We start from the raw sequence: 55,960 nt of genomic DNA on the forward strand, positions 1-55,960 counted from the left end.
GGGCCAGGCGAACTCGTACATGTAGGTGCGGCCGGTCGCGGGCGTGCGCGTGCGGGCCTCGGCGAGGCGGAGGGCCGGCACCCGCATCCACCAGTCGGTCTGGACGTTCGCGAGCAGGTCGCCGGGGGAGGCCCGCGGATACCTGTCCCGGTAGGCGGCGAGCGCGGTCGACGGATCGAGGCCGTAGGCCGCCAGCGCCTGGTAGCCGTGACCGTGGACGGGGCCGGTCAGGATCTCGTCGGTGATCCGGCCGAGGGCGCCGCTGACCAGGAGCCAGAGTCTCCAGTCGTCGGTGTTCGTGCCGACGATGACGTCGACCTCGCCGCCGGCGCCGGCCGAGATCTGGTCGATCGGGACGCCAGGCAGGACCTGGCCGTCGACGACCGGTTGCCACGGCATCGTGCTGGTCACCACGGCCTGGCCCCAGCGCTCCGGATCCGGGGCGGTGAGCAGCTCGGTCTTCAGCTGTGCCTGGGCCGCGAGCAGGCGCTCCACACCGACCGCCGCGATCGCCTGGCGGGTCGGCGGCACGCCGAGGATGTCGGCCAGGTAGCCGGCGATGCGTCGGGCCTCGTCGGCCGGGGTCACCTGGTGTGCCGCGCCGCTCTGCAGGATGGCCCGTCGGAACAGGCCCTTGGCGTGAGGCATCGCGAGCAGGGTGCCGATGCTCATCGCGCCCGCGGACTCGCCGAAGACGGTGACGTTGCCGGGGTCTCCGCCGAACGCGTCGATGTTCTCCTGCACCCACTCCAGGGCGGCGACCTGGTCGAGCAGGCCGATGTTCGCGATGCCGTCGCCTAGGTAGAGGAAGCCCTCGGCGCCGGGGCGCCAGTTGATGACGACGCAGACGACGCCGTCGCGGGCGAAGTGCGCACCGTCGTAGGCCGAGGTCGAGCTGAGCTCGAACATGCCGCCCTGGATCCACACCATCACGGGCAGGCCGGTCGCCGTGGGATCGGGCGTCCACAGGTTGAGGTTCAGGCAGTCCTGCGACGGTGTGGCGCGCTCGACGGCGGCGAAGGCTCCAGAGACGTCATGCCAGTCCTCAGTCGGTCCGCCGGTGGTCGGCGGAGCGACCTGCGGGGGCTCCGGGCCCGGGGCGGTGGCGTCGCGCACGCCGCCCCAGGGCTCGACGCTCTGCGGGGGTCGAAGCCGGTTCGCACCGAAGGGCGGTGCGGCGTACGGGACTCCCAGGAACGCGTACACGCCATCGGCGACGCTGCCACGCAGGACGCCCTGAACGGTCTTGACCGTTGCACCCATGTCGTCCAGGTTTCGTCGGCCCGGGCCCCGCCCGGTAGGGGCGGAAGTCCCGGGGGAGCCCGTTAGCCTCGGTGGCGTGGAAGCGGCTGCGGGACATGACGAGACCGACGTGCTCGCCGACCTCCGCCGCTACCCCGATCTCGAGGCGCCGAACCTGCACGCGGTCGACGCGAGCGACCGGCTGATCCTCGACGAGGCCGCGCCCACGCTGTCGAGAGCGGGGGACGGCGTCGTGGTGATCGGCGATCACCACGGCGCGCTGACGCTCGGTGCGATCGCGCGGCACGGGCTCTCCGGGGTCCGCACGCATCAGGACCGCCTGCTCGGCGAGCGGGCGCTCCAGGTAAACGCGGGGCGGCTCGGATTGAGCGGGTTCACCCAGCTCGGCCTGACGCCGGAGCTCGTCCACCAAGCGAGGGTGGTTCTGCTCCAGCTCCCGCGGTCGCTCGATGCGCTCGACGAGATTGCGAGCCTGATCGCCGAGCACGCGGACCCCGACGTGGCGGTCATCGCCGGTGGCCGGGTCAAGCACATGACGATCGCGATGAACGACGTCCTCGGGCGCCACTTCACCGACGTGCAGGCGCGCCTGGCCCGGCAGAAGTCTCGCGTGCTGGTGGCGTCACGACCGCGACCGGCCGGCCAGCGCTGGCCCAAGACAGAGGAGCACCGCGACCTCCGGATCACGGTGTGCGCCCACGGCGGCGCGTTCGCCGGGACGGGGATCGACATCGGCACGCGCGCGCTGCTGCAGCACCTCGACGCGATGCCGCGGGACGTCGCACAGGCCGTCGACCTCGGCTGCGGCACGGGGGTGCTGGCCGCTCTGCTGGCACGGGCGAACGAGGGGCTGACCGTCACGGCGACCGACGAGTCCGCCGCCGCGGTGGCCTCCGCCCGCGCCACGGTCGCGGCGAACGGTCTGGAGGGTCGAGTCGTCGTCGTGCGCGCGGACGGTGCGGAGACGATCCCCGACGCGAGCGTCGACCTTGTCGTGCTCAACCCGCCGTTCCACGTCGGCGCGGCGGTCCACGACGGGGTGGCCCGGACGCTCTTCGCCGAAGCCGCGCGCGTGCTCACGAACGGCGGGGAGCTGTGGGCTGTGTGGAACTCGCACCTGCGCTATCGGCCGACGCTGGAGCGTGTCGTCGGCCCGACCCGCCAGGTCAGCCGAGACCCGAAGTTCACGGTCACGGTCTCCACTCGCGCGGCTCAGCGACCGATCTGATCCCTCGGTTCGCCATCGACGGCATCGTCGATGAGCGACGTCAGGACCTCCGCGACGAGCGAGTCCGCCATCGCCTCGATGCGGGGGAGCTGCGACTTCTGCATCTTGCGGGGCTGGTGCTGGAGGATCCGGAGGGCCCGCTCGACCTGATCGGCCCGCTGCTTCCAGCCCATGGCTTGGACCGAGGCCACCGACTCGGCAGCGCTGGTCTCCGAACGCAGGACGATCTCGGCCTGCTCCCGCACCGACTCCATCGCACGCGCGATCTTGGCCTCCGGAGTTCGGGCGCGCTGGACGTCGGCGAACTTCTTGCCCAGGTTCTCGAGGCGCTTCTGGATCTCGGGGTTGTTGGCGACGATCACGCTGACCTGTGCCGCGACCTTCTTCGCCAACGGCCACGCGACCGCCAGGGCGACACCAGTGGATTTCTTCTTCGCCATTGCACCGACCCTGCCCCCGCGACCCTCCATCGGCAACTGGTCGCAACCGGACGTACTCTCGACCGGATGATGCGTCCCACTGCCGCAACTGTCGGCGAGCTCCGCGCTTCCGGGCAGGTCCACACGTCGGTGCGCGAGGAAGTCCGCACCAACCTCCTCGCCGCCCTCAGAGAGGGACGCGACCCCTGGCCGGGCATCCACGGCTTCGACGACACCGTGATTCCGCAGCTGGAACGCGCCCTCATCGCCGGCCACGACATCGTCCTGCTCGGCGAGCGCGGCCAGGGCAAGACGCGGATCCTGCGCACCCTCCAGGGTCTGCTCGACGAGTGGTCCCCGGTGATCGAGGGGTCGGAGATCGGCGAGCACCCGTTCGAACCGATCACGGCGGCGAGCAAGCGACGCGCGGCCGAGCAGGGCGACGACCTCCCGGTCACCTGGCGCCACCGCGACGAGCGGTACGTCGAGAAGCTCGCGACGCCGGACACGAGCGTCGCGGACCTCATCGGCGACGTGGACCCGATGAAGGTCGCCGAGGGGCGCGCCCTGGGTGACCCGGAGACGATCCACTTCGGCCTGGTCCCACGGGGGCACCGCGGCATCGTCGCCATCAACGAGCTTCCGGACCTCGCCGAGCGCATCCAGGTCGCGATGCTCAACGTGATGGAGGAGCGCGACATCCAGATCCGCGGCTACGTGCTGCGCCTGCCGCTCGACGTGCTCGTGGTGGCGACGGCCAACCCGGAGGACTACACCAACCGTGGGCGGATCATCACGCCGCTGAAGGACCGGTTCGGCGCGGAGATCCGGACGCACTATCCGACCGAGCTTGCCGACGAGGTCGCGGTGATCCGACAGGAGGCCCTGCTCCACGCGGAGGTGCCGGATCACCTGATCGAGATCCTGGCGCGCTTCACCAAGGCGCTGCGCGCGTCGAGCGCGGTGGACCAGCGCAGCGGGGTGAGCGCGCGGTTCGCCATCGCGGGCGCGGAGACCGTCGCCGCCTCAGCCCTGCACCGGGCCGCACGGCAGGGCGAGGAGCGTGCGGTCGCCCGGCCCGTCGACCTGGAGACCGCGGTCGACGTGCTTGCGGGAAAGATCGAGTTCGAGTCAGGGGAGGAGGGTCGCGAGAACGAGATCCTCGACCACCTGCTGCGCACCGCGACGGCGGAGACCGTCCGCGCGCACCTCCGCGGCATCGACTTCAGCCTGCTGGTGGACGCGATCCAAGGCGGGGCCATGGTGACCACCGGCGAGCAGGTCACGGCCCGCGACGTCCTGACCGGTCTGCCCGCGCTCGGGGAGTCCGAGCTCTACGACGAGATCTGCGAGCGGCTCCACGCCACGACCGACGGCGAGCGGGCGGCCGCGATCGAGCTGGCGCTGGAGGGTCTGTACCTGTCCCGCCGGATCAGCAAGGAGTCCGGAGGCGGCGAGACGATCTATGGCTAGGCCCAACCGCCGACTCGCGAGGTACACGACCTACACGGACGGGCCGGACCCGCTCGCGCCGCCGGTCGACCTGGCCGAGGCGCTGGACGCGATCGGCGCGGACGTCATGGCGGGCTCCTCGCCCGAGCGCGCGATGCGGGAGTTCCTGCGCCGCGGCGGTCAGGATCGGGCCGGACTGGACGAGCTGGCTCGGCGGGTCGCCGAGCGGCGCAGGGCGCTGACGCGCGAGAACAACCTCGACGGCACGTTGCAGCAGGTCAAGGAGCTGCTCGACCGGGCGGTGCTGGCCGAGCGCAAGCAGCTGGCGCGCGACGTCGACATGGACGAGGGCGACCGTGCCCTGGCGCAGCTCCAGCTCGACAACCTCCCGTCGTCGCCCGCAGCCGCCGTCAACGAGCTCAACGGGTACGACTGGCGCAGCAGGGAGGCGCGGGCGGAGTTCGACAAGATCAAGGACCTGCTCGGCCGGGAGGTCCTCGACCAGCGGTTCGCGGGCATGAAGCAGGCGCTGGAGAACGCGACCGACGACGACCGGGCCGCGCTGAACGAGATGCTCGCGGACCTCAACGGGCTCCTCGACGCGCGGAAGCAGGGCACGGACACCCAGGAGCAGTTCGACGACTTCATGGCGAAGCACGGCGAGTACTTCCCGGAGGATCCCCAGAACCTCGATGAGCTCCTCGACGCCCTCGCGCAGAGAGCCGCCGCCGCACAGCGGACGCGGAACTCCATGACGCAGGAGCAGCGCGACGAGCTCGACGCGCTCGCGCAGCAGGCCTTCGGCTCGTCGGACCTCATGGACGCGCTGGGGCAGCTCGACGACAACCTCAGAGCCCTGCGACCCGGCGAGGACTGGGGCGGCTCGGAGCGGATGGACGGCCAGAACGGGCTCGGGCTCGGCGACGGCACCGGCGTGTTCCAGGACCTCGCCGACCTCGACGCGCTCGCGGACCAGCTCGCGCAGTCCTACGAGGGCTCGCAGCTGGACGACCTGGACCTCGAGAAGCTGTCCCGCCAGCTCGGGTCCGACGCGGTGGTCGACGCCCGCACCCTCCAGCGGCTGGAGAAGGCGCTGCGCGACTCCGGCACGATGCGGCGCGGCTCGGACGGGCAGCTCCTGCTGACGCCGAAGGCCATGCGCCAGCTGGGCAAGGCGGTCCTCAAGGCGGTCGCCGACTCGGTGTCCGGTCGCCAGGGCGGCCACGACGTCCGCCGCTCCGGTGCCGCCGGCGAGCCGTCGGGATCCACCCGCCAGTGGGCGTTCGGAGACACGGAGCCGTGGGACGTGAGCCGGACCATCACCAACGCGCTGGCCCGCGGGTCGCGGACGATCCAGGTGGACGACGTCGAGATCCAGGAGACCGAGGCGCGCACCCAGGCGTGCGTGGCGCTGCTCGTCGACACCTCGTTCTCGATGGCCATGGAAGGGCGCTGGGTGCCGATGAAGCGCACCGCGCTGGCGCTGCACACCCTGGTCACCACCCGGTTCCGCGGGGACAACCTGCAGCTGATCGGCTTCGGACGCAGTGCGTCGGTCATGCAGATCGAGGAGCTCGTCGGGCTCGACGAGAAGTGGGAGAAGGGCACCAACCTGCACCACGCCCTGCTGCTGGCCAACCGGCACTTCCGCAAGCACCCGAACGCCCAGCCCGTGCTCCTGGTCGTCACCGACGGCGAGCCGACGTCCCACCTGCAACCCGACGGCGAGGTCTTCTTCGACTACCCGCCGAACCCGGTCACGATCGCCCTGGCGGTGCGCGAGCTCGACGGCTCGATGCGCCTGGGTGCGCGCACGACGTTCTTCCGCCTCGGCGACGACCCGGGCCTCGCGCGGTTCGTCGACGCGATGGCCAAGCGGGCGGGCGGCACCGTCGTCACGCCCGAGACCGACGACCTGGGCGCCGCGGTGATCGACTCGTACCTGAGCTCGCGCCGCAACGGCGCCTTCGGCGGCTGGGGTCGCGACGACGAGTGGTGACGGCCGCTCGGAGCCTCAGTGCTCGCCCTTGATCACGAAGAAGGAGCCACGGATCGTGCCGGCCCTGGCGCCGATTCTCGAGTAGCCGGGCGGGTTCACCGATATCGTTATCGATCTTGCCCGCCGTGGAGGAGATGACGATGTCGTCCGACCAGCTCACGTTCGACAACCCCGTCGAGAGGCACTCGCACATCAAGCCGCACGCCTCGTGGCAGCCGGTGCCGGGCCTCGACGCGGAGCTCGACCCCAAGGCCGATCACGGCGAGACCAGCTACCGCGGCACCGGACGTCTGCCGGGCCGGAAGGCGCTCATCACCGGCGGTGACTCGGGCATCGGCGCGGCGGTGGCCATCGCGTTCGCGCGCGAGGGGGCGGACGTGGCCCTGAGCTACCTGCCCGAGGAGCAGGTGGATGCGGAGGCCATCGCGGAGCACGTGCGTGCGGCCGGGCGGACGGCGGTCCTGCTTCCCGGTGACATCCGGGACCGCGCGTTCTGCCGCTCGCTGGTTGCCGACGCGGTCGAGGGTCTCGGTGGGCTCGACATCCTGGTGAACAACGCGGCGCACCAGGTGTACCACCAGACGTTCGACGAGCTGGACGAGGCCGACCTGGACCGCACCATCCAGACGAACCTGTACGCGATGTTCTGGATCACCCGCGACGCTCTGCCGCACCTCGGCCCGGGCTCGACCATCATCAACAGCACCTCGATCCAGGGGTACAACCCCTCGCCGATGATCATCAACTACGCGTCCACCAAGTTCGCGATCATCGGCTTCACCAAGGCGCTGGCCGCCGACCTGGCGCCCCGCGGCATCCGGGTGAACGCCGTCGCACCCGGGCCGGTATGGACGCCGCTGCAGGTGTCGGACGGGCAGCCCACGGAGAAGCTGAACGGCTTCGGGGACTCATGCTGGCTCGGCCGGACGAGCCAGCCCGTCGAGCAGGCGCCGGCGTACGTGTTCCTCGCGTCGCCGGAGTCCAGCTTCGTGGTCGGCGAGGTCATCAACGTCAACGGCGGGGCGAACGTGCCCTGACGGGGCTCAGAAGAACGGCCACGGGAACGCCGGCATCTGGCCGCGCGGGCCGGGGAACGTGGCCCTCCCGAGCAACCGGTCGCACCGGGTGGCGAGGGCCGCCAGCTCGTCGTCGCTGAGGAGCTCGGTCAGGCGCTGACCGAGGTAGCCGTCGAGCGCCGTGCGCACGCGCTCGACCCCCGCGATCTCATCGGGGTCGAGGCCGTCGCCCTGCCAGCCCCACAGGACCGTCCGCAGCTTGTGCTCGACGTGGAAGCTCACGCCGTGGTCGACGCCGTAGCGGTGGCCCTGCTGCGTCGGCAGGATGTGGCCGCCCTTGCGGTCGGCGTTGTTCACGACGACGTCGAAGACGGCCATCCGACGCAGCGCGGGGGAGTCCTCGTGGATCAGGGTGAGCGGCTGGTCGTCGTCGTCGATGCCCTCGAAGACTGCGCGCCAGCCCTCCGGCGGCACGGCGTGCGCGGGGACGACGTCGACCGGGTCCTGCTCGGGGTCCGGCTCCTGCCAGAGCTGCACCATGCCCGGCCCCAGCGGCCCGTCGCGCAGACAGGTGACCGGCACGACGTCCCAGCCGAACGCCTCCGAGACCAGGTAGGCCGCCAGCTCGCGGTCGGCCAGCGTCCCGTCCGGGAAGTCCCACAGAGGCTTCTCCCCGGCGACGGGCTTGTAGACGACGCGGGCGTCGCCGATCGTCGCGAGGAAGGTCGCGTTCGACGCGACCGTGATGCGACCGACGAGCTCGAGCTCACCCCCAGGGAGGTCGGTCAGCACACGTGGCCGTCGTCGATCGGCGCGCCGCAGAGCGGGCACAGCGGCCTGCCCGACCGGACGACCTGCCGGGTGCGCTCGACGAACGCCCGCGCAGTCCCGACCGGCATCCGGACCAGGAGCATCTCGCTCGCGTCCTCCGGCTCGGGGGTCTCCTCCTCGGTGTCCTCCAGGGGGAACGCCTCGACGATCACCTGCGCGGTCGACGGGTCCCAGCCCAGACGCAGCAGCCCCGTGCGGAACTGCTCCTCCACGGGCTGGTCCAGGGGCTCGTTGTCGACGAGCTCGGCGGGCGTGGCGGCGGGGACGCTGAACCGGTTCCCCTCGTCGGCCATGAGCGCGCCCAGGATCTCGTCGATCTTCTCGGCGAGGACCGCGGACTGCTCCTTCTCGAGCCCCACGCTGGTGCTCCGGGCGCCGTCGCGCACCTGGAGGTAGAAGCTGCGCGAACCTGGGCTTCCGACGGTGCCGACGATGACACGGTCGGGCCAGTCGAACTGGTGGACAAGAGCCGGCATGCCGCCCATGTTAAGAGTGCGGAGGCGATTCCGGCCCGGCGCCGCCGCCGACCTGCGCCTCGCCGACCGGCCCGGCGGCCCGCAGCCACGAGAGGTCGCCGGAGTCTGTGTTGGTGGCGACCACCTCCGGGCGGGTCGACCCGTACCGGATGATCGAGACGGATCCGGGGTTGACCGTGATGCGCTGGAACAGGTCGAGACCCATGCCCAGCGCGTCCGCCAGGACGGACTTGATGATGTCGCCGTGCGTGACCGCCACCCACACCGCGCCGCCGCCGTGCTCCGCCTCCAGCGCAGCGTCGCGGGTGCGGATCGCCGCCACCGACCGTGCCTGCATGGCGGCCAGCGACTCGCCGCCCGGGAACACCGCCGCGGACGGCTGGGTCTGCACCACCGACCACAGCGGCTCGCGCGCGAGGTCCTTGAGCGGTCGCCCCTGCCACTGCCCGTAGTCGCACTCGACGATGCCCGGGTCGGTGTCCAGCCGCAGCGCGTGGGGCTCCGCGATGGTCCGCGCCGTCTGCCGGCACCGCGCGAGCGGGCTCGAGACCACGGCGACGAGGGGTACCACGGCGATCCGCTCCGACGCGCGCTCGGCCTGGCTGCGCCCGACCGCGTCGAGATCAACCCCGGGGGCCCGCCCGGTCAGGATCCCGGCGACGTTCGCGGTGCTGCGGCCGTGCCGGACGAGGATGACGGTGGGCATGCCCTGGAGCCTAGGCAGAAACCTACCGGTCCTCCTCCGAGGGCCTCCCGGCCGGTCCGGGTTCGGGCGTCGCTGCGTGCAGCGGTGTCTCGTCGCCCGGCCACTCGAGAACCGGCGGGTACGGGACGTCCTCGCCGTGGCTGGGCACCAGCTCCTCGACCTCGCGACGATGCTGCTCGATCGCCTTCGCGACCTCGTCGACGAGCCCGCGGAACGCGTCGAGGCTCACGCGCCCGCGGTCGTCGGCGCCCAGGCGCTCACGCGTCCGCTCGTCCAGCGCGTCCTCGGCCACGATCACCGCCTCGCCGTCCTCGACCGGGAAGACGCTCGCCTCGACCGGCGCGTACGTGTCGTCGGGGAGGTCCGGACCCACGTCGCGGGCCAGCAGCAGGAGCATCGGGACCTCCGGATCCATCGGCACCACCCAGGACTCCTCGCCCTTGTCCGTCCGGTCGGGCGCGGACAGCACCCGGACGACGAGGCGGCGCGGGGGGCGGCCGAGCAGGACGTCGTCGACGTCGACGTCGAACAGAGCGAAGGACCGGGGCTCGTCGAACCCGTCCGCGGCGCGCACCTCCCGCAGGTCGCGGACGCGGCCGAGCACCACGAGGTGCGCGCCGACGATGCGCTCGACGAGCGTCGGCGCCTGCCCCAGGCGTGTGGTCATGCGCGTCTCCCTCGCGATCGGGCGGCTACTCGTGGGCGTACCAGAGCACGGTCTCGCCGAGCTCGGGGGAGCTCGCCAGGGCGGGCGCGACGTGGCTGGCGTGGGCGAGCAGCCACACCCGGCCGCTCCACGCCGGGGCGCCCGGGGGGAGCACCGCGACGCCGAGCGTCGTGTTGAAGTTCTGCTCGCGCCACGCGAGGACGAACGTGTCCCGGGCACGGTCGTACGCCAGCGCCGGCTGGATGCGGGTCCGCTCGCCCGTGAACACCGGAGCCGAGGCCTGGAGCTGCTGCCCGACGACCGCAGCCGGGACGGTGACGATCTCATTGAGGTTGGCGGTGCCGGCCGTGTTGGCGAACGCCAGGGCGACCATCAGGCGGTTGGTGTCGGAGGCGGCGACCGAGACGCCGGAGAGGGCCTTGAGGGTCGGGTGCAGCACGGTCGGCGCGCTCCAGGTGGCACCGTCGTCGAACGAGGTGCTCGCGCGCACCTGCCCCGTGGCGGCGTCGTTGCTGCGGTTGAAGTCCGCCCAGACGAGCACCCAGCACGACTGACCGGCGACGCGGGTCCACGCGAGGCCCGGGGTTCCTGCGGTGCGCGCCCCCGCCAGACCGGCCGCGAACCAGGAGCGCCCGTGGTTCCTCGACACGGACAGGCGCAGGGCGCCCGAGTCGTCGTTCGTCACCCGCGCCCAGAGGACCGTCCCGCGGTCGTCGGACGCGTAGGCGGGCCCGTGCACCGTCCGCTCGCCGCCGAAGTAGTACCAGAGGCGGGTCAGGAACTTCTCGCCGTCGTTGCGCAGCCAGGTGGGGATCCGGTTGGAGTGCGTCCAGCCGAGCACGTACAGGCCCGAGCCGCGGAAGGCCGCGACGCCGGGGCTCTGGTTGGTGCGCGTGTGCCAGTGCGGATGGGAGGTCAGCTCGTTCGGGACGGGAACCCAGGTCGCCGCACCGTCGGACGACCGCAGCTGCCGCAGACGGTTCTGCTGGTAGTCGGGATACAGCGCCTTCAGCGGCGCGACGTCCCCCTCGAACGGCCCGTACCGGTACGGGTAGCCGTAGAAGGGGAACATCGCGTCGTTGCCGGACGCGCTGTGGTCCAGACCCAGCGCGTGCCCGAGCTCGTGGAGCGCGACGGCCTGCATGTCGATCTGCCCCGGCATCGCGTTCCACGGCACGAAGTTCCACAGTGAGCCGTTCACACCCGACCGGCGATGGAACTCGATGAAGATCGAGTTCCACCCACCGAGGGTCGTCGCGATGTTCGGTGCACCCCCGCCGTGCCACGGGGTCATGAGGATCAGCAGGTCGCCCTGGTTCGTGGGCGGAAGCTGGGTGGTGTACCCGAAGAACTGGGGCCGCACGTCGACGCCCGCCACATTCATCCACCGGGTGTACGCGTTGATGACCGCGTCGGTGAAGGGGCCCTGCCACGCCGCGTTGATGCCCTGCGCGACGAAGGTGTCCCAGTTGATGAGGACGCGTGGGCGGCTGCCCACCGGATACCACGCAGGCACGGTTTCCCCCCGATCTCGCGCCGAGCAGGTCCTCTGTCGATCCTGGACCTGCCCTCAACCGGCGTCAACCAAGGCGACGACGGGCGCAGACGAGCGACTAGGATTTTCTGGCAACAATGAGCATCGCGATCGTGAGGGGATGAGAGCGGTGGCACGGTTGGATCATTTCTGGGTCATTCACACGACATCGTCGACACCCGACGCCGACACCGACGACGGCGTCAGCATCGGGCTGTTGTTCACGCAGCCCAACCCGCAGTTCGAGATCTGGATGGACTTTCCTGACCTGCCGCACGACGAACGGGAGCGGGGGAGGACCGACCAGTACAGGTTCAACATCGTCGAGAGCGAGACGAACATCTCGATGGACCTGTTGGGACCGCGCAACTTCGCCCTCCGGACCAAGGGCAGGGACGCGTGGCTGCCGGAGTCGATCTGGGTGATCGGCCAGGACGTCGACGGGAACCGTCGCCTGCTCGTCGGGTTGCCCCGATGGCCCGCCACCATGTGGTTCAGCACGGACCTGGCGGAGGGCCGGCCGCAGCGAGTCCTTGCCGACGGCGCGGCCTGAGCGGGTCGACGCAGACCTGTCGCTGGGGTGCCCTGGCGCACCAGACTGGATCCCGAGGTGAAGGCTCCCATCGGAGAGGTCGCCATGTCGTACCGGGATCGCATCGCGGCCGTCGGCCCCAAGAAGCTGCTCGCGCTCGACGGCGGGGGGATCCGCGGGGTCCTGACCCTCGAGATCCTCGCCGCGATCGAGGACGTGATCCGCACGGAGACGGGCGCCGGGGACGACTTCGTCCTTGCCGACTACTTCGACTACGTCGCGGGCACCAGCACGGGCGCGATCATCGCCGCGGGCCTCGCGTGCGGGATGCGGGTGGACGAGCTGCGCGACCTGTACGCCCGCCACGGTGAGGAGATGTTCGACAAGGCCGCGCTGTTCCGGCGGTTGCAGTACAAGTACGACAGCCGACGACTGGAGCGGATGCTCCAGAGCACGTTCGGGCCGACGACGACCCTGGGCGACGACCGGCTGCGGACGCTGCTCATGATGGTGCTGCGCAACGCGACGACGGACTCGCCGTGGCCGTTGAGCAACAACCCGGGGGCCAGGTACAACCAGACCGACCACCCCGACAACAACCTCGGGCTCCCGCTGTGGCAGCTGGTGCGCGCGTCGACCGCCGCGCCGGTCTTCTTCCCTCCCGAGGTCGTCACGGTGGGGGAGCACGCCTTCGTGTTCGTCGACGGCGGCCTGACGATGTACAACAACCCGGCGTTCCAGCTCTTCCTGATGGCGACCCACGACGCGTACGGGCTCCGGTGGCCGACGGGGGAGGACGCGCTGCTCCTCGTGTCCGTCGGCACCGGGACGGCCCCGAAGGCCAACGACCAGCTGCGTCCGGGGGACATGAACCTGCTGTTCAACGCGGCCTCCGTGCCCGCCGCACTCATGGCCGCGGCCCTGCACGAGCAGGACCTGCTGTGCCGGGTGTTCGGCCGGTGCCGGCACGGCGCGGTCATCGACCGCGAGATCGGAGACCTGGTGACGGCGGACGGCGTCGGCGGACCGCGCTCGTTCACCTACCTCCGGTACAACGCGGACCTGACGCGTGAGGGCCTGGACCGGCTCGAGCTGCGGGACGTGGAACCCGAGAGCGTGCAGCGCCTCGACTCCGTGGCGCACATCCGCGACCTCCAGCGGGTGGGGATGCGGGCGGGTCGGGCCGTCGACCGTCGGCACTTCCAGGGTTTCCTGGAGGTGACCCGATAGGCCGCGTCAGCCCGGTCGCGGAGGAGTCAGCGCGGCGTCGACGGCAGCGGCCAGCTGGTCCGGGCTGTCGATCGAGTAGGTGGTGACCAGCGGGGACGCGGCGATGCGTGCCGTCCGCGCGTCGGTCGCACCACCCGAGGCGGCCGACGCGATCGCGTCGGCCGCGCGGCCGGAACCGGCCACGACCAGCACCCGGCGCCCTGCCCCGAGGCTCTCCTCGACGTCCCGGTAGGTCACCGTCCCGCCGTTGACCACCAGCGTGGCCGACGGCAGGGCACCGGCCACGAGGTCGGCGACAGCCGCGAGCCAGGGCGACTCGTCACCCCACGTCGCCCCCGGGACCAGGACGACGGCGCTGTGGTGCCGCTCCAGGCCGACGCCGTCCCGACCGGGGCCGACGGTCTGCGCGGCTGCCACCCCGAGGAGCGTGAAGCCCGCGTCGGCGGCGTGGCGCGCGCGCCCCAGGACGCTCATGAGGCCCGAGTCCGTCCCGCCGTCGACCACGACCGCACGGTGTCGCTCGAGGACCGCGACAAGGTTGTCGGCGACGAAGCGCTCCACCTTGGCCAGGTCGGCGGCGCTCATCCCGTCGGCGCCGCCCACGCACACCAGCACAGGGCGGCGGGCGGGGATGCCGAGGGCCGCGAGGGCGTCGGGCAGCTGGTCCGGTGCAGTGACCTCGGCGACGGGCGGGGTGCCGGCGGGCGTGACCGTCATCGGGGCCTCTCGACTCGGCGGTGTGGATGCGACCTCGCGGCCCAGCCAACCGCGTCGGAGCACCCCCCGCCAAGCCGCGCGACCTCTCCCCCCTCCCGTCCACCGGGGTCCACGCGCCAGACTGAAGGGTGGTCAGTCCTCTCTGCTTCGTGATCATGCCCTTCGGCACCAAGCCCGACCCCGCCCAGGGCGCCCCGATCGACTTCAACCGCGTCTACGACGCGGCGATCAGGCCGGGCGTCGTCGCCGCGGGGATGGAGCCGATCCGGGCGGACGAGGAAGAGCTGGGCGGGATCATCCACAAGGCCATGTTCGAGCGGCTCCTGCTGTGCGAGTTCGCCGTGGCGGACCTGACCACCAGCAACGCGAACGTGCTCTACGAGCTCGGCATCCGGCACGCCGCGCGTCCCCGGTCGACCCTCACGCTGTTCGCAGCCCACAAGCCGCTGCCCTTCGACGTCAACCTGTTGCGGACGGTCCGTTACGACCTCGGGGGGGACAACACGCTCTCCGACGAGGAGGCGTACGCCCTGCGGGACACGATCGCCGAGCAGCTGACCGCGCTGCGCGCCCGCGCCCGGACCGACCCCGGGGTCGACAGCCCGCTCTTCCAGATGATCGACGGCTGGCGGCCGCGCCTCCCCTCACCGGCCGCGTCCCAGCTCTTCCTGGCGCAGGCGAGGTCGACCGAGGAGCTGAACCGCAGGCTGCGCGACGTCCGTGCGGCCGCGATGGACGGGGCCGGCCGGGAGCACGCGGCACAGGAGCTCGCGCAGCTGCGCGCCGACGCGGGCGCGGCGGAGGGCGTCGACGTGTCGGTCCGCGTCGGCCTGATGCTCGCCTACCGCGCCCTGGAGGACTGGGCCGGCATGATCCAGGCCCACGGCGAGCTGCCGGAGGAGCTGGCGAGCCAGCCGGCCGTTCTCCAGCAGCTGGCGTTCGCCCACAACCGCCGCGCTGACGCCACCGGCTCCCTGGCCGACCGCGGGCGGGCGCTCGACATCCTCCGCGAGCTGGAGGTGACGCGGGGGCCGACCGCGGAGACCAGCGGCCTGATCGGTCGGATCTACAAGTCGCAGTGGAGACGCGCTGTCGACGAGGGCAAGTCCACCCTGGCGCAGGGCCTTCTGGAGCAGGCGATCGAGGCCTACGTCCGAGGGTTCGAGACGGACTGGCGGGACGTGTACCCCGGCGTCAACGCCGCGACCCTGCTGGACGTCGAGGGCAGCCCCGAGAGCACGGCGCGCAAGGATCGGATGCTCCCCGTCGTCCAGTTCGCGGCCGACCAGCGCATCCGGTCGCCACGGCCCGGGTACTGGGACTGGGCCACACAGCTGGAGCTCGCGGTGCTCGCCCGCGAGCAGGAGAAGGCCAGAGCGTACCTGTCCAAGGCCCTGGCGGCGGTCGAGGAGTCCTGGGAGCCGGAGTCGACGGCGAGCAACCTGCGCATGGTGGCGGGTGCGCGAGCCGCCCGCGGGGAGTCGACGGGGTGGGTGCAGTCGCTGGTCGACGAGCTGGACCCGGGAGGGTAGGCGTCGGGCGTGCGGGGTCAGCGGGGCTCGCGCAGACCGCTGGCGCGACGTACCGGACGCTCGACGGCCGCGCGGACGGCATCCTCGGTGCCGATCACCCGCACGTGCTCGCGAGCGCGGGTCACTGCCGTGTAGAGCAGCTCGCGGGTGAGCAGGGGCGACGGGACCGGCGGCAGCACCAGGGTCACGCGGGCGAACTGGCTGCCCTGGCCGCGGTGGACCGTCATGGCGTGGACGGGCTGGACGGCGGGCAGTCGGTACGGGCGGACCAGGCGGGGGTCGTCGGGCTCGCCGAACGCGACCGCGACGCCGCCGAGCCCGTCGGCCACCACGACCCCGGTGTCGCCGTTGTAGAGCCCGCTGGCGCGGTCGTTCTCGGTGACCAGGAGCGGGCGGCCGAGCGGCCACGGACCGCCGCCGGCACCGACCCACGCCTCCACGGTGGCTGCCCAGTGCGCGACGCCGAACGGACCCTCGCGGTGGGCGAGCAGGAGGCGGTGGGCACCCAGGGCCTGCAGGGCAGCGGGGGCGTCGCCGGCCCGGGCCGCCGCCACGAGTGCGCGGCTGCTGGCCTCGACGTCCTCCCGCAGTCCGGCGACGTCCTGGGGTGAGAGCCTGTCGCCCGTCGGCTCGACCAGCGAGAGGTGCTCGTCACCGGAGCGCAGCACCGCCAGGGCAGTGTCGGCGTCGCCGAGCCGGATCGCCTCGGCGAGGGCGGCGAGCGAGGGACCGTAGCGATGCGTCCGCGTGAGGCGGACGACGTCCCGCGGGAAGGCCGCGACGAGGTCGCCGAGGACGGCACCGGCCTCGACGCTCACGAGCTGGTCGGGATCGCCGACGAGCACGAGCCGCGCCGTGGGGCGCAGCGCCTCGACGAGCCGGGCCATCAGCGACAACGACACCATCGACGACTCGTCGACGACGACGACGTCGTGCGGCAGGCGGCGCAGCCGGTCGTGCCGGAAACGGGTCGACGAGCCGGGACGCCGGCCGAGCAGGCGGTGCACCGTCATGGCGTGCAGGGAGCCGACGGCGGCGACGTCGGCCGCGCCGAGGAGGGCGACCTCCGCGTTGACCGACTCCTGGAGGCGGGCGGCGGCCTTGCCGGTGGGGGCCGCCAGCGCGACCCGCAGCCTGGGGCCGGCGGCGGACTGGAGGGCGGCGACCAGGCGCGCGACCGTCGTGGTCTTGCCGGTGCCGGGTCCGCCCGTCAGCACGGTCAGGTGGGAGGTGGCCGCCGTGCGGAGCGCGAGGCGCTGGGCGTCGTCGGCGGCCGACGGGTAGAGGCGGTCGACAGCCGCCGCCAGGACGTCCGGGTCGACGGTCGCCGGACGGGCAAGACGGTCGTGCACCGCCGCGCGGACCGTCTGCTCGTCGCGCCAGTAGCGGTCGAGGTAGACGCGCCCGTCCACCCAGCGCAGCGGGCGGTCGGCGGGGCCGTGCGGGCCGTCCGCGACGAGCGGGCTGCGGCGGATGGCCTCCTGCCAGTCGGTGGGTGCGTCTTCGACGTCGTCGAGCACGACGCACACCGACCCGCTGCGCAGCGCCTGCACGGCAAGGGCAGCAGCGAGCAGGACCCGCTCGTCGTCCTCCCCGCCGATCGCGCCGAGGCGGCGGGCGACGTGCACGTCGGCGGCCGTGAGGTCGGACGCCGCGAGCAGACCGGTCGCGCGCCACGGGAGGTTGGCGGCGTACGGGTCGTCGGCGATCGTCATGAGCCGGCCAGGAGGTCGGAGAGGGCGACGACGAGCCCGGCCGGCGGGCGCCAGGACACCACGCCGAACGGGACGCCGTCGACGGTCGGCGTCGCCGGGCCGGCCATCCCTCGCAGGAACAGGTACAGGCCCCCGCCCAGGTGCTCGGCCGGGTCGTAGAGCGGGAGACGCCAGCGCAGGTAGCGGTGCAGCGCCGCCGAGTACAGCAGCAGCTGGAGCGGGTAGTGGGCGTCGATCATCGCGGCGAGCGTCGACGCCGGCCGGTAGTGCCACAGCGAGAGCGGCTCGTCGAACGCGCCGAGGCGGTTGGTCTTGTAGTCGACGACGACGTAGCGGTGGCCGCCGGGCACGTCCGCGGGCACGCGCAGCACCGCGTCGATGGAGCCCGTGAGGTAGCCGCGCAGGCGGGCGCCGGACAGCGACTCGTCGCCGAGGCGGTCGGCGTAGGCCCCGAACGGGTCGTCGGCGGGCAGGTGGGTGCGCAGCAGACCGGCGACGTCCCGCAGGGCGCCGGCGTCCCGCCCACGGCCGAGGTCCCCACCGGCGAGCGGCAGCTCGAACTCGAGCTCGGCCAGGCGGTCCGGCGGGCCGATCGCGGCCAGGGACAGTCCGCCGGCCAGCGGTCCGAGCGGGGTGCGCAGCGACGGGAGCATCGCCGCGGCCACCGCGCCGGCATCGACGGCCAGGAGCGCGCCCGTCCCGGCCTCGGCGCAGCGGGTCGCGAGCTCCCCGGCCAGGTCCGGCGCGCTGGTGTCCACGAGCTCCAGCACGCGGTGCGCGAACGTGCCGAACGTGGTGCCGGACGGCAGGTCGGCCATCGGAGAGGGCAGGTCGCGGGCGGCCGCGTGGTCGTCGCCCGCCGGCGCGATCACGTCCGGCTCGTCCTGCACCCCGGGCGCCTCCGGCTCCGACCCGACGCGCTCCCGCCCGGCCGCAGGCTCGTGCGCGGCAGCGGTGAGCGCCGAGTAGGACGTCCGACGCCACGTCACGTCCGGTCGTCGTCCCAGCGTCGCCGCTCGGAGGTCCGCGGCCGGGGAGGCCGGTGGCGCCCACGGCCGGGTGGCGGTCGCCGAGGTCACGACCTCGAGCTCCAGCTCGCCTCTGCCCCGTGCGGCGAGGGCCTGCAGCGTGTCCGTGGTCCGGGCGTCGGTGGTCGTCCGCACCAGCTCCGCCGGGTTGCCGTCCCCGTCGCGGGCGCCGAGCAGGAGGCGGGTGAGCGCGCCGCGCACGGAGATCGTGGAGGGTGCCCACCAGACCACGACCTGGCTGGTGGCCCGCGTGAGAGCGACGTACGCGAGGCGCAGGCCCTCCCCGTCGTCGGCGGCAGAACCCGCCGCGCGCGCCTCGTCGTAACCCGGGCTGCCCTTCCCGCCGACGTGCAGCCGGCGGACGTCGTCGCGGTCGTACCCGATCGTCGCCGGGGTGGGCGGCGTGTACTTGTCCCAGAGGAACGGCACCAGCACGACGGGGAACTGGAGCCCCTTGCTCGCGTGCACCGTGATGACCTGCACGGCTGCGGCGTCGGTCTCCAGCCGGCGGCTGCGCTCCTCGGTGTAGTCCCGACCGGCCTCGTCGACCCGGGCGCGCAGCCACTCGAGGAGCGCAGCCGCGCCGAGGCCGTCGTCCGTCGCGGCGGCGTGCAGCGCCTCGCCGACGTGCCGGACGTCGGTCAGGCGGCGCTCGCCGTCCGGAAGTCGGACCAGACGCTCCCGCAGGCCGGCGGTGGCAGCGGCCTCGAGCAGGGAGGCGACGCCGTGGTCGTCGAGCACGCGCGACCACGTGCGCAGCAGGTCGGCCAGCTGGTCGCGGCGCTCGTCGGACGCCTCCGCGAGCTCGGTCGTGGTCCAGCCGACGAACGGCGTGAGGGCGGCCGCCGAGACGAACCCGCTGACGCCGGGGCGCGCGAGCGCCGAGAGCAGGGTGAGCCAGTCGCGCGCCGACGGCGTGCCGAACACGCTGGTCAGCATCGAGATGACGGCCGGCACGCCGACCGCCGCGAGCGCGCGCTGCACGGCGACGGCGTCGCGGTTGACCCGCGTGAGGACCGCGATGTCGCCGGGCTCGGCGGACCGCCACCCGCCGTCGTCCGCCACCTGCTCGTCGGCCAGCGTGCGCAGCACCTGAGCCGCGACGTCGGCGTAGACGAAGTCGCGGACCGTGCCGACCGGCGGGGTGGTGGCGTCGTCCGGTGCGTGCAGGGCGGCGCGCGTCACCTGCCGGAGGCGGACCGCGGGACCGCCGCGCAGCCGCCGGCCCGTCCGTGCGGGCTCGATCGGGTGGACGACGATGCGCGGATCACCCAGCGCGGTGCCGGACAGGATCGGGGCGAGGCCGTCGAGCACGGCGGGGTCCGCGCGCCAGTTGCGGTGCAGGGTCTGCGTCGACGCCACCGCGCGGGCGCGCAGGTAGGTGGCGACGTCGGCGCCCCGGAACCGGTAGATGGCCTGCTTCGGGTCCCCGATCAGCACCAGGGTGCGGTGCCCGTGGAACGCGGTCCGCAGGATGTCCCACTGGACGGGGTCGGTGTCCTGGAACTCGTCGACCATGACGATGCGGTAGCGCGCGCGCACGCGGTCGGCCGCGGCGGTTCCCGTCTCCGGGTCGGTCAGCGCGTCGCGCAGCAGCACCAGCAGGTCGTCGTAGTCGAGCACCCTCGACGCACGCTTGCGCCGGACCAGCTCGCGGCGGGCGGCGTGGGCGAGGCCGTACGAGTCGCGTGCGCGTCCGTCGGCGTCGGCCGGTTCGAGCGTCGCCGCTGCGTCGCTGACCGCCTCGTGCGCGATCGCGCGGGCGTCCTTCACGGAGAGCGTCGGCGCGCCCGTCGACGCGTACTTGCGCAGGTAGAGGTCGTCGACCACCTCCGCCTCGAGCGCCGCGATGTCCGGGACCAGGCGCGCGTCGGGCTCGACGTCGCCGAGGGTGCCCAGCGACGTGAGCATCTGCTGGCAGAAGCCGTGCGTGGTGGTGATCGTGGCGGCGTCGAACTCGGCCAGCGCCTCGGTGAGGCGTTGGGTCCGTGCCGCACGGTCCGTGCTCGCGAGCAGGACGATCACCGGGTCGGTCGGATCGACCGCGTCCTGCCGGAGCGCGCGCTCGACGACGACGAGGCGCTCGCGGACGCGTTCGCGCAGCTCGGAGGTGGCCAGCCGGCCGAACGTCACGAGCATGAGCTCGGGGAGACGAGCGACGCCCTCGGCGACGTACCGGACGGCCAGCGACGCGATCGTCGTCGTCTTGCCCGTGCCGGCGCTCGCCTCGAGCACGACGGTGCCCTCCGGCAGCGGGCCGCACACGTCGAACGGGGCGGTCATCCGACCTCCTCGTGCGCGATGAGATCGGCCCACAGCGCCATGGAGAGCGCACCGAACCGGGTGGACTCGGTGCCGGCACCCTCCTCGACGAGCAACCGGTCGAACGTGACCGGGTCGCCGAACGCGAGCAGGTGGTAGTCGTCGACTGCCTCGAAGCCGCCGCGGCCGTTCGCCGCCTCCTCCGCGGTGCCGAGCTCCTTGCGGGCGCTGGCCAGCGCGTCGGCCTCGTCGCCACCGCCGGTGCGCGGGTGCGCGTACGCCAGGCTCGTCGCGAGGGGGAGCGGGAGGGCTCCGCACCTCGCCTCGTCGTGGAGGGCGACGAGCCGCCGGAGAACCTCGTGCGGCTGCGCCGGTGCCGAGAGGCGGGCGACGCGCGACGGGCGGACCTGCCCACGACCGATCGTCACCGCCTCGAAGGTGCGGTCGGGGAACGCGGCGGCCAGCGCGACCAGCTGCACCCAGGCGCGCAGGCGGTGCTTGGCCCCGAGCCGGGAGAAGACCGTGCGGACCAGGACGTCGCCGCGCACGCCGTTCACCGTGCCGGCGAGCGTGCGCCCGTCGGCGAGCGGGATCGTGACGTCGACGCTCTCGGCGGGTCGCACGAGGTACCGGTCCGAGGCCGCGAGCAGCGGCTCGACCTGCGCGCGGATGGTCTGCAGGGTCGCCCCGCCGAGAGTGGCCGGAGGCAGGTGCCCGCGGCGCCGCTCGGCCGCGGTGGCGTCGGTGAGGTCGACGCCGTCGAGCGCGGCCTGGAGCAGCCGGTCTCCGACGGCCCACCGCTCCAGCCCGTCCAGCTCGAGGGGCAGGCGGTCGTCCAGCTGCGGCTCGTCACCGGGAAGGGTCGCGCCGAGCCGGCCGCGGAAGAACGCGCGGACGGGGTGCTCGAGGGTGGACGCCAGGTCCTCGAGGTCGAGCTCGTCGGCGCCGGTCGGGAGCAGCTGCGCTGCAGGCGTCGGCGGGTTGCCGCGGCGCCCGGTGCGTGCGGCGGCGAGGTCGAGCAGGTCGAAGCTGAACGGCTCGGCGCGGCCCAGCGCTCCCGCCACGAAGTTGCGCTCGTCGACGGTCTGGAGCGGGTGGTGGACGACCTGGTCCCGTGCGGACCTGCCCTCGGGGTGGGCGACGGCGGCGTCGAGGGCGTCGAGCAGCTCGCCCACCGGAACGGCGGGCGGCCGGGTGGCGCCGGTGCGCTCGTCGGCGCCCGAGTAGACGACCACGAGGTGCTGCTGGGCGCTCGTCACCGCGTCGAGGAACAGCTGGCGGTCCTCCTGCCGGGCGTCGCGCTCCCCGACGAGCGGGTCGCGCGCGAGGATGTCGTCGCCGTCATGGCCCGATCCGCGGGGGAACGCGCCGTCGTCCATCCCGAGCAGCGCGACCACCCGGTGCGGGACGGCGCGCATCGGCGCGAGCGAGCACACGGTCAGCGCCCCGGTGCGGAAGCCTGACCTGGTCGGTCGCCCGGCCAGGTGCGGCTCGAGCAGCGCGATGACGTCGGCCAGCCGCAGGGTGCTGCCGGCCGCCGTCCGGGCCCTGGCCAGGGCGCGGGCCGCCTCTGCCTGCTGCCAACGGTCGGCCGGTGCGACGTCGGTGAGCAGGAGCACGGCCCGGTCCAGCGTGTCGAACCACTCGCCCGCGGGACGCGCACCCGCGAGGTCGTGCAGGGTGGCGGTGAGCCGGTCGACGAACTCCGCCAGGCGCCCGACCAGGTCGACGTCGGTCGAGCCGACGTCGTCGACCGGCAGCACCGCGCCGACGAACCGGTGGTCCTCCTCCGCCATCGCCACCCCGAGCAGGAGCCGGTCCAGCGCGGTCGCCCACGTGCCCTGGGCGAGCGCACCCAGCTGGTAGCGCTCGCGCCGGGAGGCGTCCTCACCCCATCGCACCCCCGACTCCAGGGCCCAGCCCCGGATGCGGTCGAGCTCCTCGTCGTCGAAGCCGAACCTGCGACGCACGGGCGCCTGACCGGCGAGGTCGACCACCGCGGACGCCCCGACGCGGGAGTCGGCGAGCTCGAGCAGGGTCGCGACCACGGAGAGGACCGGGTTGGCGTTCCCTGGTGCACGGTCGGCGATGCGGACACGCAGCGTGCGACCAGGGTGATCGTGGGGCCCGTCGTCCGCCTGGCCGAAGACGGCCTCGACCAGCGGCGCGAACGCCTCGACGTCGGGGCACATCACGATGACGTCCCGCGGCTCCAGGGTGGCGTCGTCCGCGAGCAGGCCGACGACGACCTCCCGGAGCACCTCGACCTGGCGCGAGCGTCCGTGGCAGGCATGGACCTGGACGGAGCGGTCGCCGGGGCTCGCCCCGTGCCGTGGGCCGTCGGTGCGGTCGTCGGCGATGCGGTCCTGGAGCGCGCCCAGCGCCGTGCTCGGGCGTGGGGCCGAGGCGAGGACAATCACGTCGGGTGCGAGCTGGAGGACTCGCGTCGCCAGCTCGGTCGCGTCCCCGGACATCGAGGCGAGCAGCGGGTGCGTCGCGACCGTGGGCCTCTCCGACCTGCGGGCAGCGGTGCGGGGGTCGGACACCACGCGTCGCCAGAGAGCCAGGGACGGCTGGGGCATCCACAGGTGGACCTCGCGGTGCACGGCCAGCGCGTCCAGCACCCGCAGGTGCCCGTCGGGCAGCGCCGTCGCCCCGAACACCGAGAGCCGCGTTGGCAGAGCGCTCACCGACGGCTCCGCGACGAGCCGCGCCACCGCGTCGTCGAGCCGCTCCGCGGGAGCCGACCCGCTGACGGTGTCGCGCACCTCCCGCCACAGGTGCGCCTGCCACAGCACGTCGTCCGGGAGGTCTGCCCCCAGACCGTCCTGGTCGAGGCCGTGCGCCCAGGCGACGAGCATCGCGGGGCGCTGACGGTCGTAGGAGCCGAACAGCCGGGCCACCCGCTGGGCGAGCCGGACCCGGCGGCTGCGGCGGACCTCGTCGCCGTCCGCACCGAGGAACCGGCTCACCGTCCGGAGCCACTCCGCGCCGAGGTTCGCGTCGATCGCGTCCAGCACGTGACCGGCCAGGTGCTCGGGACCCCACGGGTCGTCGTCGCCGGTCAGCCCGGCCGTGCTCGCCAGCGCATCGCGAACGAGCCGGCCCGGCGACGGGAAGACCACGTTCGCGCAGACGCCGTCCGCCGTCGTGCCCGCTCCGGTGCCGAGGCGGTGCGAGAGCCGCTGGGCCACCCAGCGCTCGACGCCGCGGGTGGGGACGGAGACGACGTCCGGGGTGAACGGGTCGGCCGGAGGTGCGGCGAGGACCGCGGCGAGGGCGTCGACGAGGACATCTGTCCTCTCGGCGACGTGCACGTGCAGGCCCGAGGTGGTCGTCGTCGATGCGTCGGAGGCCACGTCGCGCACTCTAGCCACGTGGTCGCGACCGAGCGCTCCGGTCGTCGTGCCTGTGCCGGCGTCGTCCGTCATCCACAGGTCAGGGCAGGGTCACGACGACCCGGCGGCGGGGCAGGTCCGCCGGTAGGGCCAGAGCGGCCCGACGCTGAGGACGCCGCGGGACGCCGAGAGCGCCCAGGCGTGGTGAGCACGCCTGGCCGCTCCCTGCGCCTCAGTGGTAGATCGCCCTCGGAGACCCGACGGGGTCGAGCCTCTCCGCGGTCCGCCGCAGGGTGGCGGCGACACGTGGGCGGAGGTTGAGCCGGCGCCGGCGCGGCGGCTCGGGTGGCAGGACGGGCGAGCCGGGCAGCGCCGAGTGCTGCAGGTTCCAGGTGGCCCGTGCTCCGACGACTGCAAGTCCCTCGATCATGATGACCTCGCAACCAGTAAACAATCGGTTACCGGTAGCATAGGCCCGTGCTACCATCAAAACAAGGTTTATAGGTAGCGAAGCCGGAGGCGGATCGTGGCTCAGGACGTGCTCCCGGAGCTGGTCGGCGGCGTGCTGTGCCTGGACGTCGCCAACTCCGTGGACGGGCGGGTGCTCGACGACCCGCTGGACTATCTCCACACCTACGCCGACCTCGTCGACTGGGTACGGCGCGCTGGCGGCCTGTCCGCCGCGCAGGCCGTTGAGCTCCACGCCCTCGCCGAGGCCGACCCCGAGGCTGCGGACGGTGAGCTGGTGCGCACGCGCGCGCTCCGGGAGTCCGTGTTCGGGCTGTTCTACGGGCGTGCCACGCAGGGTGTCGCCGCCGCCGGTCTCCTCGCGGCAGTCCAGGAGTCGTACGTGGACGCGCTCGCGCACGGCCGGCTGGTGGCGGACGGTCCGGACCTGCGCTGGACGTGGGAACCCGACCTGCGTCTCGCGCGCTGGCTGCTCGCGCGCTCCGCCGTCGACCTGGCCACCACCGGCCCGTCGGGCCGGGTCAAGGCGTGCGCGTCGCAGGACGGCTGCCAGTACCTGTTCCTGGACACCTCGAAGAACGGCAGCCGCCGGTGGTGCAGCATGACGGACTGCGGGAACCAGGCGAAGTCGCAGAGACTCACCGCGCGGCGGCGCGCGAGCCGCGCCGCGGACTGATGAGCCGGTCGCCTCAGCCCTCGGTGCGCGAGAGCAGCAGCGCCTCGCCCTGTCCGCCGCCGCCGCACAGGGACACGGCCGCACGCCCGTGGCCGCGACGCGCGAGCTCCGTCGCGGCGTGGCCGGCCAGCCGCGCGCCGGACGCTCCGATCGGGTGCCCGAGCGCGATCGCGCCGCCGTGGATGTTCGTCTGCTCCAGCGGGTAGGCCAGGTCTCCGAGCGACTGCACCACGACCGACCCGAACGCCTCGTTGATCTCCACGAGGTCCACCGTCGACAGGTCCCAGCCGGCTCGGGCCAGCGCGGCCGCGATCGCCGCCGACGGTTGCGAGTGCAGCGAGTTGTCCGGTCCGGCCACCTGCCCGGACGCGCCGACCACCGCGAGCCACGACAGCCCGCGCGCCTCGACGATCTCCCGGGCCGCAACCACCACGGCCGCGGCTCCGTCGGTCAGGGGAGAGGCGTTGCCGGCCGTGATCGTCCCGTCGGCGGAGAACGCCGGCCGCAGTGCCGCCAGGGACTCCAGAGACGTCTCGGGCCGAAGGCCCTCGTCCACCGACACGACCACGGGGGCACCGCGCCGCTGCGGCACCTCCACCGGCACGATCTCGTCGGCGAACACGCCGGAGGCCGCTGCCTCGGACGCCCGCCGGTGGCTCTCCACCGCCACGGCGTCCTGCGCCTCGCGCGGGATCGACAGCGCCTTGTTCCCGCGCTCGGTGGACGAGCCCATCGACTCGCGGTCGAACGCGTCGGTCAGCCCGTCGAACGCCAGGGAGTCCACCGCCTGGATGTCCCCGTAGGTCCACCCGCGTCGCGACCCCGGCAGCAGGTGCGGCGCCTGGCTCATCGACTCCTGCCCGCCGGCGACGACGATCGACGCCTCCCCGAGCCGGATCATCCGCGCGGCGTCGATGATCGCGGTCAGCCCGCTGAGGCAGACCTTGTTGATCGTCGTCGCGGGCACCGTCCACGGGATGCCGGCCTTGACGGCGGCCTGCCGCGCGGGGTTCTGGCCGGCGCCCGCCTGGACCACCTGGCCCATGAGCACCTGGTCCACGTCGGACGGGTCGAGCCCGGCACGGGAGATTGCGCCGGCGATCGCGACGGCACCCAGCGACGCGGCGGACAGGGACGACAGCGCGCCGTTCAGGCGTGCCATCGGCGTCCGCGCGAACGAGACGATCACGACCTCACGGTCAGCAGTCATGAGAGCTCCACCTCCACGGGCACCAGGGGAGTGGCCGCCACGACGTCGTCGACAGAGACGCCTGGCGCGCACTCCCGCAGGACGAGTCCGGCGGGTGTCACGTCGAGCACCGCCAGGTCCGTGATGATCCGGTCCACCACCCCGACCCCGGTCAGCGGCAGGGTGCACTCCGGCAGGATCTTGGCGGACCCGTCGCGCGCCACGTGTTCCATGAGCACCACGATCCGACGCGCCCCGTGCACCAGGTCCATCGCGCCGCCCATGCCCTTGACCATCTTTCCGGGGATCATCCAGTTGGCGATGTCGCCGGACGACGACACCTGCATCGCGCCCAGGATCGCGACGTCGACCTTGCCGCCGCGGATCATCGCGAACGAGGTCGCCGAGTCGAAGTACGACGCCCCGGGAGCGACCGTGATCGTCTCCTTCCCGGCGTTGATGAGGTCGGGATCGACGTCGTCGTCGATGGGGTACGGCCCCACGCCGAGCACGCCGTTCTCCGACTGGAGGACGACGGACACCCCCGGCGGGACGAACCCCGGCACCAGCGTCGGCAGCCCGATCCCGAGGTTCACGTAGGACCCGTCGGTCAGCTCCAGGGCCGCCCGCGCCGCCATCTGCTCCCGCGTCAGGCTCATGAGACCGTCCTCCGCTCGATGCGCTTGTCGGCCACCTCGGCGGGTGAAAGTGCGACGACGCGGTCCACGAAGATGCCCGGCAGATGGATGGAATCCGGGTCCAGAGCGCCGACCGGGACGAGCTCCTCGACCTCCGCGATCGTCACCGCACCGGCCGCCGCGCACAGCGGGTTGAAGTTGCGGGCGGAGGAGTGGAACACCAGGTTCCCCAGGCGGTCGCCACGCGCGGCCCGGACCAGCGCGTAGTCCGCGGTGATCGCCTCCTCGCGGACGAAGTCGGACGACACCCCACGCACGGTGAACGTCTCGACGGGCTTCGGTGGCGACTCGACGAGGACCGATCCGTCGGGGGAGTACCGCCACGGCAGCCCCCCGGAGGCCACCAGCGTGCCCACGCCGGTCCGCGTGTAGAACGCGGCGATCCCGCTCCCACCTGCACGAAGACGCTCGGCGAGCGTGCCCTGCGGCGTCAGCTCGACCTCGAGCTCCCCGGCCAGGTACTGCCGCGCGAACTCCTTGTTCTCGCCCACGTACGAGGCGATGATGCGCCGGATGCGACCCGCCTGGAGCAGCAGGCCGAGCCCCCAGTCGTCCACGCCGCAGTTGTTGCTCACCACCTCCAGGTCCTGGACGCCGGAGTCGAGCAGAGCGTGGATCAGCAAGCTCGGGATACCGCACAAGCCGAACCCACCGACCGCGAGGGTCGCCCCGTCGGGGATGTCGGCTACCGCCTCGACGGCGGACTGGACGACCTTGTCCATTCTTGCCTCCTGTCGACGAGGTCATTGTGCGCCGACCGGTCGACACTCGCGCCAGCCCATGGGCACAAGGTCCCTTGCGGACTTACCCTGGCGGGACATCAGGCAATGGGGCCTAGCTTCACGAGAGCGACGGTTCCGCCACCACAACGGAGCGAAACATGTTGCGTGCAGATGTGTCACCCAGCCGTGCCCTGCCCACCCACCAGCAGGCGGAGGCCCTTCAGCTGGTGACCCCCGACGGCGTCCGTCGGCCGGATCCCGAGTACGACCCGTGGATCGCCGACGTCGACGACGAGCAGCTCGAAGCCCTGTACGAGGACATGGTCGTCGTGCGCCGGTTCGACACCGAGGCCGTCGCGCTCCAGCGGCAGGGACAGCTCGGGCTGTGGCCGCCGCTCCTCGGGCAGGAGGCAGCGCAGATCGGCTCCGCCCGCGCGCTGCGCAGCGACGACTTCGTGTTCAGCAGCTACCGCGAGAACGGCGTGGCGTACTGCCGTGGCGCGCAGCCGACCGACCTGATGCGCGTCTGGCGGGGGACGGCCCTGGCGGGCTGGGACCCGCGGGCGATCGGGATGGCCACGCCGCAGGTGATGATCGGCTCGCAGACCCTGCACGCCACCGGGTACGCGCTGGGGTGCGTCAAGGACGGCGTCGACTCCGTGGCGGTCGCGTACTTCGGCGACGGCGCCACCAGCAAGGGCGACGTGCACGAGGCGATGGTCTTCGCCGCCACGTTCCACGCCCCGGTGATCTTCTTCTGCCAGAACAACCAGTGGGCGATCTCCGAGCCGGTGGGCCTGCAGGCGCAGCGCCCGATCGCGGACCGCGCGGCCGGCTACGGCATCCCCGGCATCCGGGTGGACGGCAACGACGTCCTCGCGGTGATGGCTGCCACGCGGTCGGCCCTCGACCGGGCTCGGCGCGGCGACGGCCCCACGTTCATCGAGGCCGTGACCTACCGGATGGGCCCGCACACCACCTCCGACGACCCCACCCGGTACGTCGACCCGCAGGACAAGGCGTCCTGGGCCGCGAAGGACCCGGTCGTCCGGCTCGAGCGGCTGCTGCACGCGCGCGACGCGTTGTCCGAGGAGCGCACCTCGCAGATCAAGGAGAAGGCCGAGGCGTTCGCCGCGGAGATGCGCAGCGGCTGCTACGGGTTGCCGGTCCCCGAGCCGCTGAGCGTGTTCGAGGACGTGTTCGTCGAGCCGACGCCCGCGCTGGAACGTCAGCGCAGCCAGTACGCCGCCTACCTCGCCATGTACGACGAGGAGGCGTGATGTCCACGATGACGATGGCCGCGGCCCTGAACTCCGGCCTGCGGCACGCACTCGACGACGACCCGACGGTGGTGCTGCTCGGCGAGGACATCGGCACGCTCGGCGGGGTGTTCCGGGTGACCGACGGGCTCCAGCGCGACTTCGGGGCCGACCGCGTGATGGACACGCCGCTGGCCGAGTCCGGGATCCTGGGCGTCGCGGTCGGTCTGGCGTACCGGGGGTACCGGCCGGTCGTGGAGATCCAGTTCGACGGGTTCGTGTACCCCGCGGTCGACCAGCTGGTCACGCAGGTCGCGCGCATCCACTACCGGACCGGCGGCGCAGTCCGCATGCCGATCACCGTCCGGATCCCGTACGGCGGCGGCATCGGGGCGGTCGAGCACCACTCCGAGTCGCCCGAGGCCTACTTCGCGCACACGCCCGGCCTGCGCGTGGTGACCTGCGGCAGCCCGCAGGACGCCCACACGATGATCCGCCAGGCGATCGCGTGCGACGACCCCGTGGTGTTCTTCGAGCCGAAGCGGCGCTACTGGGTCAAGGGCGAGGTCGACGAGTCGTTCGACGACGTCCCGCTGCTCGACCGCGCACGCGTCGTCGTCGAGGGCACCGACGTCACGCTCGCCACCTACGGCCCGCTCGTCATCACCGCGCGCGACGCCGCGCTGGCCGCGCAGGACGACGGGCTGTCGATCGAGGTGGTGGACCTGCGCTCGCTGTCGCCGATCGACGTCGACACGCTCGAGGCCTCCGTGCGCAAGACCGGCCGGCTCGTCGTGACCCACGAGGCTCAGGCCAGCGGCGGGCTGGGTGCCGAGATCATCGCGAGCATCACGGACCGCTGCTTCGACGTCCTGACGTCCGCCCCGGTGCGCGTCACCGGGTTCGACACCCCGTACCCGGCGTCCAAGCTCGAGGAGCACTTCCTGCCCGACCTGGACCGGATGCTCGACGCCGTCGACCGCGTGATGGGCAGACAGCACTCCCTGACCGGATGGAGGGCGTCATGACCACGATCCAGACCGTGACGCTGCCGGACCTCGGCGAGGGGCTCACCGAGTCCGACCTGGTGGAGTGGACCGTCGCCGTGGGCGACACGGTCGAGCTCAATCAGGTGGTCGCCGAGGTGGAGACCGCCAAGGCACTGGTCCAGCTGCCGTCGCCGTACGCGGGGGTGGTCGCCGAGCTGCTCGTCGAGCCCGGGGCCACGGTGCCCGTGGGGACGGCGCTGCTGACGATCGCAGTGGAGGAGCGGGCCGATGCCACGGCTCCGACCACGCCCGCCGCTGAGCCAGCCGCACCCGAGCGGACCGCCGTGCTCGTCGGGTACGGCCCGCTGGTCGAGGGGTCGTCGCGACCGCGACGCCGGTCGAGGTCGGACGACTGGGTCGCGGCGCACGCCGTCGCCGACGAGGTCGGGCTCGCCCTGGCCGGCGGGCGCATCGGGCCGAAGGTGCTGCCGCCGGTGCGCAAGCTGGCGCACGACCTCGGCGTCGACCTCAACAAGATGGCGGGCTCGGGCAAGGACGGGATGATCACGCGGGAGGACGTCCTGCGGGCGGTCTCCGGCGCGGACGTCTCGCCGGCTGCTCGGCGGCCCGACGCCCTGTCCGCCGCGCACCGACCCGGCCTGGCCAGGCCCGTGCAGGACGCGCCGACCCAGCACGCGCCGACCCAGCACGCGCCGACGTCGGGCCGCGAGGTGCGGACCCCGATCACGGGGGTGCGCAAGCAGACCGCCGCCGCGATGGTGGCCAGCGCCTTCACGGCGCCGCACGCGTCGACGTCGCTGACGATCGACGTCACCCCGACCCTCGACCTGCTCGCGGAGTTCACGCGCGACCCTGCGCTGGAGGGCCACCGCATCACGATCCTCACGCTCGTCGCCAAGGCGGTGACGCTCGCGCTCGGTCGCAACCCCTCGCTCAACGCGCGCTGGGACGAGGCCGCGGGGGAGATCGTCCAGTTCGGCTACGTCAACCTGGGCATCGCCGCGGCGACCCCGCGTGGGCTGCTGGTGCCGAGCATCAAGGACGCCGACCGCCTGCGACTGCCGGACCTCGCGGACGCGATCGGGGAGTTGACCGAGAGCGCACGGGCGGGGACGTCGACGCCCGCTGACCTGGCCGGGGGGACGATCACGATCACCAACATCGGGGTGTTCGGCGTCGACACCGGCACACCGATCCTGGTGCCGGGTCAGGCGGCGATCCTGGCGATGGGCGCGATCCGGCGTCGGCCGTGGGAGTTCCAGGACGAGCTGGCGCTGCGCAGCGTGATGACGCTCAGCCTCTCCTTCGACCACCGCTTGGTGGACGGAGCAGAAGCCGCCCGGTTCCTCGCCGACGTGGGGACGATCCTCGCGCGGCCGGGCTCCGTCCTGAGCATGGTCTAGCGGGTCGCCGGCACCGCCGTGGTGCGGTGCCGGGCTCGACCCTCCGGCGGCATGGTCACGAGTCGAGGCTGCGGTAGAAGTCGAGGAGCGCGTGGGCCAGCTGCTCGGGAGCCTCCATCGCGACGAAGTGGCCGATCCCCTCGATGGTCGCGGTGGTGACGTCGGCGGCGACCGCGTGCATCGTCCCGCTGGTGAACGGCCCGCTGCCGGCGTCGACCGCCAGGACGGGGACCGTCAGCCTGTGCTCGGTGGCGAGCCGCGTGATCTCGGCGCCCTCCGTGAGCACGGAACCGTAGATGCCGGTGGTCCCGCGCAGGCCCTCGGGGCGCGAGTACACCCGCGTGAACTCGTCGACGTCCTCGTCGCTGATGGCGCCCGGGGTGCCGTTCATGGCGGGGAAGGCGAAGCCGGTGAGGAACTCGCGCTCCCGCCCGGCGAGCAGCATCTCGGGGATGCCCGGAGCCCCGAGGAACCCGACGTGCCACGCCCCGCCGTGCGCCACGTCGGCGAGCAGCTCCAGCCCGAACCCCGGCAGCGCCGCCTCGATGGCGGTGTAGCTGCGCAGGAGCTCGGGGTGCTGGGCGGCCAGACGGAAGGTGGGGGTCCCGCTGATGTCCTGGCCGGTGAGGTGGACGGGGCCGAGGTCGAGGTGGGCTATCAGCCCGCGCAGGCTGTCGGCGAACGTCGAGCTCGTGTACTCGCCGGGATCGGTGCCGGAGTCGCCGAACCCCGGCAGGTCGACGGCGATGACGCGGTGCTCGGCAGCGAGCAACGGGATGAGCTTGTGGAACGCCCACCACGACTCGGGGAACCCGTGCACGAGCAGGACCGGCGTCCCGGTGGCGCCGGCGGTGACGTAGTGCAGCTCGGTGCCGTCGAGGGTGACGCGGTGGTGCGTGACCTCGGGGATCGAGGCGGCGGTCGTGACGGTCATGAGTCGCTCCTTCGGAGGTTTTGGACAACCAGGTTGTGACAAGTTTAGAAACTTGGTTGTCGATACGTCAACCAGGTTGTCGTAACATGGCGCCATGACGCGTTCCGGTGCCGACCTCGCGCTCCTTCTGCTGGGGGGCTTCCGCGCGCTCGCCGACGCGGGGAGCGCCGAGCTGGCCGACCGCGGCTACGACAAGATCCGGCCCATCCACGACTTCGCCCTGCGCTCGATCCTCGCCGGTGCTGACACCACCGCCGAGCTCGCGCGGGAGCTGGGCATCTCGAAGCAGGCCGTGATCAAGACCGTCGGCTTCCTCGAGGCGGAGGGCTACGTGGCCGTCGAGGCCGACGAGCGCGACGGCCGTCGCCGGCTGTACTCGCTCACCGACCGCGGCCAGGCGTTGCTGCGCACGGGGGAGCAGGTGTTCAACGAGCTGCGCGACCGGTGGGCGCAGCGCATCGGCGCGGAGCAGGTCGAGGCAGTGGGCGACGCTCTCGCGGACCTGGGCATCCGGGCGCCGACCCATCTCGACGCCGCGGGCTGGTTCAGCGGTTCGTCATCGCCCTGACGGCCGCAGCGCCGCCAGCGCCATCTCCTCCAGCAGGGCTCGCGTGCGGGCGGAGGTCACCGAGCGGGCGCTGTGCGGGGTGCTGTTGAGCAGGCCGAACGTGGCCTGGGCGCGCAGGCGGAGCTCGGCGCGCTCGCTCGACGGGCTGAGCCGGGCCAGCACGTCCACCCACAGCTCGATGTAGCGACGCTGGAGGTCGCGGACCGACTCTCTGTCCTGCGGGGTGAGCGCGGGAAGGCTCCTGTCCTGCACGCGGATCACGTCGGGGTCGCGCAGCGCGAAGTCGACGTGGAACCGCACGAGCGCGCGCAGGGCTGCGGAGGCATCGTCCCCGGCTGAGTCGACGACCACCCGGCCGCCGTCGAGCAGCCCCTGGCTGACCCCCACGAGGAGCGCGGCGAGTACCGCCTGCTTGCTGGGGAAGTGGCGGTAGACGGCAGGCCCGCTGACGCCGACCGACGAGCCCAGGTCCTCGATGGAGACGCCGTCGAACCCGTGGCTCGCGAAGAGCCGCGCAGCCTCGGAGAGCAGCGCATCGCGGCGCTCGGCCTTGGCGCGGACGCGGGCGGTCGGCGGGGCCTCGCTCATGTGGCTCGCGCTCCTCCATGGACAACGGTGTGATCGCACACTAGCCTCATTTCAGTTAGCGATCACTAACTCAGTTCGTCTCTCCCACCACCCCCGTGGAGACCGCGTCGATGGAGATGCTCAGCACGACGGCCGACCCTGCAGCCGACTCGTTCGTCGCGAACGAGGCGGCCCAGCGCGCCCTCGTCGTCGAGCTGAGGGACCGGCTCCGCACCGCGGCCGAGGGCGGCCCCAAGCGCTCGCGCGAGCGGCACGTGGCCCGCGGCAAGCTGCTGCCGCGCGAGCGGATCGACGTCCTGCTCGACGACGGCAGCCCGTTCCTCGAGGTCGCGCCGCTGGCCGCGCACGAGCTCTACGACGGCGATGCCCCGGGCGCCGGGGTGATTGCGGGGATCGGACTGGTGCACGGCCGGCACGTCATGGTCCTGTCCAACGACGCGACCGTGAAGGGCGGCACGTACTACCCGCTGACGGTGAAGAAGCACCTGCGCGCGCAGGAGATCGCGCTCGAGAACCGGCTGCCGTGCCTCTACCTGGTCGACTCCGGCGGCGCGTTCCTGCCGATGCAGGACGAGGTGTTCCCGGACCGCGACCACTTCGGCCGGATCTTCTTCAACCAGGCCCGGATGTCCGCGGAGGGGATCCCGCAGATCGCGTGCGTGATGGGCTCGTGCACCGCGGGCGGCGCGTACGTGCCGGCGATGAGCGACGAGACCGTGATCGTGCGCCGCCAGGGGACGATCTTCCTCGGCGGCCCGCCGCTGGTGAAGGCCGCGACCGGTGAGGTGGTCACGGCCGAGGATCTGGGCGGCGGGGAGCTGCACTCGCGGACCTCCGGGGTCACCGACCACCTGGCGGAGAACGACGCGCACGCGCTCCAGATCGTGCGGGACATCGTCGCGACCCTGCCGGTCCCACGGCAGACCGCGTGGGAGGTCCACGAGAGCCGGCCGCCGAAGGTCGACGAGAGCCAGCTCTACGGCGTCGTCCCCACCGACCTGCAGACCGCGTACGACGTGCGCGAGGTGATCGCGCGGCTGGTCGACGGCAGCGAGCTGCACGAGTTCAAGCGCGAGTACGGCACCACGCTGGTCACCGGGTTCGCGCGGCTGCACGGGCACCCGGTGGGGATCGTCGCCAACAACGGGGTGCTGTTCAGGGAGTCGGCGGTCAAGGGCGCGCACTTCATCGAGCTCTGCGACCAGCGCGGCATCCCGCTGGTGTTCCTGCAGAACATCTCCGGCTTCATGGTCGGCCGCGACTACGAGGCCGGGGGGATCGCGAAGCACGGCGCCAAGATGGTGACCGCCGTCGCGACCACCCGGGTGCCCAAGCTGACCGTGGTGATCGGCGGCTCGTTCGGGGCCGGCAACTACTCCATGTGCGGGCGGGCGTACGGTCCGCGCTTCCTGTGGATGTGGCCCGCCAGCCGGATCTCGGTCATGGGCGGCGCGCAGGCCTCGTCGGTGCTGGCGACCGTGCGCCGCGAGCAGCTGGGTGACCAGTGGTCCGCGCAGGACGAGGAGGCGTTCAAGGCTCCGCTGCGGGAGCAGTACGAGACGCAGGGGAACCCGTACTACTCGACGGCACGGCTGTGGGACGACGGGATCATCGACCCGGCGGACACCCGGCGGATGCTCGGCATGGCCCTCGACGTGTGCGCAGGTGTCCCCCTCGGAGAGCCCCGCCTCGGGCTCTTCCGGATGTGACCGGCATGTTCGGGACCGTGCTGGTGGCGAACCGGGGGGAGATCGCCTGCCGGGTCATCGCGACGCTCCAGAAGCTCGGGATCCGGTCGGTCGCGGTGTTCACCGACGCGGACCGCGCTGCGCTCCATGTGGCGCGCGCGGACTCAGCCGTCCGCATCGAGTCCTACCTGTCCCTCGACGCGGTGATCGCGGCCGCGCGCACTGCTCACGCGGACGCGATCCACCCGGGATACGGGTTCCTCTCCGAGAACGCGGACCTCGCGCGGGCGTGCGAGGCGGCCGGCGTCGTGTTCGTCGGGCCCGGGGTCAAGGCCCTGGAGCTCATGGGCGACAAGATCCGCGCGAAGGAGCACGTGTCGGCCGCTGGGGTGCCGGTCATCCCGGGGTCGTCGTCGACCGCCGCGGAGGATGCCGGGCGCGTCGGGTACCCGCTCCTGGTCAAGCCGTCCGCGGGCGGGGGCGGCAAGGGCATGACGGTCGTCGAGCGTCCCGAGGACCTGGCCGACGCCCTCGCCGGCGCCCGGCGCGTGGCCGCCGCGGCGTTCGGCGACGACACGCTGCTGCTCGAGCGGCTGGTCAGGGTGCCGCGGCACATCGAGGTGCAGCTGCTGGCCGACGGGTTCGACCACGTCATCCACCTCGGCGAGCGCGAGTGCTCGCTCCAGCGTCGGCACCAGAAGGTCATCGAGGAGGCGCCGTCGCCGCTCCTCGACGCCGCCACGCGGGACCGGATCGGCGCGGCCGCGTGCGAGGTCGCGCGCAGCGTGGGCTACGTCGGAGCCGGCACGGTGGAGTTCCTGGTGTCCGACGAGGCACCGACGGCGTTCTTCTTCATGGAGATGAACACGCGGCTGCAGGTGGAGCACCCCGTCACCGAGCTGGTCACCGGGCTGGACCTGGTCGAGTGGCAGTTGCGGATCGCCGCGGGAGAGCCGCTGGACGTGCAGCAGGCCGACGTGCGCCTGACCGGGCACGCGATCGAGGCGCGCGTCTACGCCGAGGACCCCCTCCGCGACTTCCTGCCGAGCACCGGGACCGTGCGGGTGCTCGACGAGCCGTCCGGCGAGGGGATCCGCGTCGACAGCTCCCTGTACGCCGGGCTGGAGATCGGCTCCACCTACGACCCGATGCTGGCCAAGGTGATCGCGTGGGGACCGGACCGCGCCACGGCGCTCGCCCGCCTGGACCGGGCGCTGGCCGGCACCACCGTGCTCGGCGTCCGGACCAACCTCGCGTTCCTGCGGCAGGTGCTGGCCGATCCCGACGTCGGGGCCGGCCGGCTGGAGACCGGTCTGCTCGGACGACTGACCCCCGCCGCGGACGTCGCCCCGATCATCGCGGCCGTCCTCGCCCGCCACCCGGCACCCGTCGGCGCGTGGGGGACCGACGGCTGGCGCCTCGGCGATCCGCGACCGGTGCGCTACGAGGTCGGGGACGTCGAGGTGGCGGTGCTCGGCCCACCGCAGGACGCGACCGTGACCGTCGGCGATGACGCCCCCGTGCACGCGTCGCTGACCCGTACCGGACCCACCGCCGTCGCGCTCGAGGTCGACGGCGTCGTCCAGCCGCTGCGTCTCGTCTCGGACGGGCCGGTCACCTGGGTCGGCACCTCCGAGCTGCGCTTCCGCAGCCGCGTCGAGCGACTGACCGACGAGCTCGCGGCGCTGACCCGCGGCACCGGCCCCGCCGACCCGGAGGTGCGGTCGCCGATGCCCGGCATCGTCGTCTCGGTCGACGTGCGCACCGGCGACCGGGTGGTCGCGGGCCAGAACCTCCTCACCATCGAGGCGATGAAGATGGAGCACCGGGTCGTCGCGCCCAGCGACGGCATCGTCACCCTCACGGTCCGACCGACCGACCGGGTGGCACTCGACCACGTGGTGGCCACCATCACCGGCCACCCCGACGAAGGGACACCGGCATGACGTTCGACCTCACCCCCGAGCAGCAGAAGCTCCGCGACGAGGTGCGGGACTTCGCCGACACCGTCGTCGCGCCCGCCGCCTACGAATACGACACGAAGCGCGAGCTGCCGTACGAGATCCTCGCGCAGATGGGGGAGATGGGGCTGTTCGGTCTGCCGTTCCCCGTCGAGTACGGCGGCCAGGGGCGCGACTACGTGGACCTGTGCCTGGCGGTCGAGCAGCTGGCGCGGGTGGACCAGTCGATCGCCGTGACGCTCGAGGCCGGCGTGGGGCTGGGCGCGATGCCGGTGTGGCGCAGCGGGACCGAGGCGCAGAAGCGGGAGTGGATCCCGATGCTGGCGCGGGGTGAGGCGCTCGCGGCGTTCGGGCTGACGGAGGCCGACGCCGGGTCCGACGCCGCCGGCACCAAGACCACCGCACGCGTCGAGGACGGCGAGTGGGTGATCGACGGGACCAAGCAGTTCATCACCAACTCGGGCTCGAGGATCACGCGGCTCATCACGATCACCGCGGTCACGGGCGAGAGCGTGCGCGCGGACGGGTCGGTGAAGAAGGAGCTCACCGCGATCCTGGTGCCGAGCAGCACGCCGGGCCTGACCGTCCTGCCCGCGTACGACAAGGTCGGCTGGCACACCTCCGACACCCACCCGCTCCGGTTCGAGGACGTCCGCGTACCGGAGGCGAACCTGCTCGGCGAGCGCGGCCGGGGCTTCGCGCAGTTCATCCAGACGCTCGACGAGGGCCGCGTGGCGTTCGCCGCCCTGTGCACGGGGGCCGCGCAGGGCTGCCTGGAGGAGGCCATGCGGTACGCCAAGAGCCGCAACGTGTTCGGCCACCCCATCGGCGACAACCAGCACATCGCGTTCACGATCGCCCGGATGGAGGCGCGCGTGCACTCCGCCCGGCTGGCGTGGCTCGACGCCGCCCGCCGGCTGGTCGCCGGGCAGCCGTTCAAGCTCGAGGCGAGCCTGGCCAAGCTGATCGGCAGCGAGGCGGCGATGGACAACGCCCGGGACGCGACGCAGATCTTCGGCGGGTACGGCGTGATGAACGAGAACCCCGTGGCCCGGCACTACCGCGACGCGAAGATCCTGGAGATCGGGGAGGGGACCACGCAGGTGCAGCTCATGGTGATCGCGCGGGAGCTGGGCTTCTCCGGGGCGCCGCGATGACGAGAGACATCGAGCAGCGCGGGCTCTACTACGAGGAGCTCGGGCTCGACGTCCGCTACGTGCACCGCCCCGGACGCACGATGACCGAGGCGGACAACGTCCTGTTCTCCACGCTCACCATGAACCCGCAGGCGCTGCACCTCGATGCGGCGTGGTCCGCCGAGCAGCCGTTCGGGCAGCGGCTGGTGAACTCGATGATGACCCTGGCCGTGCTGGTGGGGAGCTCCGTCGCGCAGCTGACCCAGGGCACGATCGTCGCCAACCTCGGCTTCACGGACGTCCGGTTCCCGCACCCGCTGTTCCACGGGGACACGCTCTACTCCTCGACCGTGGTCACCGACAAGCGGCTCTCGACCTCCCGGCCCGGCCAGGGCGTGGTCACGCTGGAGCACACCGGCCGCAACCAGGACGACGTCGTGGTGGCCGTCGCGGTGCGGACGGTCCTCTTCTGGTGCAGGGACGCCGCGCCATGACCGGCTTCACCAGGGGCCCGGCGCTGCTGTTCTGCCCCGCCGACCGCCCCGAGCGCTACGCCAAGGCCGCAGCGCGGGCCGACGCCGTGATCCTGGACCTCGAGGACGCCGTCGCCGTGGACGCGAAGCCGGCCGCACGCGCGGCGCTGTCGTCCGCACCCCTGGATCCCGACCGCACGATCGTCCGGGTGAACCCGGCAGGCTCCCACGACTTCGCCGCCGACCTGCGCGCCCTCGAGGCGACGCCGTACCGCACGATCATGCTGGCCAAGACCTCCTCGGCCGCCGACGTCCGGCAGCTCGCGGCCTTCGACGTCGTCGCGCTGCTCGAGACGGCGGCCGGTGTGGTCGCCGCGGCGTCGATCGCGGCGGAGCCCAACGTCGTCGCCCTGATGTGGGGTTCCGAGGACCTGGTCGCCTCCCTGGGCGGCACGTCGAGCCGTGGGCCCGACGGGGGGTACCGCGCCGTGGTCCGGCACGCGAGGTCCGTCGTCCTGCTGGCAGCGGGCGCGCACGGCAAGGCGGCGATCGACGCCGTGCACCTGGAGGTCGAGGACCTCGCCGGCCTGGCCGACGAGGCCACCGACGCCGCCGCCAGCGGGTTCGCCGCCACGGCCTGCATCCACCCGTCGCAGGTGCCCGTGGTCCGCGCGGCCTACCGACCACGGGAGGACGAGGTGCGCTGGGCGCGCGACGTGCTCGCGGCCGCGGCCGGCCAGGGCGGGGCGTTCCTGAGCGAGGGGCGCATGGTCGACGGACCGATCCTGCGGCAGGCCGAAGAGGTGCTCCGCCGAGCGCTATGACGCCGTCGCACGTGCGCGCGGCCTGGTGCCCGCCACCGGCGCCGGACCGGTCACCGTGTTCCACAGGTACCGCTCGAGGCTGCGCGAGAACTGGCCCACGGTCGCCGGGTCGCTGCTGTAGGCCAGCACCTCGTGACCCTCGAGCTCCTGCTCGATCCGGCCCACGACCGAGCTGGGCGCCGCCGCGAGGGCCTCGTACCGGGGCACGTGCCAGCTCGGGGGTGCCGTGCGCGCGACGTCGGGGAGGAAGCGCGCCAGACGATCCACGTGCCCGATGTACACGCACCGGCCGTCGTCGTGGGCGGTCAGCTCCCGGATCTCCCACAGCAGGCTCTCGGTGGGCCGGGACACGTCGACCAGGGTGACCTCGGTGCCGGCCAGGAGGCGGCTCACGGTCGCGCGCCACAGGGCGTTGGTGGACGCGACGACCATGAGCTGAGGGCTGAACACCCGGCGGGTCATGCGTTCGACGAGCGCTCCGACCGTCGCCACGTCGCCCGCGTCCTGGACGGACTGCCGCGCCGCACCCTCGGCGGCCTGGGCGCTGCGCTCGACGCGCTCCGACAGCAGGAAGGCGGGAAACAGGAGCCGGGGAAGCACCCAGGCGAGCAGCATCCCCGCCAGGACCAGCAGGACCGCCGCGGTGGCCAGCTGAGCGCCCGACTCGATGCGCAGCGGGGACGCGTCCAGCAGGCCGGCGGGGAGCAGGGTGGTCGGGTCGGAGGTCGTGTCCGCCGCGCGCAGGATGACCACGAAGGAGGCGATGAACCCGACGGTCATGACCGGGCCGACGACCTTGCGGGTGTGCTGCGCGACCGACCGCGAGAACAGCGTCATGCCTGACCGCCGCGCGCCGACGGCCTGCACGTCCGAGTCGTCGAGCGTGACCACTCGCCACGACCGTCCCAGGACCGTGAGCGCGGCCGTGACGATGCGCGTCGCGTCGTCGTACCCGAACCGGCGCAGGAAGAGCACGGCGTGACGCCGACGCCGGAGCAGCGCGAGCCCCAGCCACAGGAGGGCGAGCGACGCGGCGAGCCCGATTCCGAGCCCGAGCCCCGGCTCCAGCAGCGTCGACAGGTCGACCGCCGGCGCCGAGCTGAGCCAGTCCGGGCTCCACCGGCCGGCGGGGTCCATGCCGCGCACGACGCTCGCGGCGTACCCGCGCCCGACGACGACGACGAAGACGACCGACACGGCGAAGACGACGCACAGCCCGGCGATCCCCACGCCCATGAGCAGCACACCGGCGACGCTCGCGGCAGACGCCGACGCGCTCCGGGCGGAGCCGCGGGACAGGACGTCGTACACCACCTTCACGCTCACGGTTCCTCCAAGGAGCGGGCTCGGACGGTGCCGACGGTCGTGTTCACGGACGGCACACCGCAGTCCGGGCGCACGGCAGCCGACGAGGGCGGCACGGCTGGGTTCTGCGTCATGACCATCTCCGAGAGATCGAGGCGAGCGGGGGTGCTCGAAGAGAAGGGGTCCGGGCGCGCAGGCGGGATACCGACGTCACGACGACCGGTGCGGCTAGGGACCACCGGCCCTGGTGCGCGCGCGGCTGCCGAGCAGGCTGGAAGGGACCGGTCGGCGCGTCGGTGCCGGGCACCGTGGCCCGCACGCGAGCCGGCCGGCACGCACCCGGAGGTGATCATGGCCGGCACGATGAGTCCCGTCCTGACGGACGACAGGTCCGCCTGGCACCTACCGCACCCAGGCGCCCTGCGGCGGTGGGCACCGCTCGCGGGCGTGCTCGCGCTGGCTGCCCTGACAGGCCTGCTGACCGGTCAGGTCGCACCGCTCGGCCCGGTCTCGTCGGTCGGCGCGCTGGTCGTCATGGCGACCGGCGCCGGACTCGGCCTCGTCGGGGGACGGGTGGTGCGCTCCGCCTGGGTCGTCGTCCCGCTGGCCGTCGTGCACGTCGCCGCGATCGAGATCGCCCGCAGTGACGTGCTCCTGCCCACCGTGCACGACGTCCGGATCGACTCGATCTGGGGCCTGCTGGCGCTCGTTCTGGGTCGCGGGGTGCATGCCCTGCTGCTGGTCCTGCCGATGATCCTGGGCGCCCGAGTGGGGGCCGGTCGGCCGCGTCGGCGAGCCGGTGCGGTGGGCACCGCCGTCGTCGGCGCGCTCACCCTCGGGCTGGCGGTCGTCGTGGCGCTGCCCGCCGGAACTCCGCCCGTGCGCGACGCCGACGGCGAGATCGTGCCCGGCAGCGTCGCGACCCTCGACACGGTCTGGCTCGGCGGAGACCCCCACTCCGTCCTGGTCCGGGCCGCCGACCCCGACGCTCCGGTGCTGCTCTACCTGTCGGGCGGTCCCGGGCAGTCCGACCTCGCGCTGGCCCGGGTCCTGTCCGAGCCCTGGGTCGACGACGTCGTCTTCGCGACCTTCGACCAGCGGGGAAACGGCACGTCCTACGCCGCGCTCCTGCCCACCGAGGAGGCCACGCTCGACCGGGCCGTCGCCGACGTCATCGACCTCACCCTCCACCTCCGAGCCCGCTTCGACGAGGACAAGGTCATCCTCATGGGGGAGTCCTGGGGAACGATCCTCGGCGTCCTGGCTGTCGAGCGGCGGCCCGACCTGTTCCACGCCTACCTCGGCAGCGGGCAGATGGTCGACGTCACCGAGACCGACCGCAGGATCTACCGGGACCTCGTCGACTACGCGGACCGGACCGGCGACCGGGCGGTGGCGGACCTGACCGAGCGGATCGGGGAGCCGCCCTACGCCGACCTGCCATGGGCGAACGCCGACGTGATGCTGGCCTACGAGTACCTGTACGGGCCGTACACGCCGTCCGAGGGCTACCTGGCGCGCGGTGAGGCCTCCGGGCTGGACGCGTTCGGCGTCCGAGGGGTCGAGTACACGTTCCTCGACAAGGTCGACGTGCTGCGCGGCCTCATGGACACCTTCGCGGTGATGTACCCGCAGATCCAGGGCCTGGACCTGCGGCAGGAGGTCCCGCGCCTGGAGGTCCCGGTGTTCGTGCTCGACGGTGCCGCGGAGCTGGACGGTCGACGCGACCTCGCCCTCGAGTGGTACGCGGCCCTGGACGCACCGCAGAAGCGGCTCGTGACGTTCCAGGACGCGGCGCACGCGGTGGCGTTCGAGCAGGCCGGCGCCGTCGACCGGCTGCTGGTCGAGGAGGTCCTCCCGCTGGTGGGTGAGCGTTGACTCCGACGGGTGCGACGGCGTGGGGGCCCTCCCGACGGAGGGCTCCCACTGTGCCGTTACGAGGTCGGTGACGGGGGCGGCGACGTGGTGTCGCCCTCGCAGCCGTGGCTGATCACGAGCTGCGCATTGGTCTTGACGCCGTTGTAGCTGGCGACGGCTGTTCCGATCAGCGCGGACGCGTTCTGGTAGGGGGCCATGAACTTGAAGGCGCCGTTTCCGGACTGCACCATCGACGACGTCCCGGAGGGCAGCGTGATGTCCGCGGCGGTGGCCTTGTTGGCCGTGAGCACGAACAGCAGATAGGGCGCGACGCCGTCGTCGCAACGGTTGTCCTGGAGAGTTCCGTCGGAATTCAGCCCTTGCCCGGAATACGTGACCAGGTTGGGGTATCCGGGGTCGGCGGACGCCGACGAGACCACGCTGATTCCCAGGATGACCAGGACCACAGCGCTGAGCAGTGCGATCAGCTTCCTCACGAATGCTCCTCGGGGGTGTGAGGGGAGGGTGGGGCCGAGCGGGTCCGTTGCGGCGCGCCGGAATCAACCGACGCCGGGGACCCACCGGCACGGCTTTCCACTGCACGGAACACCGCCGTCACCCGGAGTGCATTCCTCGTTGAATGCCACCTGCCGGACAAATCGGATGCTACTCCGGCAGTCCCGGGAAACCGCGGGTGAAGAACTCAGCCGGCGTCCGGGGGAAGGACGACCTCGACGCCCGCTGCCTCCAGGGCCACGGCAAGATCCGGGGGAGGAGGCGCGTCGGTGACCAGGTAGTCCGCACGCCCCAGCTCGGCGATCTGCGCGAACAGCCGGCGACCGAACTTGCTGGAGTCGGCGAGGACGGCGACCTTGGCCGACCGGTCCATCATCGCGCTCATCATCGCCGCCTCGCCGAGATTGCTGGTGGAGTAGCCGGCGTCGGCGTTGACCGCTCCGACGCCGATGAGGGCGAGGTCGCAGCGGATGTCGCGGTCCGCGCCGCTCTCGGTGGGGAACGTGACGGCGCCGATCGTGCCCTGCGCGCTCAGCCGGACGACGCCGCCGAACACGTACAGGTCGCGGAACGCGAGCGGGTTGATCTCGGTCGGCATGCGCAGGGAGTTCGTCGCGACGGTGAGGTCGCGGTGCTCGGACAGGTGGCGCGCGACCGCGAGGGTCGTGGTGCCGGCGTTGATCATGAGCGCTTCCCCATCCCGCACGAGGCCCGCCGCCAGCGCGCCGATCTGGTCCTTGGCCGAGGTCTGGAGCCGCAGCCGGACGTCCAGACCTGTGTCCGGACGGGGGACGGCCTGCGGGCTGATCGCGCCGCCGTGCGTGCGGATGAGGACGCCGTCGGCGTCGAGGGCGTCGAGGTCGCGCCGGATGGTGTCGGCGGAGACGTCGAACCGCTCGGCGAGGTTGGCGACGGTCACCTGTCCCTGCTCGGCGACGTACGCCGCGAGGTCGGCCTTGCGGCCCGCGGGGAGGCGCCGTGACGTGCCGTCGGTGGTCGCTGACATGGAACTACTGAACCACAGGTCTGCGGGTTTGTGCGAGAACCCGCATGCAGGCGTGCCCTGCTCAGATCTGGCAGCGAACCAGACATTTGCCCAGTTCAGAGGCGAAGAACCAGGTAGATCGTGTGCGCCGGCGATCGACACGGCCAGGTCACGGAGTGGTTGCGACTCGCAAGTACCGGTTGACGACGCACATCCACGGGTCTACGTTGGCGGAAACACGCAGAAGTGCGCAGACAGTCGCACCAAGCGGCAGATTTCGAGGATGGGAGAGTCATGAGCAAGGGCGCTCACGTAGGACGCTTCATTGCACTCACCGGTGTCACAGCACTTGCGCTCACGGCCTGCTCCGGGGGCGGCGGGTCCAGCTCGGACGGCGACGGCGACTCGGGGGGTGACGTCACTCTCGAGTTCTCGCAGTGGTGGGAGCCCGAGCTCCCCGACGGCGCGTTCCGCGAGCTGATGGACAAGTTCGAGGCCGAGAACCCCGGTATCACGGTCGATCTGCTGTCCGGCCCGTACGCCTCGACCAAGGAGCAGGTGGTCGCCGGTGCGGCCGCCGGCACCATGTCGGACGTCGTCGGCCTCGACGGCGCATGGGTCAGCGACTTCGCCGACCAGGGCGCGATCACCGACCTGTCCGCGGTCATGTCCGAGGCGGGCTACGACGAGTCGCAGCTGGCCAGCCAGGTCCAGGTGGACGGCAAGACCTACATGATCCCGGTGGTGAACTTCGTCTACCCGATGTTCACCAACGACGACCTGCTGGGCCAGGCGGGCGTCACGGCACCGCCCACCAACCGCACGGAGTTCGCGGACGCCGCCGCCAAGATCACCACCGGTGACGCGCACGGCTGGATCCTCCCGCTCTCGCTCGAGGCCCCCAACGGCATCCAGAACGACGTCATGTCGTGGGTGTGGGCGTCCGGCGGCTCGATGCTCAAGGACGGCCAGCCCGCCCTCACCGACAACGAGGACGTCACCAGCGCCACGGACTACATCCAGGGCCTGTGGGACGCCGGCGTCGTCGCCCCCGGCTCCTTCACCATGAAGGAGCAGGACAAGGTCGAGGAGTTCAGCAACGGCCGGGTCGGCATGATGATCGACTCGCTCGCCCACGTGAATCTCATCCGGGAGTCCAACCCGGATCTGAACTTCAGCATCTCGGCCATCCCGGCCGAGGACGACTACACCGGTGAGCGCGGCATCCCGTACGCCTCGTGGGGCATCGGCATCGCCGAGAACTCGGAGCACAAGGCCGAGGCGTTCAAGCTCGTCGAGTTCCTCATGAGCGAGGAGACCAACAGCGAGCTGTCGTCGATCGCCAACGCGTTCCCCGGTAACACGACCTCCGTGCCCGACTTCGTCGAGGAGGACGAGCTGTTCGCCACCGCGTTCGAGATCTACCAGTCGGGCTTCCCGGCGAACGAGTTCACCGGTCTGCCCGTGGCCGAGCAGCTCATGCGCGACTTCGGCGAGGAGTTCCAGAAGGCGCTCGACGGTCAGCAGTCGATGCAGGACGCGCTCGCCGCGGCCCAGACCAAGTGGGAAGAGGAGTTCTAGGCCACCAGCCCGGAACGCCCGGGCCGCGCCGGACACGCATCGCCGGCGCGGCCCACCCCCTCAGGGAGAGAGCCCCGTGTCCATGTCACAGACCACCAGCCCCGAAGCGGAGGCACGGCCCACCAGGGCCGCCCCGCCCCCCGGTGCAGACTCCGCCCGGACGCGCACCATCGGCCGGATCAAGCGCACGCTGACGCCCTACGGCTTCCTCAGCCCCACCGGCGTCCTCCTGATCATCCTGATGGTCACGCCGATCATCATGGTCGTCAGCTACTCGCTGCTCGACGGCGTGATCACCAACAAGAACCCCGCGTTCGTGGGATTCGAGAACTACGTCGAGGTGCTCACCGACCCGGTGTTCTTCACCGCGGTGCGCAACACGCTCGTGTTCACCATCTCGTCCGTGGTCGTGCACTTCGTGATCGGCCTGGCATTCGCCCTGCTGCTGAACTCGCCGCTGCTGGGCAACCGGAGCAAGGCGTTCTTCCGGGTGCTCTACATCCTCCCGTGGCTGTTCACGGTGGCGATCGTGGCGGTGCTCTGGCGGCTGCTGCTCAGCCCGAACGGCGTCATCAACTACCTGCTCGGCACCACCGGGATCACCGACGGCAACACCGAGTGGCTGGCCAACCCCTCGACCGCGCTGGCGGCCGTCACGTTCATCAACATCTGGTCCGGCTACCCGTTCTTCATGATCTCGCTGCTGGCCGGCCTGCAGGGCATTCCCCGGGACCTGTACGAGGCGGCGAAGGTCGACGGCGCCGGCGCGCTGGCGCAGTTCCGCAACGTCACGCTCCCGCAGCTGAAGCCGATCATCATCTCGATGGCGCTCCTGGACTTCATCTGGACGACGCAGCAGTTCGCGCTCATCTGGATGACCACCGGCGGCGGACCCATCAACTCCACCGAGGTGCTCTCCACGTTCACCTACAAGCTCGCGTTCACCGAGTACGAGTTCTCGGTGGCCTCCGCCTCCGCCGTCCTCGTGCTCCTCATGTCGATGGTTCTCGCGTTCTTCTACGTGCGGCACCAGAAGGCGAGGGACTGAGATGACCACGCTGGCCACCCCGGCGCTGACCGCCGAGCGCCCCGCACTGCGCACACCGCCCAAGCACACCGGCAAGAAGGTGGCGGTCATCGTCGCCCTGGTCGTCGGTGCCTGCTTCTCGGCGCTGCCCGTGGTGTGGATGCTCTCGAGCTCGTTCAAGTCGAACCCGGAGATCTTCGAGTTCCCGCCGCGCCTCATCACGCCGGGCTTCTCGTTCGACGCGTACACGACGATCCTCACCGACCCCACCAAGCTGCGGTTCTTCTTCAACAGCTACGTCATCGCGCTCGCGGTGACCGCCTTGTCGCTGGTCGTCGCGGTGCACGCGGCGTACGCCTTCAGCCGGTACGAGTTCTGGGGGAAGAAGACGATCAACGTGGTCGTCGTCTCCGTCCAGGCCGTCCCGCCGATCACGTTGCTGATCCCGTACTTCGGGCTCGTCGTGGCGCTCAAGCTCTATAACACCTACCAGGGCCTGATCCTCACCTACATGGTGTTCACGCTGCCGTACGCGATCATCATGATGACGGGGTATTTCAATACCCTTCCCAAAGAGCTGGACGAGGCCGTCAAGGTGGACGGGGCCGGTCCGCTGACCGCATTGTGGCGCATTCTCATGCCCATCTCGGTACCGGGCCTGGTGTCGGTCGGCGTGTACACGTTCATGATCTGCTGGAACGAGTTCCTCTTCGCGCTGACGCTGACCAGGACCGAAGACATGCGCACGGTCCCCATCGGTATCCAGCTGCTCATGGGCCAGCACTCGTACGAATGGAACGAGATGATGGCGATGAGCATTCTCGGGTGCATTCCCGTGCTGCTCCTCTTCCTCTTCTTCCAGCGCTACTTCATCGGGGGGATGACCGCCGGCGCCGTGAAGATCTAGTACCCCCCAATCCTCAGAAACACACACACAGGAAAGTTGACACACCATGTTGATGAACGGCCGAGACCTGCTCGCGGTGGCGAACGAGAACTACTTCGCCATCCCCGCCTTCAACATCAGCGACTACGCGATGGGCAAGGGGATCTTCGAGATCTCCGAGAAGCTGAACGCCCCGCTGATCGTCGCCATCCACCCGGACGAGGTGTCGCACATCGGTGGCGACGCGCTGGCCGCGCTCATCCAGCGCGCGCACCGCTCGTCCGTGCCGGTCGCCATCCACTGGGACCACGGCGGCACCTACGAGCAGGTGCTCCTGGCGATCCAGCTCGGGTTCACGTCGGCCATGATCGACGCGTCGATGCAGCCGTTCGAGGACAACGTCGCGATCACCACGAAGGTCGTCGACACCGCGCACGCGGTCGGCCTGTCGGTCGAGGGCGAGCTGGGCACCATCGGCAAGCTCGACGAGCAGGCGGAGGACGGCGTGCTCGTCGACCAGATCGCGTTCACCGACCCCGCCGAGGCCGTCGAGTACGTCCAGCGCACCGGCGTGGACAGCCTCGCGATCGCCATCGGCACCGCGCACGGCCTGTACCCGAAGCACGTGACCCCCCAGCTGAAGCTCGACCTGCTCCAGCAGATCAAGGCGCTCCTGCCCATCCCGCTGGTGCTGCACGGCGGCTCGGGCAACCCGGACGACGAGATCGGTCAGTCGGTCAAGCTCGGGGTCAACAAGATCAACATCTCGAGCGACATCAAGGTGGCGTACCACGACAAGATGCGGGAGATCCTGGCGGACACCTCGCTGCGTGAGCCCAACTCGATCCAGCCGCCGTGCATCGCCGCGATGCAGGAGGTCGCCGCCCAGAAGATCCACCTGTTCGACGCGGCCGGCAAGGCCGACCTGTACTGACCGGTCCGGACACGACGCGCGAAGGAGCAGCCGACCGATGAGCACGAGGTTCGTGCTGGGCATGGGTGGCACGGTCGACTACGAGATCCGCTGGGACGCGGCCGTGCTGGAGCAGCTGGCCGCGGAGCACCGGATCGGTCCCGAGGACCTCGACCTGCGCGCGCCGGTCGAGTCGGTGCGCGACCTCGTGCGGAGCCTGCTGGCGTTCGTCCGCGACGGTGTCGGGGGAGAGCGGTTCGTCGCCTCCTCCGACATCGTCGAGGCGGTCGCCGCCCGGTTCACCAAGGCGATCACCCTGGGCGGCACGTGCGTGCGGGCGGCGATCGCGATGGACGTGCTCGGGGTGCCGAGCACGATGCACCTGGTGTCCATCGACGACACCGTGCGTCGGCTGCTGCCCGCGTCCGTCGACTACGTGTCGAGCGCCGAGCACGACTCCCGCGACCCGCACCTGATCGTGCAGTACCCCGCCGGCGCCCGGGTGCGGGTGGGCGAGGTCGAGCTCGTCGCCCCGCACCCCAACCGGATCATCTACGCCAACGACCCGCCGCACCGCGAGCTGCGGATCGCCGCGGACCTCCCGGACGCGCTGCGGACGGCCGACGTCTTCCTGCTCTCGTCGTTCAACGTGATCCAGGACCCGGACACGCTCGAGTCCCGCCTGGCGCAGGTGCGCGACGCCATGCGCACCATGCCCCCGGACTCGCTGGTGGTGTTCGAGGACGCCGGCTACCACGTGCCCGAGCTGAGCCGGCGCGTGCGGGACGAGATGGTGTGGTCGGCTGACGTCTACAGCCTCAACGAGGACGAGATGCAGGCCTACCTCGGCCGCGAGGTGGACCTGCTCGACGCGTCGACGGTCGCGAAGGCGGTCGCCGAGCTGCACCACCTGGTCCCTGCGCCGACGCTGGTGGTGCACAGCAAGTACTGGGCCCTCGCGGTAGGTCAGCGAGCGGCCGCACTGGGGCCGTCGCTCGTCGGGGGCATCACGATGGCGAGCACGCGCTACCGGCTCGGCGACGAGTTCACGGCGGAGGACTACGCGGCGACCGCTGCCACGACCCTGAGCGGGTCGACCCGACGTCTCGCGTCGGAGGTCGCGGACCTGCTCGGCGCCGACGCGTGCGTGGTGCCGGCGCTGGACCTGAGCGACGTCGCGGCGCCGACGACGATCGGGCTCGGCGACTCGTTCGTCGGGGGCTTCCTCGCGGCGCTGGACCGGCGATGACCGCCTGGACCGAGCTGACCGACGACGGCCGGATCTCCCTGCCGGAGGCGCTCGCGACCGTCGAGGTGCGGGGTGGGGTGATCGCCGTGCGGCTGGCCGGGGGGCTCGCGTTCGACGTCCTGCCCGACCGTGGCCTCGACCTCGGCGCCACCTGGTGGGGCTCGACGCCCGTCGCGTGGCGCTCCCCGAACCCCGTCGACCCGGGACCCGGCCGGGACTGGGAGTCGCGCTTCCTCGGCGGGCTCCTGGCCACCTGCGGCCCGGACAACATCGGCGAGCCGCGCGGCTCGTCGGGCCAGCACGGGACCCACCACCTCACTCCCGCCGCCGACGTGCACTGGTCGCGGGAGCGGGTGGGGGACGCCTGGCAGGTGTGCGTGACGGGCACGGTCGCGCACACCTCGCTGGGCGGCCCGCGCATCCTGGTCGAGCGGTCGATCGTGGCGGCGACCGGTGTCCCCGCGGTCGAGGTCCGCGACGTCGTCCGCAACGTCGGGGACGAGCCGGTCGGCGTCCCGCTGCTCTACCACGTCAACCTCGGTGCGCCGCTCCTGCGCCCCGGTGTGCGCCTGCACGTCGACGCGGACGAGTGGGTGGTCCGGGAACCGCTCCCGGAGGGTCGCCACCCGCTGGTCACCCCGGCGCCGGCGTCCGGTCTGGCGCCCGTGGTCGCCGAGCACGTCGGCGTGCGTGGCGCGCGTGCGACGCTCGTCGGCGACGAGGAGCTCCCCGACGTCGTCGTCACCTGGACCGGCGCGACGCTGCCGCGGCTGTGCACGTGGAGCTGGCCCGCCCGCGGCGCGTACGTGCTCGGCGTCGAACCCACCAACGCGCCCCTGTTCGGCCCCGAGAGGGACCTGCCGCACGCCGGCGCTCCCGTGCTCGAACCCGGTGCGACCTGGCGCACGGGCGTCCGCATCGCGATCGAGGAATCCTCATGAAGCCGCTGTTCCTGCCCGCCAACCAGCCCGCCGGCCGGTTCTACGCCGGAGGCCGCCAGATCTCCGACTTCCGCGGCACCGGGCCGGCAGCCAGCCACGAGCCCGAGGACTGGGTGGGATCGGCGACCTCGGTGTTCGGGCACGAGCCGGTCGGTCTGACCGTGCTCCCCGACGGCCGGCTGCTCCGCGACGCGATCGACGCGAACCCCGTGGACTGGCTGGGTGCCGAGCACGTCGCCGCATTCGGCTCCGACCCGGCCCTGCTGGTCAAGCTGCTCGACGCCGGCCAGCGCCTGCCGGTGCACGCCCACCCGGACGTCCCGTTCGCCGCCGAGCACCTCGGTCTCGCGCACGGCAAGACCGAGGCGTGGGTGGTGCTCGAGCCCGCCCGCGTGCACCTGGGGTTCACGCGGGACGTCGACGTCGACGAGCTGACCGGCTGGGTGCGGGCGCAGGACACCGACGCGATGCTCGGGGCGATGCACGTGCTCGACCTCGACGCGGGCGACGCGGTGCTTGTCCCCGCCGGCCTCCCGCACGCGATCGGCCAGGGCGCGTTCGTCGTCGAGCTCCAGGAGCCGACCGACCTGTCGATCCTGCTGGAGTGGTCCGGGTTCGAGATCGACGGGGCCGCCGACGGGCATCTCGGGCTGGGGTTCGACGTCGCGCTCGCAGCGGTGGACCGGCGCGGCTGGACCGCCGAGGAGATCGCCCGGCTGCGCGGTGCGACCGCGGCGTCCTCGGGGGACCTGCTGCCCGAGGCGGCGGCCTTCTTCCGGGTGGAGCGGTGGACCGGTGCGCGTGAGCTCGACGCGGGACTCGCGGTGCTCGTCGTCGTCGCGGGCGACGGCGTCCTCGTGGCGGGTGGGGAGTCGTCTCCGCTGCGGCGCGGACAGACGGTCCTGCTCCCCGCCATCGTCGGTCGCGTCGCGCTCGAAGGCGCCGGGCTCCAGGTCGTCGTCTGCCGCCCGCCGCGTCCCTGACCTGCGGGTTCGCTGCCTCGCGTTGCACTTTCACCCGATCGGTCGAACGATGGTTTGCACGGGGGATGCTCCGGCCGACGTCAAGGTGAACAACGAAGTTCGACCGAGGGACGGCAGAGATGCTCAGCTCACGACGCACATGGATGGGGGCCGGGGGCGCAGCGGTGCTCGCGGCAGGGTTGGCGACCGGCGGGGTCGCGGCGGGCGGCGACAGCGTCGATCGCGGACGCGGGAACGACCGCGTGGTGGCCAAGAACGTGATCTTCATGGTCGGCGACGGCCTGAGCCTCGCGGCCAGAGAGGCCACCCGGCTCGCGACCGTCGGCCAGGACGGGCAGCTGGAGATGGACTCGCTGCGCTACGCCGGCTGGACGCACACCGACTCGGCCGACCTGGAGGAGGCCGTGACCGACTCCGCCGCGGGCGCCACGGCGTTCGCTGCGGGCGTGCGCACCTACAACGGGGCGGTGTCGGTCGACGTGAACGGCGCCCCGGTGAAGACCCTGCTGGAGCACGCGAACGACCTGCGCAAGGCGACGGGCCTGGTCTCGACCGCCCAGGTCACGGACGCGACCCCCGCGGCCTTCGGCTCCCACGTGCCCGACCGTGGCGACCAGAGCGAGATCGCGCGCCAGTTCATCGAGGTCACCAAGCCGGACGTCATCCTCGGCGGTGGCGAGGACTGGTGGTACCCGGTGGGCGACCCGGGGGCCTACCCGGACGACCCGGCGGACCCGCGTCCCGAGGTGAGCAAGAGCACCATCGGCAACCTCGTCGAGCTGGCCGAGGGGGCGGGCTACGACTACGTCAGCACCCCCGCGGAGCTCGCGGCGACGGACTCCGACAAGATCCTCGGCCTGTTCGCCAACGAGGAGATGTTCGAGCAGTTCCCCGAGGGTCAGGGCGACGAGTACGCACCGGTCGTGCCGCTCACGGACATGACGGCGAAGGCGCTCGACGTGCTCTCCCAGGACCGGCGGGGCTTCTTCCTGATGGTCGAGGAGGAGGCCATCGACGAGATGGAGCACGCCAACAACGGCGCGCTCACCCTGAAGGCCGGCCAGGCGCTCGACGCCACGGTGGCCCTGGTCCGGCAGTTCGCCGCGTCGCACCCCGGCACGCTGGTCGTCGTGGTCGGTGACCACGAGACCGGTGGGCTGGCCATCGAGAACGTCTCGTCGACCGACGAGTCGGGTGACCCGACCAGCACCGTCCCCGGCGTCCTGCAGAGCCTGGAGGACGGTCCGTTCCCGATCGCGAACAGCGACCTGGAGTTCACGATCGACTGGACGACGAGCGGGCACACGGGCGCCGCGACGCCGCTGACCGCCGAGGGGCCGGGAGCCGAACGGCTGGCACGCTCGCAGGACAACACCGACGTGTTCACGGTGGTCCTGGACGCGATGCGCGGCCGGCGCTGACGCACGACGAGGGCGGCTGTGCGGACGCGCAGCCGCCCTCGTCGCCGGCGGTCAGGACTGGAGGAACTCGAGCAGGTCGGCGTTGATCGTCGCCGCCTCGGTGGTCGGCATGCCGTGCGGGAACCCGGCGTAGGTCTTCAGGGTCCCGTTCTGCAGCAGCTGCGCCGACAACGGTGCGGAGTCCGCGTACGGGACCACCTGGTCGTCGTCGCCGTGCATCACGAGCACCGGGACCGTGATCTTCTTCAGGTCCTCGGTGAAGTCGGTCTGCGAGAACGCGACGATGCCGTCGTAGTGCGCCTTGGCGCCGCCCATCATCCCCTGGCGCCACCAGTTCTCGATGATCGCCTCGGACGGATCGCGGCCGGGCCGGTTGAAGCCGTAGAACTCGGTGGCGGCCAGGGCCCGGTAGAAGTTCGACCGGTTGGTGGCCACCTGCTCCTGGAGCCCGTCGAAGACTGCCTTCGGCAGGCCGCCCGGGTTGGCGTCGGTCTGCACCATGATCGGCGGCACCGCGCTGATCAGCACCGCCTTGGCGACGCGGCTCTCCCCGTGCCGGGCGATGTAGTGCACCACCTCGCCGCCGCCGGTGGAGTGGCCGATGTGGACGGCGTCGTGCAGGTCCAGGTGCTCGGTCAGGGCGGCCAGGTCGTCCGCGTAGTGGTCCATGTCGTGGCCGTCGCTGGTCTGCGTGGACCGCCCGTGCCCGCGGCGGTCGTGCGCGATGACGCGGTAGCCGTGCTGGAGGAAGAAGAGCAGCTGGGTGTCCCAGTCGTCGGCCGAGAGCGGCCAGCCGTGGCTGAAGACGAGCGGCTGACCCGACCCCCAGTCCTTGTAGAAGATCTCGGTGCCGTCGGTCGTCGTGATCGTGCCCATGGGTGACCCTCCTGGAGAACGAGAACGGTCATCCGAGACTAAGCGGGCACCGCCCGGTTGCCTAGGTCACCCGCTGCCGGACCAGCTCCACGATGCGGCCGGCGTTCAGCGTCCAGCCGACGCCGAACACGCGCGGGCTGATCACGTGGGCGCCCTCGGGGTCCCACATGCGCTCCTTGAACCGCGCCATGGTGGGCACCCGGAAGTCGTAGGGGACGAACCCGACCACCTGTCCGTGCCACTCGCGCTCCTCGGCGGGTTGCCGCAGCTCCTTGACGACGGCCGCGACGGCCAGCGCCAGGGTGATCAGGCGGATGAGCTTCTGGAGGTCGAGCGCGGTGCTGTCCTCGTCGTGCGATGCCATGTCGACTCCCTCGTTCGTCGGTGGCCCCATGCTCCTCCCCCGAGCAGGCACAGGGCCACCGACCCCAGGTGGGCTACTGGACCAGGACCGACTCCGCCTCGGCGAACCACTCGTCCACGGCCTGGTCCACGCTCATCGAGCCGTAGGAGAGGTCCTGGCTGATGCGCACGAAGGCCGTCTCCAGCGTCCCGAACCCGGCGACGGGGGGCGGCGGGGAGTTGGTGAGGTAGGGCGTCAGCGACTCCTCGTACTCGAGGATCTGCAGGTCGAGTCCCGTGGGCTCGAACCCGGCGAGCGCCGCGCTGGACGCGGGGACCCCCCGCGACATCCCGAAGATCTCGCCCACCTCCGGGCTGTTGGTGAGGAAGTCGATGAGTGCGGCTGCCTCCGCGGGGTGCTCGGAGTTGGCGGAGAGCGCGAGCATCAGCGACGGCTTCAGGAAGAGGCCCCGCTCGTCCGGGTCGTCCGTCGGCAGCGGCACGAGGTTCAGGTCTCCCTCGTCGGTGCCCTCGGAGAAGCGCACGAGGAAGTTGTCCCAGCTGATGTCGGCGGCGGTCTCGCCGACCCCGAGAGCGTCTGCACCCTCGAGCTGCGTCTGGCGGTCGGGCGGCAGCAGGACGGCGTTCTCGTGCAGGGAGGCGGCGCGTTCCCACCACTGCGCGAGGTCGGCCTTCTCGAATCCGAGCCCGTCGTCCTCGAAGAGGGTCTTGCCCTGCTGCCCGAGCCAGATCTGGAACAGCCAGAGGATCTGGGTGTAGTCGACCGACCCGTACACCACCGGCGTCGTCGACCGACCGGCGGTCGCCACGTCGGTCAGGAACTCGTCGTACTCGTCCCAGGTGGCGTCGGACGCCGGCGGCTCGACGCCGAGGGTGGCGAGGAGGTCGGTGTTGACGATCGTCGCGAGCGTGTTCGTGCTCGTCGGGATGGCGTAGGTCTCGCCGTCGATCTGTGCGGCCGGCAGGAGCGACTCGGGCAGCCCGTCGGTCGCGATCTCGGCGCCCAGGTAGTCGTCCAGCGCGGCGATCTGACCGTTCGTGGCGTACTCGGTGAGGTAGGCGACGTCCATCTGCATCACGTCGGGCAGGCTGTTGCCCGCCGCCTCGGTGTTGCGAGCCGTCCAGTAGTCGCCCCACCCCGCGAACCGCGTGCGCACGTCGACGTTCGGGTTCTCCTTCTCGAAGAGCGCGACGGCCTCCTCGTACCGCTCCGCGCGGCTCGTGTCACCCCACCAGGCGAAGTCCAGCGCGACGGGTCCGCCGTCCGTCGTCGGGTCGTCCGCGGACGCCTCGCCCGGGCTGCTGCACCCGGCGACGAGGACGCTGACGAGTCCCGCCGCGACGAGCGCCATCGTCTGCGTGCGTGGTCGGGACCTGACCTTGGGTGCTGATGTCCTCATCGCGAGCCTCCTTGCTCTTCAGCCGCTGAGCGGCACGGTGCGGTCGATGGGACATTCTTCGAGCGGCGGCGGCCGGTCTGCGGCAAACGTGCAGAACCGATCACGACGCGACATG

At 72.1% G+C, this 55,960-nt stretch carries 50 protein-coding genes (2 of these 50 cut by a window edge); 26 read left to right on the forward strand and 24 right to left on the reverse strand.

The annotated features are described in order from the left end of the window. Window positions 1-1,263: the 5' portion of a carboxylesterase/lipase family protein gene (locus tag HP550_RS14595; RefSeq protein WP_175348402.1), read on the reverse strand. Its footprint begins 279 nt before the window's first position; 1,263 of the gene's 1,542 nt are visible here — the first part of the coding sequence; its start codon is at window positions 1,261-1,263; its stop codon lies beyond the left edge, outside the window. 76 nt (window positions 1,264-1,339) lie between these two features. On the opposite strand from HP550_RS14595, the gene HP550_RS14600 reads away from it, so the two are divergent. Beyond that, on the forward strand, window positions 1,340-2,491 hold the full coding sequence (locus tag HP550_RS14600) for a class I SAM-dependent methyltransferase (RefSeq protein WP_343048188.1): 1,152 nt from the start codon (window positions 1,340-1,342) through the stop codon (window positions 2,489-2,491). Here HP550_RS14600 and HP550_RS14605 read toward each other — a convergent pair. Next, on the reverse strand, window positions 2,476-2,931 hold the full coding sequence (locus HP550_RS14605) for a hypothetical protein (protein WP_175348404.1): 456 nt from the start codon (window positions 2,929-2,931) through the stop codon (window positions 2,476-2,478). The two genes, HP550_RS14600 and HP550_RS14605, sit on opposite strands and share 16 nt — an antisense overlap. A gap of 66 nt (window positions 2,932-2,997) precedes the next feature. On the opposite strand from HP550_RS14605, the gene HP550_RS14610 reads away from it, so the two are divergent. From HP550_RS14610 to HP550_RS14620, 3 genes are all read left to right on the forward strand, one after another. After that, the gene (locus tag HP550_RS14610; RefSeq protein WP_175348405.1) at window positions 2,998-4,383 is read left to right on the forward strand and encodes a MoxR family ATPase; all 1,386 of its coding nucleotides are present in this window, start codon (window positions 2,998-3,000) and stop codon (window positions 4,381-4,383) included. Continuing rightward, complete coding sequence (locus tag HP550_RS14615; RefSeq protein ID WP_175348406.1) at window positions 4,376-6,361, forward strand: vWA domain-containing protein; 1,986 nt, start codon at window positions 4,376-4,378, stop codon at window positions 6,359-6,361. Before HP550_RS14610 ends, HP550_RS14615 begins: the two co-directional genes overlap by 8 nt. A gap of 140 nt (window positions 6,362-6,501) precedes the next feature. Next, window positions 6,502-7,398, forward strand: coding sequence for an SDR family oxidoreductase (locus HP550_RS14620; protein WP_175348407.1), 897 nt, complete (start codon window positions 6,502-6,504; stop codon window positions 7,396-7,398). 6 nt (window positions 7,399-7,404) lie between these two features. Here HP550_RS14620 and HP550_RS14625 read toward each other — a convergent pair whose 3' ends face one another. Genes HP550_RS14625 through HP550_RS14645 form a run of 5 tightly spaced genes read right to left on the reverse strand, consistent with a single transcriptional unit; the run spans window position 7,405 to window position 11,573 of the window. Then, window positions 7,405-8,169 (reverse strand): SCO1664 family protein, encoded by a 765-nt coding sequence (locus tag HP550_RS14625; protein WP_175348408.1) that lies wholly within the window; start codon window positions 8,167-8,169, stop codon window positions 7,405-7,407. After that, complete coding sequence (locus HP550_RS14630) at window positions 8,163-8,684, reverse strand: DUF3090 domain-containing protein (protein WP_175348409.1); 522 nt, start codon at window positions 8,682-8,684, stop codon at window positions 8,163-8,165. Before HP550_RS14630 ends, HP550_RS14625 begins: the two co-directional genes overlap by 7 nt. A gap of 10 nt (window positions 8,685-8,694) precedes the next feature. Continuing rightward, window positions 8,695-9,390, reverse strand: a complete 696-nt coding sequence (locus HP550_RS14635) for a histidine phosphatase family protein (RefSeq protein ID WP_175348410.1) — start codon at window positions 9,388-9,390, stop codon at window positions 8,695-8,697. A 22-nt stretch (window positions 9,391-9,412) separates the two neighbouring features. Further along, complete coding sequence (locus HP550_RS14640) at window positions 9,413-10,057, reverse strand: hypothetical protein (RefSeq protein ID WP_175348411.1); 645 nt, start codon at window positions 10,055-10,057, stop codon at window positions 9,413-9,415. A gap of 25 nt (window positions 10,058-10,082) precedes the next feature. Continuing rightward, window positions 10,083-11,573, reverse strand: coding sequence for a matrixin family metalloprotease (locus tag HP550_RS14645; RefSeq protein ID WP_175348412.1), 1,491 nt, complete (start codon window positions 11,571-11,573; stop codon window positions 10,083-10,085). Window positions 11,574-11,712: 139 nt separating this feature from the next. On the opposite strand from HP550_RS14645, the gene HP550_RS14650 reads away from it, so the two are divergent. Continuing rightward, on the forward strand, window positions 11,713-12,144 hold the full coding sequence (locus tag HP550_RS14650) for a PLAT/LH2 domain-containing protein (protein ID WP_175348413.1): 432 nt from the start codon (window positions 11,713-11,715) through the stop codon (window positions 12,142-12,144). Window positions 12,145-12,201: 57 nt separating this feature from the next. Beyond that, window positions 12,202-13,353 carry a patatin-like phospholipase family protein gene (locus tag HP550_RS14655; protein WP_210768108.1) on the forward strand — a complete coding sequence of 384 codons (1,152 nt, stop codon included), beginning with the start codon at window positions 12,202-12,204 and terminating at the stop codon, window positions 13,351-13,353. Between the two features lie 6 nt (window positions 13,354-13,359). Here the strand turns inward: HP550_RS14655 and HP550_RS14660 are convergent, their stop codons facing one another. Next, entirely contained in the window at window positions 13,360-14,070 is a 711-nt protein-coding gene (locus HP550_RS14660) for a hypothetical protein (RefSeq protein WP_175348414.1), read from the reverse strand. Window positions 14,071-14,225: 155 nt separating this feature from the next. Here HP550_RS14660 and HP550_RS14665 point away from each other — a divergent pair, with 155 nt between their 5' ends. Beyond that, window positions 14,226-15,602 (forward strand): TRAFs-binding domain-containing protein, encoded by a 1,377-nt coding sequence (locus HP550_RS14665; RefSeq protein WP_175348476.1) that lies wholly within the window; start codon window positions 14,226-14,228, stop codon window positions 15,600-15,602. A 17-nt stretch (window positions 15,603-15,619) separates the two neighbouring features. Here HP550_RS14665 and recD read toward each other — a convergent pair whose 3' ends face one another. From recD to HP550_RS14685, 4 genes are all read right to left on the reverse strand, one after another. Beyond that, on the reverse strand, window positions 15,620-17,317 hold the full coding sequence (recD, locus tag HP550_RS14670; RefSeq protein WP_175348415.1) for an exodeoxyribonuclease V subunit alpha: 1,698 nt from the start codon (window positions 17,315-17,317) through the stop codon (window positions 15,620-15,622). Next, window positions 17,314-20,628 (reverse strand): UvrD-helicase domain-containing protein, encoded by a 3,315-nt coding sequence (locus HP550_RS14675; RefSeq protein WP_175348416.1) that lies wholly within the window; start codon window positions 20,626-20,628, stop codon window positions 17,314-17,316. The genes recD and HP550_RS14675 overlap by 4 nt, the downstream gene beginning before the upstream one ends. Continuing rightward, window positions 20,625-23,966 carry an exodeoxyribonuclease V subunit gamma gene (gene recC, locus HP550_RS14680; RefSeq protein ID WP_343048189.1) on the reverse strand — a complete coding sequence of 1,114 codons (3,342 nt, stop codon included), beginning with the start codon at window positions 23,964-23,966 and terminating at the stop codon, window positions 20,625-20,627. The genes HP550_RS14675 and recC overlap by 4 nt, the downstream gene beginning before the upstream one ends. Window positions 23,967-24,177: 211 nt before the next feature. Next, window positions 24,178-24,375, reverse strand: coding sequence for a hypothetical protein (locus tag HP550_RS14685; RefSeq protein ID WP_175348418.1), 198 nt, complete (start codon window positions 24,373-24,375; stop codon window positions 24,178-24,180). 96 nt (window positions 24,376-24,471) lie between these two features. Between HP550_RS14685 and HP550_RS14690 the strand changes: the two genes are divergently transcribed. Continuing rightward, entirely contained in the window at window positions 24,472-25,089 is a 618-nt protein-coding gene (locus HP550_RS14690) for a CGNR zinc finger domain-containing protein (protein ID WP_175348419.1), read from the forward strand. Window positions 25,090-25,102: 13 nt separating this feature from the next. On the opposite strand, the gene HP550_RS14695 is transcribed toward HP550_RS14690, so the two are convergent. The 3 genes from HP550_RS14695 to HP550_RS14705 are packed head-to-tail and all read right to left on the reverse strand — an operon-like array spanning window position 25,103 to window position 27,698. Continuing rightward, complete coding sequence (locus HP550_RS14695) at window positions 25,103-26,299, reverse strand: acetyl-CoA C-acyltransferase (RefSeq protein WP_175348420.1); 1,197 nt, start codon at window positions 26,297-26,299, stop codon at window positions 25,103-25,105. Further along, window positions 26,296-26,937 carry a CoA transferase subunit B gene (locus HP550_RS14700; RefSeq protein ID WP_175348421.1) on the reverse strand — a complete coding sequence of 214 codons (642 nt, stop codon included), beginning with the start codon at window positions 26,935-26,937 and terminating at the stop codon, window positions 26,296-26,298. The genes HP550_RS14695 and HP550_RS14700 overlap by 4 nt, the downstream gene beginning before the upstream one ends. Continuing rightward, window positions 26,934-27,698, reverse strand: coding sequence for a CoA transferase subunit A (locus HP550_RS14705; RefSeq protein ID WP_175348422.1), 765 nt, complete (start codon window positions 27,696-27,698; stop codon window positions 26,934-26,936). Before HP550_RS14705 ends, HP550_RS14700 begins: the two co-directional genes overlap by 4 nt. A 158-nt stretch (window positions 27,699-27,856) precedes the next feature. Between HP550_RS14705 and pdhA the strand changes: the two genes are divergently transcribed. The 3 genes from pdhA to HP550_RS14720 are packed head-to-tail and all read left to right on the forward strand — an operon-like array spanning window position 27,857 to window position 31,370. Continuing rightward, complete coding sequence (gene pdhA, locus HP550_RS14710; protein ID WP_175348423.1) at window positions 27,857-28,978, forward strand: pyruvate dehydrogenase (acetyl-transferring) E1 component subunit alpha; 1,122 nt, start codon at window positions 27,857-27,859, stop codon at window positions 28,976-28,978. After that, window positions 28,978-29,985, forward strand: a complete 1,008-nt coding sequence (locus HP550_RS14715; protein WP_175348424.1) for an alpha-ketoacid dehydrogenase subunit beta — start codon at window positions 28,978-28,980, stop codon at window positions 29,983-29,985. The genes pdhA and HP550_RS14715 overlap by 1 nt, the downstream gene beginning before the upstream one ends. Further along, window positions 29,982-31,370 carry a dihydrolipoamide acetyltransferase family protein gene (locus tag HP550_RS14720; protein WP_175348425.1) on the forward strand — a complete coding sequence of 463 codons (1,389 nt, stop codon included), beginning with the start codon at window positions 29,982-29,984 and terminating at the stop codon, window positions 31,368-31,370. Before HP550_RS14715 ends, HP550_RS14720 begins: the two co-directional genes overlap by 4 nt. A gap of 55 nt (window positions 31,371-31,425) precedes the next feature. On the opposite strand, the gene HP550_RS14725 is transcribed toward HP550_RS14720, so the two are convergent. Next, window positions 31,426-32,304: an alpha/beta fold hydrolase gene (locus HP550_RS14725; protein WP_175348426.1), complete on the reverse strand. Its 879-nt coding sequence runs from the start codon at window positions 32,302-32,304 to the stop codon at window positions 31,426-31,428. A 94-nt stretch (window positions 32,305-32,398) separates the two neighbouring features. On the opposite strand from HP550_RS14725, the gene HP550_RS14730 reads away from it, so the two are divergent. After that, entirely contained in the window at window positions 32,399-32,872 is a 474-nt protein-coding gene (locus HP550_RS14730) for a MarR family winged helix-turn-helix transcriptional regulator (protein ID WP_175348427.1), read from the forward strand. Here the strand turns inward: HP550_RS14730 and HP550_RS14735 are convergent. Further along, window positions 32,861-33,460, reverse strand: coding sequence for an SACE_7040 family transcriptional regulator (locus HP550_RS14735; RefSeq protein WP_175348428.1), 600 nt, complete (start codon window positions 33,458-33,460; stop codon window positions 32,861-32,863). The two genes, HP550_RS14730 and HP550_RS14735, sit on opposite strands and share 12 nt — an antisense overlap. 110 nt (window positions 33,461-33,570) lie before the next feature. On the opposite strand from HP550_RS14735, the gene HP550_RS14740 reads away from it, so the two are divergent. From HP550_RS14740 to HP550_RS14760, 5 genes are read left to right on the forward strand one after another with little or no spacing between them, the layout of a single operon-like run. Next, on the forward strand, window positions 33,571-35,169 hold the full coding sequence (locus tag HP550_RS14740) for a carboxyl transferase domain-containing protein (protein WP_175348429.1): 1,599 nt from the start codon (window positions 33,571-33,573) through the stop codon (window positions 35,167-35,169). A 5-nt stretch (window positions 35,170-35,174) separates the two neighbouring features. After that, window positions 35,175-37,094 carry an acetyl/propionyl/methylcrotonyl-CoA carboxylase subunit alpha gene (locus HP550_RS14745; protein WP_175348430.1) on the forward strand — a complete coding sequence of 640 codons (1,920 nt, stop codon included), beginning with the start codon at window positions 35,175-35,177 and terminating at the stop codon, window positions 37,092-37,094. After that, window positions 37,091-38,266 (forward strand): acyl-CoA dehydrogenase family protein, encoded by a 1,176-nt coding sequence (locus tag HP550_RS14750; RefSeq protein ID WP_175348431.1) that lies wholly within the window; start codon window positions 37,091-37,093, stop codon window positions 38,264-38,266. The genes HP550_RS14745 and HP550_RS14750 overlap by 4 nt, the downstream gene beginning before the upstream one ends. After that, entirely contained in the window at window positions 38,263-38,739 is a 477-nt protein-coding gene (locus tag HP550_RS14755; RefSeq protein WP_175348432.1) for a MaoC family dehydratase, read from the forward strand. Before HP550_RS14750 ends, HP550_RS14755 begins: the two co-directional genes overlap by 4 nt. Then, complete coding sequence (locus HP550_RS14760; RefSeq protein WP_175348433.1) at window positions 38,736-39,542, forward strand: HpcH/HpaI aldolase/citrate lyase family protein; 807 nt, start codon at window positions 38,736-38,738, stop codon at window positions 39,540-39,542. The genes HP550_RS14755 and HP550_RS14760 overlap by 4 nt, the downstream gene beginning before the upstream one ends. Here HP550_RS14760 and HP550_RS14765 read toward each other — a convergent pair. Next, a complete protein-coding gene (locus HP550_RS14765; RefSeq protein ID WP_175348434.1) occupies window positions 39,537-40,868 on the reverse strand; it encodes a hypothetical protein in 1,332 nt (443 codons plus the stop codon). The genes HP550_RS14760 and HP550_RS14765 overlap by 6 nt on opposite strands. A gap of 330 nt (window positions 40,869-41,198) precedes the next feature. Between HP550_RS14765 and HP550_RS14770 the strand changes: the two genes are divergently transcribed. Continuing rightward, window positions 41,199-42,725: an alpha/beta fold hydrolase gene (locus tag HP550_RS14770; RefSeq protein WP_210768110.1), complete on the forward strand. Its 1,527-nt coding sequence runs from the start codon at window positions 41,199-41,201 to the stop codon at window positions 42,723-42,725. A gap of 56 nt (window positions 42,726-42,781) precedes the next feature. Here the strand turns inward: HP550_RS14770 and HP550_RS14775 are convergent, their stop codons facing one another. Then, window positions 42,782-43,201 (reverse strand): hypothetical protein, encoded by a 420-nt coding sequence (locus HP550_RS14775; protein WP_175348435.1) that lies wholly within the window; start codon window positions 43,199-43,201, stop codon window positions 42,782-42,784. A gap of 206 nt (window positions 43,202-43,407) precedes the next feature. After that, a complete protein-coding gene (locus HP550_RS14780; RefSeq protein ID WP_175348436.1) occupies window positions 43,408-44,226 on the reverse strand; it encodes a DeoR/GlpR family DNA-binding transcription regulator in 819 nt (272 codons plus the stop codon). Between the two features lie 273 nt (window positions 44,227-44,499). Between HP550_RS14780 and HP550_RS14785 the strand changes: the two genes are divergently transcribed. The 8 genes from HP550_RS14785 (at window position 44,500) to HP550_RS14820 (ending at window position 53,206) form a co-directional block, all read left to right on the forward strand. Next, on the forward strand, window positions 44,500-45,786 hold the full coding sequence (locus HP550_RS14785; protein ID WP_175348437.1) for an ABC transporter substrate-binding protein: 1,287 nt from the start codon (window positions 44,500-44,502) through the stop codon (window positions 45,784-45,786). A gap of 82 nt (window positions 45,787-45,868) precedes the next feature. Further along, window positions 45,869-46,834, forward strand: coding sequence for a carbohydrate ABC transporter permease (locus HP550_RS14790; RefSeq protein ID WP_175348438.1), 966 nt, complete (start codon window positions 45,869-45,871; stop codon window positions 46,832-46,834). Window position 46,835: 1 nt separating this feature from the next. Next, a complete protein-coding gene (locus HP550_RS14795; protein ID WP_246280877.1) occupies window positions 46,836-47,720 on the forward strand; it encodes a carbohydrate ABC transporter permease in 885 nt (294 codons plus the stop codon). A 52-nt stretch (window positions 47,721-47,772) separates the two neighbouring features. Continuing rightward, complete coding sequence (locus HP550_RS14800) at window positions 47,773-48,633, forward strand: ketose-bisphosphate aldolase (RefSeq protein ID WP_246280878.1); 861 nt, start codon at window positions 47,773-47,775, stop codon at window positions 48,631-48,633. A gap of 37 nt (window positions 48,634-48,670) precedes the next feature. Next, window positions 48,671-49,861, forward strand: a complete 1,191-nt coding sequence (locus tag HP550_RS14805; RefSeq protein WP_175348440.1) for an ADP-dependent glucokinase/phosphofructokinase — start codon at window positions 48,671-48,673, stop codon at window positions 49,859-49,861. Continuing rightward, complete coding sequence (locus tag HP550_RS14810; protein WP_175348441.1) at window positions 49,858-50,802, forward strand: DUF4432 family protein; 945 nt, start codon at window positions 49,858-49,860, stop codon at window positions 50,800-50,802. The genes HP550_RS14805 and HP550_RS14810 overlap by 4 nt, the downstream gene beginning before the upstream one ends. Then, complete coding sequence (locus tag HP550_RS14815; protein WP_175348442.1) at window positions 50,799-51,785, forward strand: class I mannose-6-phosphate isomerase; 987 nt, start codon at window positions 50,799-50,801, stop codon at window positions 51,783-51,785. The genes HP550_RS14810 and HP550_RS14815 overlap by 4 nt, the downstream gene beginning before the upstream one ends. A gap of 119 nt (window positions 51,786-51,904) precedes the next feature. After that, a complete protein-coding gene (locus HP550_RS14820; RefSeq protein WP_246280879.1) occupies window positions 51,905-53,206 on the forward strand; it encodes an alkaline phosphatase in 1,302 nt (433 codons plus the stop codon). A gap of 51 nt (window positions 53,207-53,257) precedes the next feature. Here HP550_RS14820 and HP550_RS14825 read toward each other — a convergent pair whose 3' ends face one another. The 4 genes from HP550_RS14825 to HP550_RS22425 form a co-directional block, all read right to left on the reverse strand. Beyond that, complete coding sequence (locus HP550_RS14825) at window positions 53,258-54,082, reverse strand: alpha/beta fold hydrolase (protein ID WP_175348443.1); 825 nt, start codon at window positions 54,080-54,082, stop codon at window positions 53,258-53,260. Window positions 54,083-54,143: 61 nt separating this feature from the next. Next, window positions 54,144-54,446: a DUF5808 domain-containing protein gene (locus HP550_RS14830; protein ID WP_175348444.1), complete on the reverse strand. Its 303-nt coding sequence runs from the start codon at window positions 54,444-54,446 to the stop codon at window positions 54,144-54,146. Window positions 54,447-54,519: 73 nt separating this feature from the next. After that, window positions 54,520-55,845 carry an ABC transporter substrate-binding protein gene (locus tag HP550_RS14835; RefSeq protein ID WP_246280880.1) on the reverse strand — a complete coding sequence of 442 codons (1,326 nt, stop codon included), beginning with the start codon at window positions 55,843-55,845 and terminating at the stop codon, window positions 54,520-54,522. A 100-nt stretch (window positions 55,846-55,945) separates the two neighbouring features. Beyond that, window positions 55,946-55,960, reverse strand: partial view of a substrate-binding domain-containing protein gene (locus HP550_RS22425; protein WP_343048190.1) — the final stretch only. 618 nt of this gene lie beyond the right edge of the window; only the last 15 of its 633 coding nucleotides appear in the window; the start codon falls outside the window, past its right edge — the gene reads right to left on this strand; it ends in the stop codon at window positions 55,946-55,948.

Origin of the sequence: Cellulomonas humilata (assembly GCF_013359775.1) — a bacterium.
In the GTDB taxonomy this organism is placed as follows: Bacteria; Actinomycetota; Actinomycetes; order Actinomycetales; family Cellulomonadaceae; genus Cellulomonas; species Cellulomonas humilata.

What these genes read in the sequence shown, in the direction of transcription:
- HP550_RS14605 (WP_175348404.1), bottom strand. Translation starts at nt 2,931, where the DNA reads ATGGCGAAGAAGAAATCCACTGGTGTCGCCCTGGCGGTCGCGTGGCCG.
- HP550_RS14610 (WP_175348405.1), top strand. Translation starts at nt 2,998, where the DNA reads ATGATGCGTCCCACTGCCGCAACTGTCGGCGAGCTCCGCGCTTCCGGG.
- HP550_RS14615 (WP_175348406.1), top strand. Translation starts at nt 4,376, where the DNA reads ATGGCTAGGCCCAACCGCCGACTCGCGAGGTACACGACCTACACGGAC.
- HP550_RS14620 (WP_175348407.1), top strand. Translation starts at nt 6,502, where the DNA reads ATGTCGTCCGACCAGCTCACGTTCGACAACCCCGTCGAGAGGCACTCG.
- HP550_RS14630 (WP_175348409.1), bottom strand. Translation starts at nt 8,684, where the DNA reads ATGCCGGCTCTTGTCCACCAGTTCGACTGGCCCGACCGTGTCATCGTC.
- HP550_RS14635 (WP_175348410.1), bottom strand. Translation starts at nt 9,390, where the DNA reads ATGCCCACCGTCATCCTCGTCCGGCACGGCCGCAGCACCGCGAACGTC.
- HP550_RS14640 (WP_175348411.1), bottom strand. Translation starts at nt 10,057, where the DNA reads ATGACCACACGCCTGGGGCAGGCGCCGACGCTCGTCGAGCGCATCGTC.
- HP550_RS14650 (WP_175348413.1), top strand. Translation starts at nt 11,713, where the DNA reads ATGAGAGCGGTGGCACGGTTGGATCATTTCTGGGTCATTCACACGACA.
- HP550_RS14660 (WP_175348414.1), bottom strand. Translation starts at nt 14,070, where the DNA reads ATGACGGTCACGCCCGCCGGCACCCCGCCCGTCGCCGAGGTCACTGCA.
- HP550_RS14665 (WP_175348476.1), top strand. Translation starts at nt 14,226, where the DNA reads ATGCCCTTCGGCACCAAGCCCGACCCCGCCCAGGGCGCCCCGATCGAC.
- recD (WP_175348415.1), bottom strand. Translation starts at nt 17,317, where the DNA reads ATGACGATCGCCGACGACCCGTACGCCGCCAACCTCCCGTGGCGCGCG.
- HP550_RS14675 (WP_175348416.1), bottom strand. Translation starts at nt 20,628, where the DNA reads ATGACCGCCCCGTTCGACGTGTGCGGCCCGCTGCCGGAGGGCACCGTC.
- HP550_RS14685 (WP_175348418.1), bottom strand. Translation starts at nt 24,375, where the DNA reads ATGATCGAGGGACTTGCAGTCGTCGGAGCACGGGCCACCTGGAACCTG.
- HP550_RS14695 (WP_175348420.1), bottom strand. Translation starts at nt 26,299, where the DNA reads ATGACTGCTGACCGTGAGGTCGTGATCGTCTCGTTCGCGCGGACGCCG.
- HP550_RS14700 (WP_175348421.1), bottom strand. Translation starts at nt 26,937, where the DNA reads ATGAGCCTGACGCGGGAGCAGATGGCGGCGCGGGCGGCCCTGGAGCTG.
- HP550_RS14705 (WP_175348422.1), bottom strand. Translation starts at nt 27,698, where the DNA reads ATGGACAAGGTCGTCCAGTCCGCCGTCGAGGCGGTAGCCGACATCCCC.
- pdhA (WP_175348423.1), top strand. Translation starts at nt 27,857, where the DNA reads ATGTTGCGTGCAGATGTGTCACCCAGCCGTGCCCTGCCCACCCACCAG.
- HP550_RS14715 (WP_175348424.1), top strand. Translation starts at nt 28,978, where the DNA reads ATGTCCACGATGACGATGGCCGCGGCCCTGAACTCCGGCCTGCGGCAC.
- HP550_RS14720 (WP_175348425.1), top strand. Translation starts at nt 29,982, where the DNA reads ATGACCACGATCCAGACCGTGACGCTGCCGGACCTCGGCGAGGGGCTC.
- HP550_RS14725 (WP_175348426.1), bottom strand. Translation starts at nt 32,304, where the DNA reads ATGACCGTCACGACCGCCGCCTCGATCCCCGAGGTCACGCACCACCGC.
- HP550_RS14730 (WP_175348427.1), top strand. Translation starts at nt 32,399, where the DNA reads ATGACGCGTTCCGGTGCCGACCTCGCGCTCCTTCTGCTGGGGGGCTTC.
- HP550_RS14735 (WP_175348428.1), bottom strand. Translation starts at nt 33,460, where the DNA reads ATGAGCGAGGCCCCGCCGACCGCCCGCGTCCGCGCCAAGGCCGAGCGC.
- HP550_RS14740 (WP_175348429.1), top strand. Translation starts at nt 33,571, where the DNA reads ATGGAGATGCTCAGCACGACGGCCGACCCTGCAGCCGACTCGTTCGTC.
- HP550_RS14745 (WP_175348430.1), top strand. Translation starts at nt 35,175, where the DNA reads ATGTTCGGGACCGTGCTGGTGGCGAACCGGGGGGAGATCGCCTGCCGG.
- HP550_RS14750 (WP_175348431.1), top strand. Translation starts at nt 37,091, where the DNA reads ATGACGTTCGACCTCACCCCCGAGCAGCAGAAGCTCCGCGACGAGGTG.
- HP550_RS14755 (WP_175348432.1), top strand. Translation starts at nt 38,263, where the DNA reads ATGACGAGAGACATCGAGCAGCGCGGGCTCTACTACGAGGAGCTCGGG.
- HP550_RS14760 (WP_175348433.1), top strand. Translation starts at nt 38,736, where the DNA reads ATGACCGGCTTCACCAGGGGCCCGGCGCTGCTGTTCTGCCCCGCCGAC.
- HP550_RS14770 (WP_210768110.1), top strand. Translation starts at nt 41,199, where the DNA reads ATGGCCGGCACGATGAGTCCCGTCCTGACGGACGACAGGTCCGCCTGG.
- HP550_RS14780 (WP_175348436.1), bottom strand. Translation starts at nt 44,226, where the DNA reads ATGTCAGCGACCACCGACGGCACGTCACGGCGCCTCCCCGCGGGCCGC.
- HP550_RS14785 (WP_175348437.1), top strand. Translation starts at nt 44,500, where the DNA reads ATGAGCAAGGGCGCTCACGTAGGACGCTTCATTGCACTCACCGGTGTC.
- HP550_RS14790 (WP_175348438.1), top strand. Translation starts at nt 45,869, where the DNA reads ATGTCACAGACCACCAGCCCCGAAGCGGAGGCACGGCCCACCAGGGCC.
- HP550_RS14795 (WP_246280877.1), top strand. Translation starts at nt 46,836, where the DNA reads ATGACCACGCTGGCCACCCCGGCGCTGACCGCCGAGCGCCCCGCACTG.
- HP550_RS14800 (WP_246280878.1), top strand. Translation starts at nt 47,773, where the DNA reads ATGAACGGCCGAGACCTGCTCGCGGTGGCGAACGAGAACTACTTCGCC.
- HP550_RS14805 (WP_175348440.1), top strand. Translation starts at nt 48,671, where the DNA reads ATGAGCACGAGGTTCGTGCTGGGCATGGGTGGCACGGTCGACTACGAG.
- HP550_RS14810 (WP_175348441.1), top strand. Translation starts at nt 49,858, where the DNA reads ATGACCGCCTGGACCGAGCTGACCGACGACGGCCGGATCTCCCTGCCG.
- HP550_RS14815 (WP_175348442.1), top strand. Translation starts at nt 50,799, where the DNA reads ATGAAGCCGCTGTTCCTGCCCGCCAACCAGCCCGCCGGCCGGTTCTAC.
- HP550_RS14820 (WP_246280879.1), top strand. Translation starts at nt 51,905, where the DNA reads ATGCTCAGCTCACGACGCACATGGATGGGGGCCGGGGGCGCAGCGGTG.
- HP550_RS14825 (WP_175348443.1), bottom strand. Translation starts at nt 54,082, where the DNA reads ATGGGCACGATCACGACGACCGACGGCACCGAGATCTTCTACAAGGAC.
- HP550_RS14830 (WP_175348444.1), bottom strand. Translation starts at nt 54,446, where the DNA reads ATGGCATCGCACGACGAGGACAGCACCGCGCTCGACCTCCAGAAGCTC.
- HP550_RS14835 (WP_246280880.1), bottom strand. Translation starts at nt 55,845, where the DNA reads ATGAGGACATCAGCACCCAAGGTCAGGTCCCGACCACGCACGCAGACG.